The sequence below is a fragment of the Paenibacillus sp. N3/727 genome (assembly GCF_022637315.1).
In the GTDB taxonomy this organism is placed as follows: Bacteria; Bacillota; Bacilli; order Paenibacillales; family Paenibacillaceae; genus Paenibacillus_AQ; species Paenibacillus_AQ uliginis.
Window position 1 is genome coordinate 949407 of sequence record NZ_CP093336.1, and the last position, 40594, is coordinate 990000.

Below are 40594 nucleotides of genomic sequence, written 5' to 3' on the forward strand. Positions count from 1 at the left end.
TAGTAAGTTTCCACGAGTTCAACCTGATCATCAGGGCGGCCCGTATTCCGGAGATATGCGAGTGTCTCGTCGTCAACCGGGAAGAAGCCGATGGTAGCACCATATTCTGGAGCCATGTTCGCTACGGTCGCACGGTCAGCCAGACTGATATTGGCCAGGCCCGGGCCATAGAATTCAACGAATTTGCCGACAACGCCTTTTTTGCGGAGCATTTGAGTAACGGTCAGAGCCAGGTCGGTTGCTGTAGCGCCTTCTGCCAGACTGCCTGTCAGCTTAAAGCCAATAACCTCAGGTGTTACGAAATAAAGTGGTTGTCCGAGCATACCAGCTTCCGCCTCAATGCCGCCGACACCCCAGCCAACAACGCCGAGACCGTTGATCATGGTCGTATGGGAGTCTGTACCCACGAGGGAATCTGGGAAGACAAGTGTTTCGCCATCAACCGTCTTCGTTGCTGCTACGGATGCGAGATACTCCAGGTTAACTTGGTGAACGATACCCGTTCCCGGAGGAACAGCACGAAAGTTATTGAATGCAGTTTGAGCCCAGCGAAGGAAGCGATAGCGCTCTTCGTTACGCTCGAATTCTACTTTCATATTATATTCGAGAGCTTGGTCGGTACCGAAAGCGTCAACCATAACCGAGTGGTCGATAACGAGATCAACAGGTACGAGTGGATTGATCTGCTTCGGATCTCCGCCGGATTTTTTAACCGTATCACGCATGGCTGCAAGGTCTACAACGACCGGTACACCGGTGAAATCCTGCAATACGATACGGGCCGGAATGAATGGGATTTCTTTATTGCTGTCCAGTCCTTCATTCCATTTGGAGAGTTGCTTCACATGTTCTTCCGTAATTGCACGTCCATCAAATTGGCGGACAGCCGCTTCAAGCAATACCCGAATGGAGAATGGAAGCTTCGATACACTGCCATGTCCTTGCTCTTCCAGAGCCTGCAAGCTGAAATAACGGTAATTTTTCCCGCCCACCTCAAGCGTTCGGGAGATCGAAAATTGGTCCTTAACTGACATAGATGAACCTCCTTGAGTCATATCGATTTTTTCACAGTCGTTTCATTAGGTGAAACACAATTTCAAAATTTAACTTACTTTAAGTATAACGTTTACAAGTTCTGACGTAAAGCATTTTTTGCAGGAAATAACGCATTTCCACGAGCTTATTTATGCCCAATTTTCCAGCTGTTTACGGGCGAAAAGCTCGGTTCATAGCGGGGCCTGTTTCTTCATATAATGTGTTATGTATATCTTCCCGGGATGATGACGGCGATGGAAAGTCCGGAAAGGGGCGAAGAAGATGGTGAAAACGAAAGAAGCACAGCGACCTTGGAAAAATGCTTTGTATACTTATGTGGATCAATATAACCAGAGCCGGGTGGATTACGGATCGGGCCTGAGAGAACAAATCGTGACCGATCTCGATTATCTGATGGAGCGGGGAGAAAGGCAGTTCCGCATTCAGGCCTGGTACGCCGAGCGGGAGGTAATTCCCCAGAAGAGCGAGACAAGAGCGAAGCTCCACCGCATCCTTCGGGAGACGGAGGACGATGTTGTAGCGGATGTCCGCCTGCACACGGTGTTCTTTTATGAAAAAAGAGGCGTGACTCATCGGGAAGACACCATCAGCCAGGAACGGTTGACGGTTGTACGCGACGGTGACGCCTGGCTTATTGTTGGCGTGGAGCGGATTGAAGATGAACGACATCCTTTGAATGAGCCTGATAGAGAATTTAATGCCCATCATGAAGCCACAGGTCCCGTTCCTTCCATACCTTTGATCAACAATGGAGTTTATGCAGCAGGAACCCATTCACGCACAGGCCGTTACGAACGGGAAGCGGCTGCCTCATACGCTGATAAGTGGTGGGATTCGGGCAACCCGGAGTTTACGACATTTGCTGTGGATTGCACGAATTATATCTCTCAATGCCTCTTTGCAGGCAAAGCCCCAATCCACTATACTGGTAAAAGAGAAACGGGATGGTGGTACAAGGGTTATGTGAACAGCCGGGAATGGTGGAGCTACAGCTGGGCGGTTTCGAACAGCTTCGCTCGGTATTTGAACACCAGTACTTCCGGTTTAAGAGCGGAAATGGTGGAGCGTCCGGAGCAGCTGATGCTCGGGGATGTCATCGTCTATGATTGGGATGGAGACGGAGCATTTCAGCACAGTACGATCGTTACGGCATTTGATGCCGGTGGTATGCCGCTTGTGAACGCTCATACGGTCAGCAGCAAGCACCGTTACTGGGATTATCGTGACTCGTATGCCTGGAATGATAATACCATGTACCGTTTTTACCATATACCCGATTACTTTTAGCGTGACAGCATGATATGCTACAATTCGTAAAAAAGAGAGGTTTCGCATGGGACAGGACAAATTAACGGTAGGATTAGTATATGGCGGTAAATCGGGAGAACATGAGGTTTCGCTTTCGACGGCCTTTGCGGTCATGAACGCCTTCGATTTTGATAAATACGAAATTATTCCTTTCTATATTACTAAACAGGGAACGTGGAGAATCGGCGGCAAGCTCGCTGCACCGTTCTCAGATGCCTCAGAGCTGAAGCTTGAGGACGGAGAAGGTACACAAGCTGCGCTCAATGCGGTCTTCAGCAGACTGTACGGTAACGAGGAAACAGCGGTTGATATTATGTTCCCGCTTCTTCACGGCACCTTTGGTGAGGACGGCACGATTCAGGGACTATTCGAGATGGCGGATGTTCCTTATGTCGGAACGGGTGTACTTGCTTCAGCGGCGGGCATGGATAAAGGAGTCATGAAGAAGCTGTTTGCACAAGCGGACCTGCCGCAGTGCAAATATTGCTATTTCAACCGATCCCAGTGGGAGCGGAGCAGTCATGAACTGCTGCAGCGTATGGAGGACGAACTTGGTTATCCTTGCTTTGTAAAACCGGCTAATCTGGGCTCAAGCGTCGGAATTTCGAAAGCGAGAGATGCTGAGGAACTGAGAAGCGCGATTGAGACAGCACTGCGTTTTGATAACAAAATTATTGTGGAAGAATTTGTGGATGCTCGCGAGGTTGAAGTCAGCGTACTTGGCAATGACGAGCCAATGGCTTCGGTACCGGGTGAGATTGTCTCTTCCAGTGAATACTATGATTATGCGGCAAAATACACGGATGGACAGTCAGAGATGCTCATTCCTGCTCCGGTGGAGCCGGATACGGCTGATCAGCTGCGGGAACTTGCCATTACGGCATTCAAAGCTATTGAAGGCAATGGTATTACGCGGGCTGACTTCTTTATTCGGCGCTCGGATAGTGCTATTCTTATTAATGAAGTGAATACAATGCCGGGCTTTACACCTTACAGTATGTATCCGCTGCTCTGGAGAGAGACTGGCGTATCTTACCGCGAACTGCTTGACCGGATGATTGATCTGGGACTCGAGCGGCATAACCGCAAGCAGGCATTGGTTTACGAGAATGAAGCTTAAGAAACGAAATGTAAGTATTATAGTGCGTGTTCAAAAAGGTCGGTTTTCAGCACCGAGAAGGTTGGATGAAGCTAGGGACTGAGGAGCGGAGCGTACGTTTTGGGTACGTGAGCACCGGAAGGACCGGCTGAATTCAAGATTCGATGCCGAGCCCACTTCCTGATTCACTTCGTGATCAAAAGCGGATTTTTTGAACAACCTCTTATAGTAAGTGAATACCAAGGGGAGTCCGCGCATATCACGGCTCCCCTTGATTCTAATCTTTTATATCGGAAAGGGAGGCTGGCGAATGGGATTTCAAACCGAGTTCAACTCCGTTTGTAAGTTTAAGAATGAGCAGGAGCTTTACGAGCTTCTGGAATACGGACGGGGAAAAATGCTGAAGGAAGGGCTTCGTGTTTTTCCAGCAGGACAAAAGGTGATTGCCTATACCCCTGACAACAAAGCGGTTGCGATTGTATTGATCACGGCCAGTGTGGCAGAGATCAACTTTCAGGGCCGTGAAGTGACTTCTGTCGAGCTGCAGCTTGTACGCAAACTGACCGACGAGGAGTCTAAAGTGCAGACGGATCTGGCTTACGAAATGTTTTTCGGAAATCAGGCATGATTGTAAGGTTCGGATATGTGGCCATGTCCACGGTCGTTCAGAATTGTTCGCCCTCCAAGACGATGACGATGAAGAGTTTCATAAAGCTGGATGACCGTGAGGCGGCGATCCGGAAACTGGAGCGTCTGGCTGCCGAGAATCTGCACAATACGCTGCGTCTGCTAAAACATAATCTCGCTCATGATATTCAAGTCTACCGTATGACATCTAAATTCATTCCTCTCGGTACACACAGAGATCTTAGCGATTGGGACCCATATCCTGCACTTAAAGAAGGATTTGCCGAAGTTGGCCAGTTTGTGAAGCAGCACGGTATGAGGGTTTCTTTCCACCCGGATCATTTTACCGTGCTAAGCACGCCCCGGCCGGAGGTGCTCGATAATTCCATACGAGATTTGAGACATCATACGAACATGCTGATGGCGATGGGGCTAAGCGCATCTATGAAGAACAATATTCATATCGGTGGCGCGTATGGGGACAAGCCTTCTGCGGCCGCAAGGTTTGAAGAGCATTTTCAGCTATTGGATCAGAATATTAAGGAACGTCTTACGCTGGAAAATGACGACAAGACGTTTAATGCTCTGGAGACGCTCGATGTATGTCGGAAATTGGGACTGCCGATGGTGCTCGATATTCACCACCAGTGGGTGAACAATGAGGGGGAAGCTCCTTGGGAGCTGTGGCCCGAAATTCTCCCTACATGGGACACGCCTTTGGCACAAGCTGGTTCTGAACCGGATCACCCTTTGCCTCCGAAGATTCATGTGTCCAGCCCGAAAAGTCCTACCGATATCCGAAGTCACGCAGATGGTGTGGATGTTGTGCCGCTGCTGTCTTTTTTGAGAAAAATCGCTGGAGTTACGCAGCATCTTGATGTGATGATCGAAGCAAAACTGAAAGACGGCGCCTTGTTCGGGTTAATGAAGGATCTATCGCGCTATGAGAACGACGGGGTTAGAGTGGTGAACGGTGCCTCTGTTGAAATCACTACCTAAGGCTTCAGGACCCAATCTGCCCGACTTGCATCGGAGATGGAATTACGGTAACGTTTGAAATATAGAGGATTGGTGAAGGTTCGTTCTTGGCAGGCTCTGAAAAGCGCAGCACGGAACGGACTTTTATTGAATTGAAGCACAATTTGAAACAAAGGCATTATTGGAGAAACATGCCCTTACTTCTCACGTATAAGATGAATAGGATAATATAAATCTCTTAATTAAGATTCATATAGAAAGTAGAGTGAATGCATTGAATAAAAAAGAAAAGGTACCTTATGTGGTAACCAGCAAAAGTTATACTGCCGTTGCGATCAACTGTGCTGCAAAAGCAGGGGAATGGATCAAGAGCAGGATTGGAACCGTAAAACAGCTCAGCACTAAAACCTCTGCTCAAGATTTGGTAACCGAGGTGGACAAAGGTGCGGAGCAGATGATCCGCAAGCTGATTTTGACCCATTTTCCGGAACATGCCATTTTGGGTGAAGAGGGTGTTGAACCGGGAGCAGAGGCTTCCATGAAAGCACTGGAAGCTGCGAAAGAAGAACCTTATTTGTGGATTGTTGATCCGATTGATGGGACAACTAATTATGTTCATGGATTTCCTTTTTATTCGGTATCGATTGCACTGGCTCACAAAGGCGAAGTTATCGTTGGTGTTGTATACGATCCGTCACGTGACGAGTTGTTTATTGCAGAAAAAGGGAAAGGGGCATATGTCCACGGGAATCCTACCCTGGTCTCCAAGGAATCGTCGTTATCCCAAAGCCTGCTCGCTACCGGCTTCCCGATGGATACATCATTTAATTTACCGCAAAACATGGCTGGACTTCAGGCGCTTCTTCCGAAGGTTCGTAATGTGCGTGGAGGCGGATCTGCTGCTCTTCATATGGCGTATGTTGCCGCAGGCCGTCTGAGCGGTTACTGGGAACTCGGATTGAATGCTTGGGATGTCGCTGCTGGTGCTCTGCTCATCCAGGAATCGGGCGGAAAGGTAACTGATACCGAAGGCCGGCCTTACGATCTAGCTGTCCGTAACGTTGTAGCCACAAACGGAGCTATACATGAAGGCTTGCTGGATACGTTATCCGAGGCAGAAGCGACAGGATTCAGGAAAGACTAGATCAAGACGTAAAGAAGTAAAAGAGAAGATTTGTGATTTGTACCCTCTACCACAACAGATAAAGGAGTGTCTGTGATGAATGATAAGCGGGATCAGGATTTGGAGCGGCAGCTCAGTGAACTGTTGACGGATGGTGAAATGGAATCGAAGAACAAGGAGGAGGAGGGCCGTCGCCTCATTCCACCAAAGTATGAGGTTCGTGTTCAAACGACGCTGGATCCGATTGTAGAGGAAACCCGTAAGTACCGTAGCATCGCCAAGGAGATGGATGACCGGTATGACAAATACATGGAGCGGGCAGGCGGTAATAATGACGGTTCGTCAGATTCCGGTAGCAGCACATAGACGATAATCACCGAAAAAGCAGTTCCCTTCAGGGGACTGCTTTATTAATTTCTATTTTCGGCATTGTGAAATGGATATGGTAAAATAGACATGTTGGATATTTTAGCCAAAGGGGTGTAATAATGCTGCAAGTTTGGAAAAAGGGTTTGGCTCCAGTCACCATCATCATGCTGATGGCTGTGCTGTTATTGGGACCATGGGCGGTAGCGCCAGCGTCTGCTCAGGAGCAGCAGTTAACGAAAAACGATAATACATACCGCATCGTTTCTTTAGGAGACTCGCTTACGGTAGGTTATGAACCGGGGATGGACATTAACTGGAAGCCTTACGGTTTCGTAGATCGACTGCTGGAGCAGGGATTGTACCATAGCCGCACGGAAGTCGTTAATCTTGGTATAAACGGCCTTAAGACAGATGGGCTTCATCAATATGTTCAAGCCATTTTTGATGAACGCGCGATTTCAGCAAATGATATCCAGAGCGAATTGAAGGATCCCCGTGCTGCTATTATCGGCTCAGAAGCTGCTCAGGCCAAAACGCTGATAGCCGGTGCGGATGTCATTACAGTGACTATAGGCGGCAATGATATGCTGGAACTGGTAATGACAGCAGACACGTTAAGCACGGAGGAGCTTAAGACCCGTGTTGAGCAGGTGCTGAAGGTGTATTCTGACAATGTAACTGCCGCGGTAAATAATCTACACAGCATTAACCCTGATGCAGTGATCGTATTGGCGGATCAGTATCAGCCGATTCCGAAAATAGCGGATAAAGTTGTTTATCCGAAGCTGCTGGAAGCTGCAGAACAGTTTACCAAACTGATTGATGGAATGACAGAATCTTTTAACAAGAACGGTATAACCGTTAAAGTGGCGCATGTGGCTAAGGAGTTTGTCGGGTCTGAAATGACGATGACTCATATTTTGAAGGAAGATATTCATCCGAATCAGTACGGTTATGAAGTCATGGCACGTGTTTTCTCGGAAACAATCTGGGGCGGTTATACCAAACCTGTTGTATATGAAGCAGAGCAGCCGATGGGGATTATCGTCAGCGGTAAGGAGATCAAGACGCCTTACAAACCGGTGATGGTCAAAAATCAAAATTTCGTAGCTATTCAAGATATCGTAAATGCTATCGGAGCAGAGAGCAAGTGGAGCAACAAAACTTCCAGTGCGACCATCACCTACGGTGACAAAGAAGTCGTGATCAAGATTGGATCAAAGTCTGTCAAGGTGAATGGAACTCCTGTGAGCATCGATACACCAGCCTTTTTACACAAGGTAGGCAAAGAGCAGAAGACGTACGTTCCTCTGGCCGTATTGGCTTCGGGGCTTGGCTTTGACGTTCAGTATAATCCAAAGCTTAGAACTGTCTTTATTAATCCGTAATAAACATTTTCTTTAGTACAATGGGCCATCTAAGTAAAAAAAGAGCTGTACCTAAGGTTAACAACCTGGGACAGCTCTTTTTTAAGTCATATATTCTATTGCTTCATCGCCTTAAACGATTCTTCTGCAGCTGCGAGAGTAGCGTCAATGTCTGCTTCGGTATGTGCGGTGGTCAGGAACCATGCCTCATACTTCGATGGTGCCAGGTTGATACCGCGGTCAAGCATGTGGCGGAAGAAGGCTGCAAATGCTTCACCGTCTGTATCCTGTGCTTCGTCATAATTGGTTACAGGGTGGTCGCAGAAATGTGCCGAGAAGGAGCCGCGGATCCGGTTAATCGTGAGCGGGATGCCATTTCGATCAGCAGATGCCTTCAATCCCTCAGTAAGCTTGATGGTCAAGCGTTCCATCTCTTCATATATACCTTCGCCTTTCAGCACTTCCAAACAGGCGATACCAGCAGAGATGGAAGCAGGATTGCCTGCCATGGTTCCGGCTTGATAGGCCGGACCAAGCGGAGCAACTTGCTCCATGATATGTTTGCGGCCGCCGTAAGCACCGATGGGCAGGCCGCCTCCGATAATTTTGCCCAGAGCAGTCAAGTCCGGCTGAATCGCTTCGTGGTTATCTAGTCCTGCATACGTTTGAGCAGAACCATAATGGAAACGGAAAGCGGTAATGACTTCATCGTAAATGACAAGTGATCCGTTATCATGGGCCATCTGACAGAGTCCTTCAAGGAACCCAGGTTCCGGCATAACCATGCCGAAATTGCCGACGATCGGCTCAACCATGACGGCAGCGACATCTTCGCCCCACTTATCAAGCGCTTCGCGCAGACCGTCCAGGTTATTGAACGGAACGGTGATAACCTCGTGGGCAATGCTTGTCGGGATACCGGCGCTGTCCGGGATGCCGAGCGTGGAAGGACCGGAACCTGCGGCAACTAATACGAGATCGGAATGGCCGTGGTAGCAGCCGGCAAACTTAATGATTTTGTTTCGCTTCGTATATGCACGCGCAACACGTATTGTAGTCATTACGGCTTCAGTGCCGGAATTAACGAACCGGACCTTGTCGAGGGAAGGGATGGCTTCTTTCAACATGTTGGCCAGCGTAATTTCTAGCTCTGTTGGTGTGCCATAGAGAACACCGTTCTCGGCCGCTGTCGTAATCGCTTTAGTTACATGTGGATGGGCATGTCCGGTAATGATCGGGCCGTAAGCAGCCAAATAGTCAATGTATTGATTACCGTCTTCATCCCAAAAGTGGGCGCCTTTGGCCCGTTTCATAAACACAGGTGCGCCGCCGCCCACTGCTTTGAAAGAACGGGAGGGGCTGTTGACGCCACCAACGATATGTTGAAGCGCTTCTTGGTACAATGCTTCCGAACGTTTTCTAGATTTGGACATTTTTAGAGTTCCTTTCTTCATGAATCAGGACAGGCTGCGATTCGCGGCCTGTCCTGATCTTGTTATAAGATGTTAGTTACGTTGCGAAGGTCAGTTGGAATCCGGGATTGAACCGACATTATTCGTGGTTTCTTTATCCTGTTTACCCGATTCTGAATCACTGTTGTTTGTTTCGGATTCAGACACTGGAGAATTCAACACATCTTGGACATACTGTTTCAGTGTATCCGGATTTTTCACGGTTAGAACCTCAGCACCGCCGATATTGGCTTCAACCAACAGTTTCATTGGAGGAACCTGTTCGCTGCCTTTCATTTTACTCTGATATGCTACATTAGCAAGTTTCCACATATCATTGACGTCCATATTGGTGTCAATATAAGGACTGACCGCGTTCAGAATCTCCGGCATCTTCATGATGGACGTGGTGGACTGCATCTTTTTGCCTACAGCTTTGATCAGTTCGCGCTGACGTTCCGTACGGGTGAAATCTCCCATCTTGTCATAACGGAAACGCGCATACTGCAGCGCTTTATTGCCATCAAGATGCTGCATGCCTTTCTTCAAATCGATGTCGAACTCGTTCTTGTCAGCCTTACTGGAATACTTCATGTCTTTTTCCACATAAAAATCTACACCGTCGACGGAATCCACCAGCTTCATAAAGCCCCGGAAGTCCGTGTACACATAATATTGAATAGGAATGCCGAGCAGATCTCCGACAGCCTTCATAGCCGTGTTGGGACCATGGGTGATGGCGGTATTAATGCGGTTCTGTCTGTACCCAGGAATGTCTGTATAAGTATCTCTAAGGACAGAGAACAAATGCATTTTCTCTTGAACTGGATCGATAGAAACAACGAGCATACTGTCCGAACGCGGAATCTCGCCTTCTTCAAAACCGCGGGCATCCACACCCATGAGTAAAATGTTAACAGGTTCTGTACCTTCCCATTTTGGAGGCTCTGGTGTATTAGCATCGACCTTTTCAAGCTCCCGGAAAGGAGAGGCTTCCCCTTTTTTTTGCAGACCTTCAAGACCGCTGTAGATGGATGAAACATAATAAGTTCCATAGCCTAGAATACCGGCAATAATAATGCTTACGGTCCATATAATTGTCTTTTTTGTTCTTTTGTTCATTGAGTTCTTCCTTTCGGATTATGCTGGAATGAATAATTTGGTATTACATTTGAACAATCCGCATTCAATCTATTATAATTTTTTTTGAAAAGACAATCAATTTAATGGGTAAAAAAAACCAGTCCTACAAGGAGATGAACTTGCAAAATGACCCAAATTCAAGTGCAGATCGGCAGTGAAATTCCAGACTTCACCCTCCCGGCTTCGAACGGAGAGCACGTTTCTCTAAGTGATTTCCGGGGGAAGAAGGTCGTTTTATATTTTTATCCGAAAAACATGACACCCGCATGTACCAACGAAGCATGCAGCTTCCGGGATAACTACGGAGAGCTTGAGCGGGCGGGGGCTGTTGTTCTTGGCATAAGCCCGGATCCACTTAAATCGCATCATAAGTTTATTCAAAAGTATGACCTTCCTTTTCTGATACTATCCGATGAAGATCACACGGTCAGTCTTTTGTTCGGCGTATGGCAGCTAAAAAAGATGTATGGACGTGAATTTGAGGGCATTGTCCGCTCCACCTTTCTAATCGATGAAAGAGGCAGGCTTGTAAAGGAATGGCGCAAAGTAAAGGTTGCCGGTCATGTCGAAGAGGTGCTTCAAGCTGTACAGTCATAATCTAATCATATAAGAAGCGGTCCCGCATCATGCCTGTACATGCCATGGGGACCGCTTTTTTATGTAGGGAAAGGTCATCGCCGCTGTGAACCAAACTCTTTATTAAAGATTCTAGTCTTTTTTTGAATAGCTCTCCATATAATCTATCAGAAAGCCAAACCGAACTCATAGAAATGGTGGAGGTAGTTTATATGTATAGAAACGTTGTAATCATCTCTCGAATCGCGATGTTATTCGTTCTGGCAGCAGTTCTTATTTTAACCGGTCTCATGACCTCCCTTCAGCCAGGACATTCTTTGGTAAACATATCATTGACTGAGGATGTGGCAGAAGCGGCGCCTCTTATAGAAGAAATACATAACATCCCCGAAACAACAGTATATAGTGGTGCTGCCACCGTATCGACGAAGCCGGTATTAGCTCCTGCAGCTACTGTTAAAGAGAAGAAACAATCTGCTAAAACAGTGTACCTTACCTTTGATGACGGTCCTTCCGGACTCACTGGAGAGGTGCTGAATATATTAAAAAAATCGGGAATAAAAGCTACGTTTTTTGTGCTTGGAGAGCAGGCTACTGTTCGTCCGGAGTTAATTACAAGAATATATGAAGAGGGCCACGCTATCGGCAATCATACATATAATCACGAATACAATAAACTCTATGAGAAGTTTCAAGAGTTTTGGAGACAGATCAAACAAACCGAAGAGACTATAAGGCTCATTACCGGAGTCAGGCCGCAGCTTGTAAGAGCTCCGGGCGGGACGGCAGGCAAGTTTGACGAAACCTACTTCCGACTGCTGAAGCAGGGAGGATACCAGGTATTTGATTGGAATGTGGACAGCGGTGATTCTAAACGCAGAGGAGTACCTGCAGATGAGATTTTAAAAGGAGCAACAACCCCTGTAAGCGGCAATGAGGCGATTGTACTGCTGCATGATGGGGCAGGGCATGAGGAAACGGTGAAGGCGCTCCCCGGTATCATCGCCTTCTATAAAGAGAAGGGTTATAACTTTGATGTCCTGACGCCGGAGATGGAGCCTGTCCAGTTCAAGCTTCATAGCAACGTAAAGACGAAACAAGAACAGCCGGGAAGCCGATGGATTGCGGAGAATGTGGCACTTAATGCGGCATTGTTTAAAGAGGGTAGAACGCTGGCTGTGGACATGGGCGGACTTGCGACTGAATTTGCTCCCGGAGAATATCGTATGGAGAACGGGAAATTTATGGTTCCTCTGAGGTCGGCTGTTGAGCGGCTCGGGGGAGGTGTATTTTGGAAAGCAGAGAGTAGGACGGTTCAAGTATCCTTGACAGATGCTCGTTGGGAGGCCGACCCTATCAAGGGAACAGTGACGCTCAGCGGAACTCGCGGAAAAACGGCTGTATCAGAAGTTAAATTTATCGGTCATACGGTTTGGGTCCCGATCCGGGATGTTTTAGAAATATCCGGTCATCCTGTAAAGGATGTCGTTTCAGGCGGTGACGTATACAGAATTGTAACTTTATAGACAAAATAGTTGCATTTTATGTTTGTAATTATGTTACACAAGTTATAGACTAATAGATGTTAGAGATATTTATCACAATCCCAACGGACGTGTTTTAATAAGGGAGGGGGAATTGTTCCCCCTACTTTATTTTGGCGATAGAGAATAACGGAAGTTCTCACTTTTGACAGTGATGCATAATAGCTACCGGTTATCCTAAAATTACAACTAATCGGTTCAAATCGCCGCCAAGTTCTTCTTGGGAACTCATTTAAAGTAAAGGAGGCAATTCTAATGACAGAAACATCCCGTCCGCAACAATCCGAAGCTTCGGAGACCGTTGCTGAAAATCTAGGAGCTCCGATGACGGACCGCCTCGATGTGTTCGACCAATTGATGAAGCCGGAAGTTCAGGAATCGCTGACTACTCTCGTGGACAATCTTCCGAAGCTTACTGAAATGCTTACGTTCTTCACGAAAGCATATGATTTCGGTAAATCGGTAGCCACCGATCCAGTACTTGCAGAAGATACTATGGCCTCGCTGACTGGCTTTACGAAGCCTGTAACAGATTCGCTGAAGTGTGTAACTTCCGCAGCGATCGAAGCTGGAGACCGTGTGCACAATCAGAATGATCAGGGAGCAATCAGCGTATTCGGTCTGATGAAGATGCTGAAAGATCCTCAAGTTCAAAAAGGTCTGCGCTATGCACAGGCTTTTATGGACGTTATGAACGAACGCGACCAACAGAAAAAGCGTTAATTCTCAATAATTATTTGAAGAACGGAGGATGGTCATGTCTAAACACATATTAATCTTGGGCGGAGGCTATGGCGGACTGCTAAGCGCACTTTCTGCCCGTGAGCATTTCGGCGTGAATGACGCTAAAATTACATTGGTTAACCGTTTCCCGACCCACCAGATCATTACAGAACTGCATCGTCTGGCTGCAGGTAACATCTCGGAGAAGGCCGTTGCCCTCCCACTGGATAAATTGCTCCGTGATGCTAACGTCGATCTTCGCATCAGTACGGTAAAGGAAATCAAACCGGATGAGCGTTCTGTGTCACTGGAAGACGGAAGCAAATTTACTTACGACATGCTGGTAGTTGCTCTGGGCAGTGAAACCGCATTTTTTGGCATACCAGGACTTCAAGAAAACAGCTTTATCCTCAAATCTGTTAATGACGCTAACCGCCTGCGTGCGCATGTGGAAAGCCGTATTGCAGAATACAGCAAAACGAAAAACAAAGCTGACGCTACTATCGTTGTTGGCGGTGGCGGCTTGACTGGTGTTGAGCTTGTTGGTGAGTATGCTGACATGAAGACTGAGCTTGCCCGTAAATACGGCATCTCTCCTGAAGAAATCAATCTGTACTGCGTTGAGGCTGCACCTTCGATCCTGCCAGGCTTCCCAGCCGAGCTGGTTGACCGTGCAACGACAAGTCTTCAAAACCGCGGTGTAACATTCCTGACAGGTCTTCCGATCACGAAAATGGATGGTACAACGGTTGAACTGAAAGACGGAAGCACACTCGAAACGAGCACACTCGTATGGACAGGCGGCGTACAAGGAAATTCCGTGGTTGCGAACTGCGGTATTGAAGTGAACCGCGGTCGTGCCGTAGTTAACGAGTTCCTTCAGTCCACATCCCATCCGGATGTGTTCCTAGCTGGTGACAGTGCGGTAGTTATGGGTCCAGAAGGACGTCCTTATCCTCCGACTGCACAGCTTGCTTGGCAGATGGGCGAACTTGCTGGTTACAACATGTACGCTTATGCCAAAGGCGGAGCTTTTGCTTCGTTCATCCCTGTGTTCTCTGGTACACTGGGAAGCTTGGGTCGCAAGGACGGGATCGGTACGATCGGTGCCAACAAAACTCAGCTTAAAGGTCTGCCTGCAACCATGATGAAGGAAGCTAGTAACCTTCGTTACTTGTCCCACATCAAAGGTCTGTTCACACTGGCTTACTAAGCCGATTGGCAGTAATCAAGATATAAATCAAACGAGCCTCAGTCGAGGCTCGTTTTTTTGAGATCAGAAAGTAAAACTACGGAGTAAACTGCATCCTTATCTCGCGACAAAAACTACCACTTTCTTATATATACATAGAGTTAATACAGCAGCCGTTAGGCTGTTTTTTTCGGTTGGTTGACTAAAATCACGTGATATAAAGAGAATTAAACCGCCGGGGAGTCTATCTTTCCGCTTTCTTGGAAAACCTATTCATAGAATAGTTTCTCCTAACCTCTCTGCGGTAATGAGCAGGAGAGGAAATGAACGGGAAGCGGAGGTTTGAAGCCATTGTTCAGTTCATCTATTTATCAGGAAGAGACTCCATATCCGGAGTGGGCTCCTGAACTGTTGGAAAGAGTAATCAAACGGGTTGGCGGTGTTATTGTCGGTCATGAAGAGCAGATTCGATTGACGTTCATAGCCATGCTGGCGGGAGGGCATGTGCTGTTGGAAGATGTGCCCGGAGTAGGAAAGACCATGCTTGTGCGTTCTGTTGCTGCTTGTCTCGGTTGTGATTTTGGACGAATTCAATTTACATATGATTTGATGCCGGGGGATATTACAGGGATTTCGGTTTATTATCCTCACATCGGTGAGTTTGAATTTCGGCCCGGTCCGGTGCTGTCAAACATCGTATTGGCGGATGAGATTAATCGTGCTTCACCACGTGCTCAATCGGCACTTCTCGAAGCTATGGAAGAAGGTAAGGTTACGGTGGATGGCAGGAGCTATCCACTTCCTTCACCATTTTTCCTACTAGCAACACAGAACCCGTATGAGTTTGAAGGAACGAGCCGTTTGCCGGAAGCGCAAATGGATCGATTTTTAATGCGCTTGTCTCTTGGTTATCCAGGAATTGAAAACGAGATGTTAATGCTTGAACGAGGATACAATCGGAGTCCTATAGAAAGTGTTAAGCCGATAATGGCAGGCTCTGAAATGGTGTCTATGCAACGAATGGTGGCTCGGGTTTTTGTCGATGAGAGCATTAAAAAATATTTGGTTGCAGTGGCCGATGCTTCACGAAGGCAAAAGGGTGTGCGGCTTGGAATCAGCCCGCGGGGAACTTTGGCTTGGATGCGGGCGTCCCAGGCGGCCGCTTTTATGGAAGGGCGTATGTACGTTATTCCGGATGATTGTCTGCGGGTAGCGGGTCCTGTGTTAGCCCACCGGATTCACTTGACCCATGATGCACGTGCAACGGGATTGGGGCAGCTGGAAACGATAGAGACGCTTATCAAGTTGTTTGAGCTTCCGCGGCAGCGCAGTCGAAAGGGAGGCCGGATGTGAACAGTCGTAGACTTGAGTGGGGGAGGGCGCTGTGTATATGGCTAGCAAGCTGGGGACTGTACGTTTGGCTAGGCGGCCCGTCATTGCAGTTTCTTTGGTGGCTGTGCTCAGCAATACTTCTTAACGGAGCGCTTCTACAAGGGTTCGGCCCTTCGAACATCGCTGTTCAGCGAGACATAACGCCTACCTGTCTGTACGCTGGAGAGGAAGCGGAGATCACAGTCACCATTCAATTCAAATCCTGGATGCCGCTGCCATGGATCCTGCTAACAGACCGGATCGGAGAGTTTACCGTCCGCAAGCTGTGGTTTCCAGGGTTTCGACGTTCTGTTAGCTATTCCTATTCACTCAGAAACTTGACGAGAGGAAACTGGCCGTCTATTGATTCATCTATCGAATGGGGAGATCTGTTTGGATGGTTTCGCTCAGTCAGAACGGTTGTAAGCCCTGCAGGACTGATCGTTCTGCCACGACCGCTGAGCATGCGAGGTATGCTTGACCTTTCCCACGGATCGGATGAAGAAGTTGATAGCGTACATCGTCCTTCACAATTCGCTCTTCCGGGACACGGGTTAAGAGATTATATACCGGGTGATTCCTTAAATCGAATTCATTGGAAAAACTCCGCCCGTCTCGGTAAGTTGCAGACTTTTCTTCCTCAACCGGGGCGGAATATTGACAGATGTATTATTTTGATCACATCACAAGACGGATACCCGAATTCTGTGGGGTCAAAGATCGATGCATCTTTTGAAGATGCTATTGCAGCTTCAGCAGGGTTGCTGTACTCTTCGGCCGTGACTCTTGGAACACCGTCCCTGTGGATCGGAGGAATGGGCCGATCATCCGTTCGGCCTGAAAGAACGCGGGGTGAGGACTATGATATGCTGATCCCGCTGGCTTCCGTCCCGTCTCAACCCGGCAATGGCACGGCTGTTGACATTTTGGAGAGAGCTGCAGCTGATGAGGACCACACAACCGAACTCCACGTTGTAACGGGAGCGATAAATCCGGCTTTGATGAAATCGGCCATTCAAATACTGTCTTCGGGAAGAAAAGTGAGCATCTATTGCACTAGTCCAATTCCGGAAACGAATATAAAGCCTACTCCTGAACTGGCGCTGGATCAGTACGCCCACGGAGGGATGCTACAGCCGGGACATATGGGAGAAGTATCGGAAGACCCGTATTTCCGTGCTGGTGGACGATTGTTGTACATATCCGGTGAAAAGTTATACGAAATCACAACCAGCGGGGGAGGGGGTGACGGGGGTGGAAAATATCAGCAGCTTACTCGTTAACCCGGGTAATTCATCAAACAGAGCACTCACAGGATTACGCATGGTAATCCGCCCTTCACCAGGACCGTTATCCATGAGGCTGTTCATTAGCTTGCCGATATTCGGATTGCTTACGGGATGGCTCCTTCCCCTACAGGGACTGGGTGGCGATGATGGTCTTATGCTGGAGACACTGTTCATACTGGCCGCTTTTTTGCTGCTGCAGGGGCTTTTTACAATACGGGAGTGGGTGTGGCTGCCGTTAAATGCTTGTATCGTCCTGCTATTATGGGGGCGGCTGTTTGACTCTAACGATCCATTCACATGGTTTCTCGGATATGTGCAAGACGTCCTTCCTCAAGATACGAACACGGTTTTAAGTTTAGGTACATGGCAGTTCAGTGAACTTAGTGAGGAGACGAGAGTACTCGTACTGCTTCTCGGTTGGGGGATTATGGTGTCCGCGGTATACATGCTGGCTTTATATCGCAGGACGGTGTGGTTGTTCGGGGGGGCAACCATTGTCTATTTGGCTGCGTTGGAAGCGGGTCTTGAGCAGCCTGTGTATGATGATATGTTCAGGGCAACCTGCTTCATTCTAACCGCGCAAGGACTAATGTTATTTCTTAGGCTGAAGAGTGAAGAGAGTGCGAAGACGGGCTTTGAAGTTCTCGGAGTTAAACCGAAACGTCTAATGGCGGTCATCTTGCGCTGGAGTTTATGTGTAATTCTCCTGACAGCTGCTCTTACAAGCCTGATACGCGCAGGAGGAGATTTTGTGCCTGCACGAACTGGCTCCGGCCTTACGATTGCCGTTATAACTGATAAGCTCCAGGATTGGTCCTTAAGGTTGTCTGGCAAAGATGCGCCGGCCGAAAGTGTAAGCCTGACCGGATACGATTCATTGGCACGAGAGATGGGAGGACCGCTGACGCTAAGCCGGGATCTTTTCTTCACGGGGGAAACGCCTGTGCCTACATACTGGAGAGGTGAGGCACTTCAGTATTATGACGGAAGACGATGGATTGCTGGAGATATGGCGGGAGCCAGTGTTGAAATAGCTGAGGATTTAAGCGGCATGCTGCCGCAGCAGACGGTTACTCCAACCAATGAAATCGTTCAGAAAATTACTTTGGCAGCTCCACCTTCTGCGGGTCTTCCTCTCTTTTCAGGGGGACTAATTACGAGAATTATTGGAGTTCAAGGAAATGACGGGAAGAAGCTGAAGTCCGGGATCATGGCTGATTCTGAGTCCGGTAGTCTTAGGTTCCAAAAAGCAAGCCCCGGTATTTCCAGTTACACGTTAGAGACAAGGTTGCAGGCCCCCCGTGAGAAGCTTCAACTCCGTTCTGACCAACCCGATCCTGAACCGATTGCAAAAACCTATTTGCAGCTTCCAGATTCATTGCCGCAGCGGGTGCGTGATCTGGGAAAAGATATTACGGCAGGGATCACCGGCAGGTATGAAATGGCAATGGCTGTCGAATCCTATTTAGAACAAGAGTATACCTATACGCTGAAAACGAAAGTCCCTCCGGCTGGACGGGACTTCACTGACCATTTTTTGTTTGATGCTAAGGAAGGCTATTGCACACATTTTGCAACGGCGATGGTGGTTCTTTTGCGGACCCAGGGTATCCCTGCCCGTTATGTCATGGGATTTGCTCCTGGTGAGAAAATGAACGGTACAACAGATTCGTATCGGGTTACTCAGGAAGAGGCTCACGCCTGGGTTGAAGTTTATTTTCCCGGAGAGGGGTGGGCTGCTATTGATCCTACGCCAGGGTTCAACGCCGGGCTTGATGCTGTTTCCCCACAAGAGACATCTTCGGGAGTACCTTCGAATACGCCTTGGCGGCTTACTGAAATGATACAAATGATAGCGAATTCTGTTCAGGCATGGATTACAGATGCACAGCTTATGACAGCCGTTATTTTTGTATTGGTACTATTACCGATCCTGATTGTTGCCGTATTAGCGCTGGTGCGAAGGAGAGCGGTGTTCTCTGTTGTGCGTTCGTCTGCTGTACCTGTTACAGAACGGGATAAATTGACCGCGGTATCGGCTAAGCTATGGAAGAAGCTTGAGAAGAAGTATGGGGCTATTGAAACCGGTATTACGATTAGAAAATACATACAATCCTTAAACATCGATAATGAAGATCTGCGTTCGGAAATTCAGTTGTTTGCAAGCCTTTGGGAAAGAGCCGCGTATAAGGAAGAACCGCTTTCCCGAACCGAAAAGAGACTCTATTTACGCCAATGCCGTACGATTGCCAAAAAACTGGTATGAAATCTACACCTCCCCTTTCTTGACGGTATGAATTGGGGTTGCGTATAATTAATCTCAATAATCAAGGGAGGCCCGGTAATGAATAAACCTAATGAAATCATCGTCGTCTTGGACTTCGGTGGACAGTATAATCAATTAATAGCACGACGCATTCGTGATCTTGGTGTGTACAGTGAGCTCTTGCCTTACAACACGCCAGTTGACAAAATCAAAGAACTCTCACCACGGGGTATCGTCTTTTCCGGCGGTCCATCCAGTGTGTATGCAGAAAATGCACCGCATGTAGATCCAGCTATCTACGATCTTGGACTTCCGATCTTCGGAATTTGCTACGGTATGCAGCTGATGGCACAACAGCTGGACGGCAAAGTTGAGCGTTCCTCTAAGCGCGAATACGGTAAAGCTGATCTGGAGTTTAATGCAGGCACTACATTGGTAGAAGGTTTGGAGTTGAAGCAAACGGTATGGATGAGTCATGGCGACCATGTGGTTTCCCTGCCATCCGGGTTTAAACTGGATGCTGGTACGGAGTCCGCTCCGATTGCAGCGATGAGCAACGAAGAGAAGAAGCTCTACGCAGTGCAGTTCCATCCAGAGGTTCGTCACTCAGTACACGGAAACGAAATGATTCGCAACTTCCTTTATGAGGTTTGTCAATGCGAAGGTAACTGGTCGATGGAAACTTTTATTGAAGATCAGATCCGTGAGATTCGTGAAGAAGTCGGCGACAAAAAAGTTCTCTGCGCATTGAGTGGCGGAGTAGATTCCTCCGTTGTAGCGAAGCTTATCCACAAAGCAATCGGTGATCAATTAACTTGTATGTTTATTGATCACGGCTTGCTGCGTAAAGGCGAAGCCGAAAGTGTAATGGAGACTTTCGTTGGCAAATTCGATATGAAAGTTGTCAAAATCGACGCGCGCGATCGATTTATGTCCAAGCTGAAAGGCGTGGATGATCCGGAACAAAAACGTAAAATTATCGGCAACGAGTTTATCTATGTGTTTGATGAGGAATCAACTCAGTTTGATGATTTCGCATTCCTTGCTCAAGGCACACTGTATACAGACATTGTTGAAAGTGGAACAGATACGGCGCAGACCATTAAGTCTCACCACAATGTTGGCGGTCTGCCTGAAGATATGAAATTCAAACTGATCGAGCCGCTCAAGGCGCTCTTTAAGGATGAAGTTCGTAAGGTCGGCGAAGAGCTGGGTCTGCCAGAAGCCATCGTATGGCGTCAGCCGTTCCCAGGTCCGGGTCTTGCGATCCGTGTTCTTGGCGAAGTTACAGAGGAGAAGCTGACCATCGTCCGCGACTCTGATTACATTTTGCGTGAAGAGATTGCGAAAGCTGGACTCGATCGTGAAATTTGGCAGTATTTCACCGCTCTACCGAACATGAAGAGTGTAGGTGTTATGGGTGATGCTCGTACGTATTCCTATACAGTAGGTATCCGTGCAGTAACTTCCATCGATGGTATGACAGCAGACTGGGCACGTATTCCATGGGATGTTCTTGAGAAAATTTCCGTTCGAATTGTCAATGAGGTAGATAACGTAAACCGTATTGTGTACGATGTTACGTCCAAACCGCCAGCAACGATCGAGTGGGAGTAGGATAGAAAGATTGATGTTGTTAATTGCTTGTAAAGCCTTGATGGATAAGGTTTTATAGTGTTGACGGCGTTAGTATACCGACTTTACCTGCAACAATAGAGTGCAAAAAAATTACTCTCTTTTATCTGCGTTATTTAGCAAATAGAAGGGAGTATTTTTTATGACCAAAATCAATGAGCTAATCGAGGATTTTAGGCTGAACCAAGAAATTTTAGGTCGGGAAAAGAAGTATATTGATCTTTGTTTATATCGATTGAACAGATGGGAAAAGTTCACAGTGAAAGTGTTGGGTGTTATTGAAGCTGAGGATGTAAAACCTCTTCATATCAAAAAGTATATACAGGAGCGTCAACGTGTAGGAAGAGAGGTAAACAGAACGATAAATAATAACATAGCCACTCTAAAAGTATTCTTTCAATATTTGGTGAGCGAAGAGTTTATTGATGAACAGGATAACCCGATGCGCAGAATCAAAAACCTCAAGGAAGCTAAAACAGTCATTGTTACATTTAATGATGATGAAGTGTCTCGTGTTATCAATGATCTCAGAGAAGAAACATATTCGAATGTTCGTGATAAGCTAATATTAATCACGCTCTTTGATACTGGTATTAGAGTCTCAGAACTTTGTGGTATTAAAAACGTTGACGTAGCTAGGAGACACATTCTGATTCATGGGAAAGGTTCTAAACAGCGTCTAGTGTACATTAGCAATATCATGAGGAAGTATATGCGAAAGTATGAAGAGCTGAAGCGAGAACGATTCAAAAAAAGATCACAGGATGAAATTGAGGAGTATTATTTTCTTGACCAGTGTGCCGAAAGATTATCACGTTCTCGCATAAATAAGATATTAAAAGAACATTGCAGTAATGCTGGAGTAAGAAAAGAAGTCAGATGTTCTCCGCATGATTGTCGACATTACTTCGCTCAGAAGCAGTTAAGGAATGGAATTGACATTTATAGTTTAAGTAGACTAATGGGGCATTTTGATACGCAAATAACTTCTAAGTATCTAAGGGGATTACAACAAGAGGATATACTAGAAATAGGACGTATCCATAGTCCGCTAAATGGATTGAAAATAAAACATGGGTCAAGGTAAGGGGGATGATGACAAACCATCATAACATTGATCTAGACGATGCAATAACCATACGCATGCTACAGATCGCTCAGCGCCATTGTAAGCTTGCATTAGAGCATGGACAAGTAAATACTTTGTCTGATCGCCGCATAGCCCTCAATCAAGACATACAGCGGCTAAGAGCAGAGAGAGAGGCCTTGCTCAACAAATATAAGGTGACTAAAGGGAGATGAATGTATGGTTACTTCGAACGATGTAAGCGAAGAAGAAAAAAATCTTTTTGAAAAATACAAGTCTTTGGGCAGAGATGCCAGCGAAATGTTACGTAAGCATATGACTTATGATCATGTCATTAATGTTATTCAACAAGTGGTAAAGGAAGAAGGGGTGAATCTGCATATCCCAACATTAGAAAAAATTCTTTTAAGTCATGATGGGGAGTTAGGTATTATAAAAACTGAACTTATGCTGAATGAGCTGGAAAGAAGTAAGATTACTATTCAACTAGGAGAAATATTTTGGGATTTGCACGAAGCCTATCCTGATGAGTGAGTAACCTTATTCAGAATGCTGCTGAGAAGCATTTATGTATGGTTTGACGCTCGTCAATCAGACAGAGTGTGTAAATTATTATCTGATTAATAGTAGCGCTTAAAACTGTGCTGGAGCGTGTTGAAGGATTGAAGTCAGGAATTGTGGCATTTGAAAAGGAATAACGAAAGAAACCTTGCCGCGATTATGCAGCAAGGTTTCTGTGCAATCCATCCCACCCTCATCGACAAGTTGATGGATTACTCTTTTTGTTCGAAGAGAGAGTTGACAACCAATGGGTTGATACTAAGATTTACCCTAAGTTAACATTGTCAGGCTATTTGATTGATTCCCCAACAGGGGAAAGGGGCGAAGCCCCAATAAGCGTAAGCGACACAAGGCGTTAGCCGCCCGTTTTAGCAAATCCCTTTGCTAAGAGATTTATAAGAACGTATTAAAGATTTATTAAAACATATTATATCGGAATTTCTGGGCAAAATATCACGCCGCGAGGACTCCACTGGAGCCGTTTTGGAGTAAAATATCACGGTGAGGCAATTCTGATTTTACTCCTTATTCCTTGTCGTATAAGGCTTTGTGTAACTTCAGCCAGTGTATCCCGTTTTCGGGGCGAAATATCACGCTCAGAGTACCCATCAAGACCGATTTTTGGGCAAAATATCACGGGTAGTCTATTCCTCGTAATAATCGGATTATCCCTTACTTTTAAAGTGGGGTTCTGAGATATTAAACTCTAATTATTATTGTGTTTTTTGGGGTTGATTTTGATTATGTATCCTACTCTCAGTGCGTGCCCCCATCACGATGTGCTTGAGAGCGTGTCACGTATGGTTGTATGCTCTCAGAAGTACTTTGATAGGGGGAAGTTGGTTAGTCAATTTGGACAGCGTAGAGTTATGCTGGAGAGGCTTATGGAGTTGGTATAAATAATTATGTCATTTTACATACATTTCAATAATCCGCTGTTTAAGATACTCCTTGTTTCATGTTATTGCATACATTCAAGATAAAATAGAAAAATTGAGATTGTAGTAAGTATAATATTTTTCCTTTGATACCAACTCAGCAATGTTATATGACAAAAAAACTTTTTAGTATGAAGATACCGTCCTCGCTTTTAACACCTCCAAGTTCAGCAAGTGATTTATCATAAATTATTGATCCTCCTCCGTTACGTCCACAATTTCCATTATTTTCGATATGTCTTTAATGTTAAAATGATTAGCTATTTTATCAATAATCGGTATGTTAATTTCCGTTCGTGCATTACGACACATATCAGATAGAGTTGCTTGTCTAACCTCAATTAGTTGTGCGAGTTTGTTTTGACTTATTCCATGCTCTTTGATTAACTCATCAAGTTTAAGGCGTAGCTTTAACATTTGTATATCGCTCCTTAAGAGTTGACATTATACGATCTAACGTATAACATATAATCTATACGCTAGATCGTATAAAACAACCATAGCACTCTTTATCAGAAGAATCTACACTTTTCTGCTAATTTTCTGCGTCCATAATTCACATTCAAACAAAAGGAGCGATTTTTAATGACAACTTTAACAAAAAAATATCAACAAAAAACCGCATCACTTTACGACTCATACGACTCATACGACTCCATACTAGTTAATCTATCCACTTCAAAACAGGCATGGTTTGATATGATGAAATGGAATGGTATCAACTACATATGGATAGAGATGCTGGACTTTCTAATACAGTCCGAAGCTGATCTTCATAATTGGAATAGTTGGTGGAGTGGAAATATTGATGATCTAATTGCTAACATTAGTGATTATCGACAACATAGAATAAAACAGAGCCATGTAAATTTAACATTGCTACAGTTTCAAGAACTTTATCAAGATAACATTAAGGAAGCACTGGAACGGCTTTTTGTCGAACCGATTTATGATTGTGTGATTGAAAAGCTGAGTTTGGCAGGAATAAAAAGCGAACGGATTTATGAACTGAGGGTGCAAGGGAAAATTGAACGCTTATCTGGAGTATTTGCTTTTTTAGGAGAGGGAGAGCTTGCTTAATACGAAAACAAGAGGGCAGAAATGCCCTCTTGTTATTTTTAATAGTTTATGATAGTCTCACAGATAAATGAAGATAAAGATATTCCAATATAAAAATAATACCTCTTGAAAAGGATATTGTCAATACTTTTTTCGAAAAATTAAAAATCGAAATGAATTTAGTAAAGGAGAATAAAAATAATGATCGTGACGCACTTTCAAGATAATAACAACAAATATGAGGACTTGGTCGAAACTTTTTTGAAACAGGAGTATTCCGATATAAAGAGTCTGCGGAATGTTAAGAACTTAATTAAGATATATTGTGATGCGAGTACAGGTAATCCTAATAATAAAGCCATAGGTATTGGGATAAGTATAGTTGGGCAAAAAAAGGTCTTTTTTGAATCAGAGATTCAAAAAGTTGAAAAAAACAATATTGATTCAATTTATGGAGAGTTGCTGGCAGTTGAATTTGCCACAAAAAAATTATATAAAATGCTGGAAGATAACACTTATAACCTAGCCAAATTGGAGAGGGTGATAATATATAGCGATTGTATTGGAATAGATCGTTTAATATCAAAGGCATTGATTTCAAAAGAAATATTTACTGAAGTAGTAACTCGAATAAATGAACAATTACAGATATTATCAGATAGTTATCCTAAATTAATCTTCACAGTAAAATATCTAACTCAAGGAAAAAAGTGTTTTTATTATAAAATGGCTGACCGGATTTCAAAGGGAGTAATCGCGAGGGAACTTATAACAACCTCTTATAATAAAGAGAACTTTTTTATTGATAGATTTAAAAGTGAGCTTACCAAAATCAAGACAGAATTAATGTCAATAAAAAATAGTGGACTTGATTCTGATTATATGGTTTGTAACATTGACGAAAAAATTGCTAAGCTTGAACATTTATTTTCTGTGAATAGATTGGATTTGGAAATTTGTTGGGGGAAGCTTAGCACATTAGAACGAGAAATATGCCGTTTAAAAAGTATCGATGAGGCTATTTGACATGAAGGATAAGTTCCAAATTGCAGAAAATACTCTGTATCTAGTCGCAGTGCATCATCGCGTACACCCAAATCATGTTCAAGATGAAATAAGTTTAAACAGTGTTATCAAGATATTGGAAGTACTTTAACGACTTTTTTCGAAACGATCTTTATGTTTGTGTGCAAAAAAACTGGCGACGGCAGAAATTAGCAGCAAACGTATTTATGATATGAGGTTACATGGTAAGATTGGGTGTTTATCTGGGATATTTGTGTTTACGTAACATTATTAATGATTATTGGTAATTATGGTGGATAGTACCTTAAAGGAGGGGTTTTAATTGGGATTTATTCCTGCAAAATGTTACTATTGCGGAACGGTTGGTCAACTGCTAGAAGTGAAAGCCTATGTCAAAGACAGTAGTGGTAGTCTAATCAGTAACAACGTTCCTGCCTATGAATGTCAAGAATGTGGAAAGGTAACTTATACGCAAGAAAGCTATAGTGCTACAGAACGGGCGTATAAGCTTAATAATAAAAAGAGTAACTGATTTTATTCACAGAGGAGCGTTTTGAACTGTAGACTATGCCGACTATCGGGTGGTCTATTTTTTATTTTCAAAAAAACTCTTGACATGGGAATTTAGGATAAAGCTTCATAAAATACTGAAAAAATAATAACTTATTTAGAGAAAAGTCCTGAAACGCCATTTGCTATATTAATAATACGGTTTGAATGACAAAATGAACTAACCGAATCTCGGTATATTCCATAGAAAATAAAAATTAAATTTAATTCTGTTGACAAGAAGGGGTTAGTTTAGGAATGAGGGGCTCTCCATTATGACACTTTTAAGTAAAATTAGGATTTCAAATTAGATTCAGTTATGACAGATCAGCTTCCATTTAGGATATACCCGGGATGTTTGAAAAGGAGTAACAATTCTTTATTTTACCTCTAAAAAGAAACTATACACCGTTAAATTATGGCTGACGTATTATTCAATAATTAATTTGATCTGGGAGATGAGATGTGCCACATCATCTTCTAAAGAGGACATATTAAATTTATTAATATGTCCTCTTTAATAACTGTTAATAACTCTTGGTGAACATATTTCACCAATGAAGCGGCTGCGCCTTAAACGCTTCGCTTTTTGCCCTTCGGGCTTGAAATAAAAACATAAAAAATTAGGAGGAATTTATGTGGAAAGAGTCTATGGAAATATGAAAATCAAATCTAATTGGTTTGATAGCAAAAAGAAAAATAGGAAAATTGCAGCGATTGGTTATAAGGGGCTTAATTTGTATCTGAGTCTTGGAAAGTATAGATTAGTTAGATTAACAAATAATATTGAATTTAGGATTCACGTAACCATTAGTACATTAAGAAAAGAGACGGGGTATTCTTCCAAAGAAATTATAGAATTGCTTAAGATTTTGATAAATCAGAAAATTATTAGACTGATTAAGCCTACACGTTGGGATAGATTGTATGATGCCGATGGTAAGTTAAAAAGTAATGAACAACTTGTTATTTTAGCAACAGATGTTCCAGTTACTACTAGGGTAACATCTGATGATGGGAAGATAGAAGATCAAATCAAGAGCGATGAGGATTATTATATTTCTGTTGATCTAGATATGCTTGAATATTATAAAACAGTTGGGCTAGATGAGAGGTACTTCCCTCTGTACTGCTTACTTAGAAAACTATCAAATGGTACGGAGGGAAAGGCATTTATGACTATACATAATATGGCTGAGACGCTCTCTATGCACCACGATACAATTCATAAATATATTAAAATACTTAATAAAATGCAATTACTATGCTCAGATAAGACAAAGAACAAGAAAGATGGTTTTATGTTTGAACATCGACTTTGCGGTTCGGTTTCACAATATAATGAATTTCAATATGCACATAAAAATACAATGATGAGAAATACAAAACGATGGAAACTAGATTGTGATATAGAAAAAATTATGGAGAGTAATATAGAAGAATTAGAACTTTACTATGGTGAGAGTGATTTGGAGGAGACAACCAGCAGTGAATCTGTTGAGTATGAACAATCATTTGAAAATTGCGATGGAGAATATGAGATAGTATAAAATGATACGGAAATATTACTAATCAAAATTTATGGAGGCAGCGATTATAGTCCTGCGATGCCCGAGTTGTTAGTGTTACGATGAGTTGAAAATAGAAGAACTTATTAAAAATGAACAACTTTTATCGCTTGAGCGATAGGTTCCATGCCATAAAGAATGGTGTGAAAATTTACTATTCTATCGTAGAGAGACACAGAATTACATGCCCATGCAGTGGTTAATCTCAAAGCAAGATCCCAAATTCAATTAAAATGGTTCCAAAAACCTTCGTATATGAGACTATTGTTGAAGCAGCCTAAACGGACTTAAATCTATTAGATATTAGTTCCTTAACTCGTTTCAAAAACTTAGTTCCAATAACGAACCTGTTTATGATACAATATAGTTACAAATGAAACTAAGGAGTGGTTTGAAATGAAAATCGGATATGCAAGGGTATCGACGATAGATCAGTCGTTGGATATGCAACTAGATGCGCTCAATAATGAAGGGTGTGAGCGTATCTACACGGAGAAAGCCAGTGGTGCAAAAGATGATCGTAAGGAATTGCAACGCGCATTAGACTCGTTAAGACAAGGTGATGTGTTTATAGTATATAAGCTTGATAGGTTAGCACGCTCTACTAAGAAGTTGATTGAAGTATACGAGCAATTGACTGAACTAGGTGTTGAATTGGTCAGTATCCGTGATGGCTTGGATACAACTACACCTACTGGAAGAGCAATGTTCAAGATGATAGGAGTCATAGCGGAACTGGAGCGTGAAATGATCGTAGAGCGCACTAAAGCCGGATTAGCAGCTTCTAGAGCGAGAGGGAGAAAAGGAGGAAGACCAAAGACAGATCAGAAGAAGATTGAACAGGCTTTGAAATTATATGACAGTCAGAAGCATTCAATTGCTGAAATTGAAGAGATGACAGGTGTAAAGAAGGCAACGCTGTATAGAGCCATAAATAATCGAAAAACAGTATAGATTCATAAAAGAGCATTCGCGAATGCTCTTTATTCATTTCATTAAATAGGCATGGGGGGGATAGTTTAGATCTGACAGGCATATCAAATGCCAATATATTGCAGTGACTGTTATTCCGCGACGGGTCATTTAATAGAGGAAAGTTAATAACGCCTGAATGTAAATAATAAAAATTACTATTTACATTTCTGTGAGTAGTGTGATATAATAGGAATACAGGGATTTTTAGTACGGATTATTGAAAGCGCTTTCATGATGGCTGGGAATTGGTCATAAGTAAACGAAAGGGATGTGTCATGGTAAAAGTGAAAAGAATGAACGTCAGCAAAGAAGCAAAGGAATTGAAGAAATCGAAAGGAGCGGGGTGGTGCAAGATAGACGAATTACATTGTAATGAGATTGCAAGGCAAATCAAACTTCAAGGCAAAAATAAAGAATTAAATGACAATGAGATAATAGAAATGCTAGCTCTGCTGCTTAACTCATGTAGATACTCTCTTGCCAGAGTTAAGAATAAGTGCAAGAGAACGTATTACGGAAAATTCCATCAATTTTCTAATCCACGGGAGATGATGGGAGCGCTAATCCAACACTCTGGTTTCCTAAGTGAATGGATTGTTCAGTATAAGATGTATAAAGAAAAGAAGATGAGATTAGATCACAGACCAACAGTTGGAAGGATTGACCATGATGAAGGATACACCTTAGACAATATTGAAGTACAGGCATATGTTACTAATACGGCGCAGAGAGCAGGAGAAAGGTTTTCGACCTCATGTATAGCTTTGGTGGCTACAAATAAAGCACAATCTGCTGTGATTTTTGAATGTCCAAGTGCTACAAGCGCAATTGCTCGAATAAATGAAGTGATGAGTTTAGGGATTACTAAAAATATGTTAAAAGGAAATCTTGAAATAGGCTTGAAGCGTAGAGTAGAGGATTATTCCGTTTTCATTATAGCGAGAGAGCAACTGATTAATACTCCTAATATAGTTGATTTGGAACTGCCTATTATCAGCGTGATTGATGATACAAGTGTTCGATATGCAAGTCTCCCCCTATTACACGATGGAGGAAATGCCAAGGTCATTACGTGGATTGATGAATTTGGTATCGTATATGTTGATTGGGCATACGTAGAAGGATCAATAAATAAAGGAGATAAAACAAAATGGCCATTGTAAGAATTAGTGCAAATAGCGCAAGCTACAATAGTATTTCTGTATCTGCTAGTTTTACTAGCGGTGGAGGCTTGGCAAGTTATTATAGATTTTTCAAGAATGGAATAGGGGATTCGCCATTAATGTCATTTTCAAGCCCTGTGAGTTCAGCGACAAAGTATTGGACATACAGCAGTTTGTCAGGTGACACTTATTACAATCTAAGTGTAACATTCTACGATAAAGGAATGAGGGTTCTTGGAAGCGATTCCATTGGACAAAGGACTTCCTCACCTCCAGATACAACACCACCCACAATCGACAAATGGTTTATGAATGGCAGTGCTTCCCGAACTTCAGTTCCAATGTACGTCTCTGCGTCTGACAATAGAGGTGTGAGTGGTTTTTATTTCTATCTTGATGGTTCTTATCATGGTTCGATGTATGGTTCTAGCGGAGAGTATACTTATACTAACTTGCGTTCAGGAACATCTTATTCGTTTGGGGTTAAGGCTTTCGATACCACTGGAAACACATCAGGTATGGTACAGTATAGGACTTCAACAGCTATGGATTATCCCCCAAGTATACAATCATGGTCTTTGTCTAATACGGGTGTAAACTCTGTACAGATGTACTATTCAGCATCAGATGATCATGGAATTAATTACGTTTATTTATACTTGAATGGGAATCATGTACAAACAAGCTACAGTTCAAACGGAAATTATACATTTACAGGATTACAGCCTGATACGAATTATACATTAGGAGTAAAAGCAGTTGATTCAGCAGGGCAAAGTTCTTCGATGGTAACTTATTCAGTTCGTACCAAAAAGGCAAGACCAACGAATTTCGATTGGGATGCTCCTAAAGTCTCAGGTGGAGACTTTAACATAACCGCTGTAGAGTGGAATAAACTTGCCGCAAAGATAAACGAATTTAGATTTTATAAAAACATGTCTAATTATTCATTTACAAGAGTAACAACAGGCATGGATTTCAAAGCTACATATTATAACGATGTTATAAATGTGATTAATAGTATGAATCCATCAACGGCATTACCAAGTAGCAAAAGTGCAGGAGATAGTATTCTTGCTAGTGATATCAACAGAATAAGAAATTCATTAAATTCAATAAATTGATTAGGTGAGAAGGATTACTTTAATAATGTCAGCAACAACAATTTTAAAAGAAAAGAGAATAAATTTCCAATTTGTAAATTAAGACAGCCATTATGGTTGTCTTTTTATAAAAATGAGAATATTTCCATATAACGCATTTTCTATATGGTAAAATAGAACTATGTAGTCTAGTTCTACCAGAACTCGTTAGGATAAACTATGAGGATGAATGGGGGAAATGGAATGAAATTAGCTGAACTAATTATTAAAAACTATCGAGGTATAGGTCCAGAAGGAATCAGAATAAAAATTGATAATATAATTGCACTTATAGGCAAAAACAATGTGGGTAAGACAACAGTTTTATCTGCATACGAGGCTTTTGCTTCGACAGGGGCAGCATTAAAACTAAAAGATTTTTATAAAGAAGATATTCAAAATAAGCCTGTAATTACAGGGGTTTTTGTTGATGTTTCTGAAGGTGAGTTGGCTAGGAAATGGATACATGATGATGAAGAATTAGGTTATAAGAATTGTATTAAAGCACAATATCGGTGGCCTTCCCCTGATAATCCTGGTGAAAAATTCTCATTCAATCCTGCGACTGGTCAATATGAAAAAGGAGGCATGGGTGGTTTTGATAGTATTTTAACTAGCAAAATTCCTACTCCTCTTAAAATTTCTCCACTTGATAATCCATTAGAATTAGAGAAAAAGATTCTTGAAATACTTATAGATGCTATAAAGCAAAACACTAAAAAAGATAATTCTAAAGTGCAACAACTCTTAGCTGATATTAGAAAGTTAGCTGAAGACGTTCAAACTGAAATCTCAGAAGATTTATCCAATTCGTGTAAAATGGTATCTGAAGAAATGACAAAAGTATTTCCAGAGGCAACGGTCATTCAAATTGATCCACAAGCTAGTAAAATTGAACCAGATAAACTCATAGGTAGTGGAAGTTTTATACGATTGGGAAGTAGTGAACACCATTTAGCACCACTGTCTAACCATGGTACAGGTCTACAAAGAACTTTTCTATGGTCTGCGTTAAAAATGCTTGCAGAAACAGGACGACACCAAGTGAAAAAGAAAACAGTTGGTGCAGGAACTCAGAAAATTTTATTACTTGAAGAACCCGAAGCGTTTTTACATCCAAGTGCCATACGGAGTGCTATGGAATCTCTGTATACAATTGCGGAGCATGCTGACTGGCAAATTATGATTTCAACTCATTCGCCTATTTTCATCGATCTAACAAAAGATCATACGACCATCATTAGAATTGAAAAAAGTCCTAATACTAATCATGCTGTCCATACATTTTCAACGGATGATGTGAAATTTACTCTAGACGATAAAGAAAATTTAAAAATGTTGAATTACTGTAATCCATACTTTAACGAGTTTTTCTTTTCGACTAATAATTTATTAGTTGAAGGAGAAACAGAAGTTACAGTAGTTAAATCGCTTATGCAATCTGGGAAAATTGAAAAGGATTGTGTTCACGTTATAAATTGCTTGGGGAAAGCGAATATAGTTACTGTTTCAAAAATACTCAATCACTTCAAGGTCAACTATAGTGTTCTTCATGATGCAGATAGTCCAAAGGTCAAAAGAGATGGAAAATACATAGTAAATTCAATGTGGACTATTAATCAAAAGATTAATAAAGAAATTGAGATTGGAAAATCGAAGGGCTTAAATATAAAGACATTCTTATCAGTTCCGAATTTTGAGGGAGAATACTTTAAAGGTGTTACAGGCAGTTCTAAGCCTTTTGGAGCATGGAAAATATTTTCTGATGATACTAACGATGTTGTTGATAGATTTGCTCAAATTATAAACAGAATAGTAGGAAAAGAAGAGAAATGCGCTGTTGAATACTATAATCTAGTTGATTTAACCAAAAGGGTTAGTAAATATGTTGTTGAAAATGCTTTATATAAAGAACCTATATGGTCTATTACTGAAGAAGACATAGCATCTATTGTTAATGAGTAACGCTATATAATTCATTCATTCAAAGAGCCGTAAGACGAAAGTGGAATGAGGCAGCGTAAGATTTTGAGAAAAGAATTGTAGAATATAAAATTTATGAAGAGAGTAGTAAATCGATGGGAAATATTTACAAATATAATTTTGTGGTAATGTAAATGGAGATGAATTTCGGTCACACAAAAAGTATTCGAGTATTAACTGCTTACTCATTAATATATTGATCAGGTGTTATCAGTAAGGCAGGCTTATATAAAATTCAAATTTCAATCAGCTTACCTCCAAATAAAGTGCCTGATTTTTTAAGAGAAAACCGCACCTAGCCAAATTCCTCTAGTGCGGTTTTCAGTATTATTACTTTCCTTTGAAAGTTTCAAGTATATCGTTAAGAATGTGGTGGATCAGGAGGTTGTTAGATTGAGTGACACGGATGATAAGGTATTTTTATTGGGTTGTTTGGGGTCAATAGTAATCTTTATTCTGCTGTGGGTAATAACTGATAACTTTATTGTAGCATTTTTTATTGGATTTGCTCTTGCCTTGGTTTCTAATTTGTATGCTGCCAAGAAGAAGAGAGAACAGAATGAAAAAGAAGAAACGTTATTAATGATTCATCTCAAAACTGTTAGAGATTTTACAGCATCACAACATTACATAACAGAAGACAAGAAGCATCTGGTCGCAGTAGATACAGTCGTTAAGAAAGTTTGCTTTGTAGATGACAGGTATGGTGGAAGAGTGAAGGTATATTCATATAAAGATCTAGTGCGTTCTGAAATCGTTGAAGATGGGCACTCTGTAACGACCACATCTAGAGCAAGCCAACTTGGAGGCGCTATCCTTGGAGGTATGGTTGCAGGAGGGGCTGGAGCCATGATAGGGGCTTTAACTGGAAGAAAAAGCACAAGTTCAGAGGTGAAAAATATCACTCTACAAGTTACTTTGGATGATATAGAGGAGCCACTAAGGTACATTCGATTTTTATATGTAGTTACACCTATTTCGAAAAACACTGAGATGTACCAAAATGCTTCAAAGGAAGCTAATCATTGGCATGGTTTAATAAGCGTACTAATTAGGCGAGCAGACGAATTTACACATTGAGATGAATCTACTATATGAGAAAGAGTAGTGATATTTAGATGAAACAAAAGGTCTTGTTAATTATATTGGTGCTTATGATTATATCTGGTTGTGGAGCGACTTACGATTTGTCTATACACACTTCAAAAGTTAATGAGATCGTTAACAATAATGAGCTAACCAAATACATTAGTTATTATGAGCCTTTAGAAAGGCATGATATTTTAGTTCAAAGAAGTGAGAAAAAAATTAGCTCTGAATATGTAGATGGAGAAGTGTACGAGTATACTGTTTTAGTTGATGTAAATGATGCTTTTCTAACAGCTTCAAGAACGACACAATTTGATTTTGTTGATAGAATAGCAGATATTTTCGACGATTCAATAGCGGGTGAGGGAACATCTTTTATAGGAATATACGATAAAGTCATTATTACTACAATCAATGATGATCCTAATTTTGCGAAGTCTATGAATATACATGAAGTCAGAAAGTTAGATAATGAAACAAGAGATGAGTATAGATTGGCTTACTATGACTCAGAAGGAAAACCTGTTTATGAGTGAATCTTGTATTATATGTCTCGTTAAGAGTGACACAATATTGTGTCACTTTTTTGCTCAGCAATGAAGAAATAGCATATGAAGATTGAGGGGTCAATGCTTTATTTGATCCACCAACGAATTATTTTTCCCAACCTTCATATTATGCAAATAGATTTCCGATTTGAAAACAAACAATGATTAATTATTGTATTGTTAACAGAAAGATTTTTCAACTAAAGCTAATTATAGTCGAGGGTTCAAGTCATTCGGTTTACTCCAAATCTGGGGATTAATAACAACTTTAAAGAATTGTTTAAAGGGCTAACACTCTCAGATGCAATCGACATTTTTGAACAGAAAAAAATAACAAGTAATAATGTTGACCTGTATAATCCAATTATTTTATCTCTTCTCGAATATAAAACGAAACATGTAAAGAATGAAAAAATCGTATTTTAATGATTTTGTTGATGAAGCTAATGAGTATCCTGAAGGAAAGGTTAAGTGAATTATCGGTGTTTGAGTAAAGAAACAAAGAGCAACTGGAATCAAATTATGTAAAGTGGAAAAGCAAATAAATAAAAGATATGAAATTCATTAACATGTTAGGGTTTGAAAAGAATGATTTCTACAAAATTGTTAAAGAGTATGAGGATGGAATATTCAATTGCATTTTTGCGGAATGAATATCTAACTCATGCGAATTTTTAAGGAAAATGAAGGGAAATAGCGGATGATGCAGAAAGATTATTGCTAAAGGGAGGGAAGTCTATGAAAAAAATACTTTCCCATGATTTAAGAGAAAAAGCTGGTTCTGACAGTTATAACCGATTTGATTATCAGGTACATTGGATTGTATATCATATGATTAATCAATACAGAAGTAACTCCCAATTTCTTATTTTCTGTGAATATCATGATGATATGGCTAAGCTTTCAGATATTGAGAATCCGCATTGTGCAGAGTTCTTTCAAATAAAAACTGCGGAGAGATACTCAGAGTGGACATTATCAAGATTAACTAAAACAACGAAAAAAAGAGGAGGGGTTATAAAACATAGTTTTTTAGGCTTTATTTTTTATAATTTCATGCAGTTTGAATCCGACTGTAGTAAGTGTCATTTTGTTTCGAACATTGGAATTGACACTAGATTACTTGAATGGCAGGCACTAATTGAAGATGACAAGATAGTTAAGACTGAGAATCCAGTTCTCTATGAAGAAATAAAGACATTAATTAAAAACGAATATCAAGATATTGAAAGTGTGAAGTTTGAAGAAACATTTGATAACTTTATACAGAATACATTTATCTATGATGGTGATCTTACTCTACAAAATTATGAAAAGGTTGTAGCTGGTGAATTTTTTAATTTACTTGAAAACGACGACTTGTATACATCGAATAGCAATAAAATATTAAAAGATATTATTGAGATTGTAAGAAAAAAAAGTAAAACAAAAATTGATATACCGATAAGTTTCAAAAAACTTAGTGAGAAAAAAGGTATATCATCAGATGTTTTTTCTGCAATAAAGAGTAGTATAAAAAAGGTATCAAGTAAGAGATTTTTTGAAGAATATTCAGAATTTTTGGATGAATTAGGTCTATCAACTCAGAAGAAGAAATTATTATTGCGTGAACTTAAAGTACATCGTCAAAATCTTCTAAATGTTGAAATGACTTTATATCAAGATGTCATAGTAAATATAATTGAGACTTTAGATAAGATCATAATAGATAATTATTCTAAGATAGATGATATTCCCTTTTTACAGGATAAGGTGTTTACTATCTGTGACAAATTTATAGAAGAGCACACTGACATTATTAGCACAGTACGCTTGGAGGCAATATTTTATGAGCGACTCATTTCGGAAGATGCAACAATATAAAAGACTTATACGAAAATTGCGCTTGTTAAAGGAGGGTAGAGTTAGTGGAAAGATTTATGATAAAAAAACTAATAGTAATAAGTGATATAGAAAAAGCATCAAGGGAAGTGAATTTTGATAAAGGATTAAATATTATTATCGGTGGGAATAAGACAGGAAAATCATCTTTGATAAAGAGCATATTTTATACATTTGGTTGTGAAGTGAAATTCGAGTCCGACTGGAAAAAGTTGATTAGTAAATACATAATATATTTCTCATATGGCATGAATGAATATTGTATTACTCGTAGCACTAAAATTTTCACAATATTTAAATTATCAGGAAATTCCAATGGAATTATAAAAGTACAGGAAACTGATGTTTTTCACGATTATAGTAGGACGTTTATGGATATTCTGGGTGTTAGCATGGATTGTCTAACTACTAAAGGCAAAATGATAAGTGCAACACCTCCACTGCTCTTTAGATTTCAATATATAGACCAAGATATTGGATGGAGTAAAATTGGCGAAAGTTTCACCAACATGAAGTACATTGAACAATGGAAAAGTAATACGAATAAGTACGTTGTAGGCTTTCAAGGTGAAGATTACTACACTGCTCGACAAGAACTTAATATCGTAAAAGATAAAATAGAAAACACGAAAGTAAAATTAAATCACTTTAATGAGCTTTTAAAGTCAATTGACGACAATTCAAAGTTACCAGATGGATTAAATAATGAACATAATTATACTGCAAATAATTCAACTAGATTGCTCTTTGAAGAATTGAACGTTAAAGAAAAGGAGAAGATTGAACGTGAAGGTCAAATATACTCTTTAAAGAATCTTAGATATGAAAAAAACTTGGAATTGACTTCAATAAAATCGCTGGTTAAAGAATTAGAAGATGACCATACTTTTGCTTTAGAGCAAAATGATACAATCAAATGTCCTTTTTGTGGTTATGATCATGAAAATACTATGATTGAACGTATTGAAATTGTTAAGGACATTCAATCAGCTAATCAGCTGCTAAAGCAGTTGAGACAAGAGTTAAAGAGAATTGAAGAAGAATTGGATTCATTACATGATAAAAAGTCTCAGGAAGAGAGACGTTACAAATTAATAAAAAATGAGATAGAAAAGAAACAAGACGCCACGTCGATTATAAAAACTTTCAGGGATGAGGGAAAGAAAGAATTACTTAAAAATGGGATTGCTGAAAAGAATAAATTGGAAACCAAACTCTCGCAGGAATTTGGAGAAAAGGCATTAGTTGAAGATAAATTAAAGTCATTTGATTCGAAGAAGCGCAGAACAGAAATTAATAAAAAATTGAAATCTTTCTTCGAAAAAATTCTGGCGGAAGTAAACGTACCATTATCGACAATCAAATTCTCTGATTTTGTTCAGACATTAAACAAACTCGGAAGTGAGCTTCCTCGGATTATCTATGCATATCATGTCGGACTCTATTTATATAATTTAGATAGAGGTAGAAGTGTCTTTAATTTCTTAGTAATCGATACTCCAAATCAACAAGGTCAAGTACTTAAAAATCTTCAGAATATAGATTCTGTACTAAGACATTTATTACTGGAAGAAGGGCAAGTCATATTAGGTACTGAAAGGTTAACTGGTTATGAAGAGGAAGCCTCTACGGTTACTCAACTCGATTACGAGAGAAGATGTTTATTAGCTGAACAATACGAGCATCATGTCAATGTTTATGAAAATTTATACAGGGAATCCCTTGAGTAGATGATAGTATCAACAGTAGATTTATTTCGATAGTGGCCGACTTGCTGTTGGATTAAAAAAAGTTTATTGAAAGGGATAGCCGCTTATTGAGGCGGTGTTTTTAGTTATCGTTATATTTTTATCCTTTTCGATCTCATTCATTAAATTTATTATTGACCCATTAATGGTAGAATCTTATTAAACTAGTCTGAACTGGATAATGATTTAGGGTCTTCATTAAGACTACAACAGAAAATATAATGATAAATACGAGCCTTCAAATGATATTGTGAAAGGGAGATATTTATGCAAGTTTACTGTAGCGAATGTAAACGGAAGACGTATCATGAGGGGGTAATAGTACCTTATGAACTAAAATCGAGTGTATATGATGAACTTCAATGGATAGAAAAATATCATATTGTAAAATGTGGAGGATGTAAAACGGTTGCATTCGTGAAACAGTATGGTGATGAGGATATGTGGGAAGAAACTCCTTGGGGAGATAGAGAGTATACCCATATATACACTGTCTACCCAGAAGAGCCTATACATAAACAAGAACAGCATGTCGCTAAAAAATTTATTAAAGTTCCTGCCTTTATAGAAGATTTATATATTGAAGTTGTAGGGGCATATAACAACAATTCAATGATTTTATGTTCTATAGGTTTGCGAATGATTATAGAAGCTATTTGCAAGGATAAAGGAATTAGTAATATTCCATTAACCAATCAAGATGGAACTCCAAAGAGAGATGATGTTACTGGAGAGTATAAGTATAGATTTCTAGGATTAGCTGAAAAACTAAATACTCTTTTATCGAATGGATATATTACGCAAGTCCAGTACCAGGTACTACAACAAATAAAAGATTTAGGGAATGAAACTGCGCATGAAATAACAAGACATAGTGACTTAATTATCAAAGAAGCTTTGGGGGTGCTGGAAAATATGCTTTACAATATATTTGATTTAGCTAGCATTGAGATTTTTAAGAAGTAAGATGAAATGTTTGAGGGACTTCTTAGTGATAGCTGATAAGTATCAGGTTTTAATGGATTGATTATACTAAAGTAATAATTATACTCCTACCTGACCATATCCTTGGTACACAAATCTTCGGTAACGATTACAACATTAGCTATTTTTTTGTCGACACGATCAACATCAGCAAGACTAAGCCAATAAAGTAGTTGAAGACACTGGTTTTACCCGCTACAATTGATATACAAAAATAACGCAACAATTGAATAGTAATTTACTCTATTAAAATACACGGTTGGTATCCGTGCAGTAACGTCCATCGACGGAATGACTGCGGACTGGGCTCGTATTCCGTGGGATGTTCTTGAGAAAATTTCCGTTCGAATTGTCAATGAGGTAGATAACGTAAACCGTATTGTGTACGATGTTACGTCCAAACCGCCAGCAACGATCGAGTGGGAGTAGTCTCTCTGACAGCTTAGAACTAGAATGAGCGGCATGCACCTCCAGCCAGGATGAAGATGATTCTGCAAATGCGGATACTTCAGCTAGCTGGGGGTGTTTTTTTATGGGAATAGGGCTCATTGACTACGTCCGCTGTGAAGATAACGTCAATTTCCGAACGATTTAAATAATCAAAACGATTAACATTCGCTTTTACTGTTGACAAGATTCGAGCTTCGTCCTAGAATGAGTTTAGTAAATGACAACAACGATAAGTGCTTTTTCGTATAATCCTGGGAATCGGCCCGGGAGTCTCTACAAGGTCACCGTAATGATCTGGCTACGAAAAGAAGAGCTGCAAAGGTGCAAATGCGGATATGCTGCATCCGGAGTGTGAATGAATGATTTTGTTCAGGTTCCGGATGGAAGTGTGTGGTGCGATGCATGGTTGTTAAGCGACTCTTTTTTTGAAGCGGGTGCCCTGGGAGAATTCTTCTCAGGGCTTTTTTTCGTCGTTGGTCACTAATTTTAAGGGGGATATCTCAACAATGGAGCGTTTCTTTAAACTAAAGGAACACGGAACAAATGTCAGAACCGAGATTATCGCAGGATTGACGACCTTCATGACGATGGCTTACATTCTTTTTGTCAACAACCTGTTTCTCGGACCTGATGGTGCGGGCATTCCGCAAGAAGGCGTATTTTTCGCCACAGCAGTAGGTGCGGGTCTCGTAACGATTGTGATGGGATTGTTCGTTAACATTCCGA

At 41.4% G+C, this 40594-nt stretch carries 35 protein-coding genes, 1 pseudogene and 1 riboswitch (2 of these 37 only partly in view); of the genes and pseudogenes, 32 read left to right on the top strand and 4 right to left on the bottom strand.

Going from position 1 to position 40594, the window contains the following annotated elements; genetic code table 11:
- Positions 1-1034 carry the beginning of an aconitate hydratase AcnA gene (gene acnA / locus MNQ98_RS04260; protein ID WP_241932065.1) on the bottom strand. 1687 nt of this gene lie to the left of the window's left edge, so the window shows 1034 of its 2721 coding nt (coding positions 1-1034); the start codon lies at positions 1032-1034; the stop codon falls past the left edge of the window.
- A gap of 283 nt (positions 1035-1317) precedes the next feature.
- On the opposite strand from acnA, the gene MNQ98_RS04265 reads away from it, so the two are divergent.
- The 7 genes from MNQ98_RS04265 (at position 1318) to MNQ98_RS04295 (ending at position 7948) form a co-directional block, all read left to right on the top strand.
- Positions 1318-2343, top strand: coding sequence for an amidase domain-containing protein (locus MNQ98_RS04265; RefSeq protein WP_241932066.1), 1026 nt, complete (start codon positions 1318-1320; stop codon positions 2341-2343).
- A 46-nt stretch (positions 2344-2389) separates the two neighbouring features.
- The gene (locus MNQ98_RS04270) at positions 2390-3484 is read left to right on the top strand and encodes a D-alanine--D-alanine ligase (RefSeq protein WP_241932067.1); all 1095 of its coding nucleotides are present in this window, start codon (positions 2390-2392) and stop codon (positions 3482-3484) included.
- A gap of 289 nt (positions 3485-3773) precedes the next feature.
- Entirely contained in the window at positions 3774-4091 is a 318-nt protein-coding gene (locus MNQ98_RS04275; RefSeq protein WP_208915810.1) for a hypothetical protein, read from the top strand.
- Positions 4088-5089: a UV DNA damage repair endonuclease UvsE gene (uvsE, locus tag MNQ98_RS04280; protein ID WP_241932068.1), complete on the top strand. Its 1002-nt coding sequence runs from the start codon at positions 4088-4090 to the stop codon at positions 5087-5089. Before MNQ98_RS04275 ends, uvsE begins: the two co-directional genes overlap by 4 nt.
- Positions 5090-5342: 253 nt before the next feature.
- Complete coding sequence (locus tag MNQ98_RS04285) at positions 5343-6212, top strand: inositol monophosphatase family protein (RefSeq protein WP_481856722.1); 870 nt, start codon at positions 5343-5345, stop codon at positions 6210-6212.
- A 75-nt stretch (positions 6213-6287) separates the two neighbouring features.
- Positions 6288-6557, top strand: a complete 270-nt coding sequence (locus MNQ98_RS04290; protein ID WP_208915807.1) for a hypothetical protein — start codon at positions 6288-6290, stop codon at positions 6555-6557.
- Positions 6558-6679: 122 nt separating this feature from the next.
- Positions 6680-7948, top strand: a complete 1269-nt coding sequence (locus MNQ98_RS04295) for a stalk domain-containing protein (protein ID WP_241932070.1) — start codon at positions 6680-6682, stop codon at positions 7946-7948.
- A 95-nt stretch (positions 7949-8043) separates the two neighbouring features.
- On the opposite strand, the gene MNQ98_RS04300 is transcribed toward MNQ98_RS04295, so the two are convergent.
- A complete protein-coding gene (locus MNQ98_RS04300) occupies positions 8044-9360 on the bottom strand; it encodes a glutamate-1-semialdehyde 2,1-aminomutase (protein ID WP_241932071.1) in 1317 nt (438 codons plus the stop codon).
- A gap of 90 nt (positions 9361-9450) precedes the next feature.
- The gene (locus MNQ98_RS04305; RefSeq protein WP_241932072.1) at positions 9451-10500 is read right to left on the bottom strand and encodes an LCP family protein; all 1050 of its coding nucleotides are present in this window, start codon (positions 10498-10500) and stop codon (positions 9451-9453) included.
- A 147-nt stretch (positions 10501-10647) separates the two neighbouring features.
- Here MNQ98_RS04305 and bcp point away from each other — a divergent pair, with 147 nt between their 5' ends.
- The 10 genes from bcp to MNQ98_RS04355 all read left to right on the top strand — a co-directional run bounded on the left by bcp (position 10648) and on the right by MNQ98_RS04355 (position 22738).
- A complete protein-coding gene (gene bcp / locus MNQ98_RS04310) occupies positions 10648-11118 on the top strand; it encodes a thioredoxin-dependent thiol peroxidase (RefSeq protein WP_241932073.1) in 471 nt (156 codons plus the stop codon).
- A gap of 191 nt (positions 11119-11309) precedes the next feature.
- Positions 11310-12623, top strand: a complete 1314-nt coding sequence (locus MNQ98_RS04315) for a polysaccharide deacetylase family protein (protein ID WP_241932074.1) — start codon at positions 11310-11312, stop codon at positions 12621-12623.
- Between the two features lie 273 nt (positions 12624-12896).
- Entirely contained in the window at positions 12897-13364 is a 468-nt protein-coding gene (locus MNQ98_RS04320; RefSeq protein ID WP_241932075.1) for a DUF1641 domain-containing protein, read from the top strand.
- 34 nt (positions 13365-13398) lie between these two features.
- Entirely contained in the window at positions 13399-14577 is a 1179-nt protein-coding gene (locus MNQ98_RS04325; RefSeq protein WP_241932076.1) for an NAD(P)/FAD-dependent oxidoreductase, read from the top strand.
- A gap of 330 nt (positions 14578-14907) precedes the next feature.
- Positions 14908-15909 carry an AAA family ATPase gene (locus tag MNQ98_RS04330; RefSeq protein WP_241933845.1) on the top strand — a complete coding sequence of 334 codons (1002 nt, stop codon included), beginning with the start codon at positions 14908-14910 and terminating at the stop codon, positions 15907-15909.
- The gene (locus tag MNQ98_RS04335) at positions 15906-17210 is read left to right on the top strand and encodes a DUF58 domain-containing protein (RefSeq protein ID WP_241932077.1); all 1305 of its coding nucleotides are present in this window, start codon (positions 15906-15908) and stop codon (positions 17208-17210) included. Before MNQ98_RS04330 ends, MNQ98_RS04335 begins: the two co-directional genes overlap by 4 nt.
- Positions 17182-19482 carry a transglutaminase TgpA family protein gene (locus tag MNQ98_RS04340; RefSeq protein WP_241932078.1) on the top strand — a complete coding sequence of 767 codons (2301 nt, stop codon included), beginning with the start codon at positions 17182-17184 and terminating at the stop codon, positions 19480-19482. The genes MNQ98_RS04335 and MNQ98_RS04340 overlap by 29 nt, the downstream gene beginning before the upstream one ends.
- Before the next feature lie 78 nt (positions 19483-19560).
- A complete protein-coding gene (gene guaA / locus MNQ98_RS04345) occupies positions 19561-21099 on the top strand; it encodes a glutamine-hydrolyzing GMP synthase (RefSeq protein ID WP_241932079.1) in 1539 nt (512 codons plus the stop codon).
- A 160-nt stretch (positions 21100-21259) separates the two neighbouring features.
- Positions 21260-22204: a tyrosine-type recombinase/integrase gene (locus MNQ98_RS04350; protein ID WP_241932080.1), complete on the top strand. Its 945-nt coding sequence runs from the start codon at positions 21260-21262 to the stop codon at positions 22202-22204.
- Between the two features lie 219 nt (positions 22205-22423).
- On the top strand, positions 22424-22738 hold the full coding sequence (locus MNQ98_RS04355; RefSeq protein WP_241932081.1) for a hypothetical protein: 315 nt from the start codon (positions 22424-22426) through the stop codon (positions 22736-22738).
- Between the two features lie 1154 nt (positions 22739-23892).
- On the opposite strand, the gene MNQ98_RS04360 is transcribed toward MNQ98_RS04355, so the two are convergent.
- Positions 23893-24120 (bottom strand): helix-turn-helix domain-containing protein, encoded by a 228-nt coding sequence (locus MNQ98_RS04360; protein WP_241932082.1) that lies wholly within the window; start codon positions 24118-24120, stop codon positions 23893-23895.
- Positions 24121-24288: 168 nt separating this feature from the next.
- Between MNQ98_RS04360 and MNQ98_RS04365 the strand changes: the two genes are divergently transcribed.
- The 15 genes and pseudogenes from MNQ98_RS04365 to MNQ98_RS04435 all read left to right on the top strand — a co-directional run.
- Positions 24289-24783 carry a hypothetical protein gene (locus tag MNQ98_RS04365; RefSeq protein WP_241932083.1) on the top strand — a complete coding sequence of 165 codons (495 nt, stop codon included), beginning with the start codon at positions 24289-24291 and terminating at the stop codon, positions 24781-24783.
- A 180-nt stretch (positions 24784-24963) separates the two neighbouring features.
- The gene (locus tag MNQ98_RS04370) at positions 24964-25788 is read left to right on the top strand and encodes a hypothetical protein (RefSeq protein WP_241932084.1); all 825 of its coding nucleotides are present in this window, start codon (positions 24964-24966) and stop codon (positions 25786-25788) included.
- A 322-nt stretch (positions 25789-26110) separates the two neighbouring features.
- Entirely contained in the window at positions 26111-26320 is a 210-nt protein-coding gene (locus MNQ98_RS04375) for a YgiT-type zinc finger protein (RefSeq protein ID WP_241932085.1), read from the top strand.
- A 655-nt stretch (positions 26321-26975) separates the two neighbouring features.
- The gene (locus MNQ98_RS04380; protein WP_241932086.1) at positions 26976-27887 is read left to right on the top strand and encodes a hypothetical protein; all 912 of its coding nucleotides are present in this window, start codon (positions 26976-26978) and stop codon (positions 27885-27887) included.
- A 414-nt stretch (positions 27888-28301) separates the two neighbouring features.
- Entirely contained in the window at positions 28302-28859 is a 558-nt protein-coding gene (locus tag MNQ98_RS04385; protein WP_241932087.1) for a recombinase family protein, read from the top strand.
- Positions 28860-29155: 296 nt separating this feature from the next.
- Positions 29156-30043: a hypothetical protein gene (locus tag MNQ98_RS04390; RefSeq protein WP_241932088.1), complete on the top strand. Its 888-nt coding sequence runs from the start codon at positions 29156-29158 to the stop codon at positions 30041-30043.
- Positions 30031-31167 (top strand): fibronectin type III domain-containing protein, encoded by a 1137-nt coding sequence (locus MNQ98_RS04395; protein WP_241932089.1) that lies wholly within the window; start codon positions 30031-30033, stop codon positions 31165-31167. Before MNQ98_RS04390 ends, MNQ98_RS04395 begins: the two co-directional genes overlap by 13 nt.
- A 222-nt stretch (positions 31168-31389) precedes the next feature.
- A complete protein-coding gene (locus MNQ98_RS04400) occupies positions 31390-33150 on the top strand; it encodes an ATP-dependent nuclease (RefSeq protein ID WP_241932090.1) in 1761 nt (586 codons plus the stop codon).
- Positions 33151-33561: 411 nt separating this feature from the next.
- The gene (locus MNQ98_RS04405; RefSeq protein ID WP_241932091.1) at positions 33562-34248 is read left to right on the top strand and encodes a hypothetical protein; all 687 of its coding nucleotides are present in this window, start codon (positions 33562-33564) and stop codon (positions 34246-34248) included.
- Positions 34249-34286: 38 nt separating this feature from the next.
- Positions 34287-34793, top strand: a complete 507-nt coding sequence (locus MNQ98_RS04410) for a hypothetical protein (RefSeq protein ID WP_241932092.1) — start codon at positions 34287-34289, stop codon at positions 34791-34793.
- Between the two features lie 750 nt (positions 34794-35543).
- Positions 35544-36668: a dsDNA nuclease domain-containing protein gene (locus MNQ98_RS04415; protein WP_241932093.1), complete on the top strand. Its 1125-nt coding sequence runs from the start codon at positions 35544-35546 to the stop codon at positions 36666-36668.
- Between the two features lie 44 nt (positions 36669-36712).
- The gene (locus MNQ98_RS04420; RefSeq protein ID WP_241932094.1) at positions 36713-38416 is read left to right on the top strand and encodes a hypothetical protein; all 1704 of its coding nucleotides are present in this window, start codon (positions 36713-36715) and stop codon (positions 38414-38416) included.
- Between the two features lie 285 nt (positions 38417-38701).
- On the top strand, positions 38702-39400 hold the full coding sequence (locus MNQ98_RS04425) for a DUF4145 domain-containing protein (RefSeq protein WP_241932095.1): 699 nt from the start codon (positions 38702-38704) through the stop codon (positions 39398-39400).
- Between the two features lie 270 nt (positions 39401-39670).
- A pseudogene (locus MNQ98_RS04430) lies at positions 39671-39847 on the top strand (GMP synthase (glutamine-hydrolyzing)); the annotation flags it as partial.
- A 242-nt stretch (positions 39848-40089) separates the two neighbouring features.
- Positions 40090-40189: riboswitch (purine riboswitch) on the top strand.
- Positions 40190-40374: 185 nt separating this feature from the next.
- Positions 40375-40594: the 5' portion of an NCS2 family permease gene (locus MNQ98_RS04435; protein ID WP_208915797.1), read on the top strand. 1148 nt of this gene lie beyond the right edge of the window; 220 of the gene's 1368 nt are visible here — the first part of the coding sequence; it begins with the start codon at positions 40375-40377; its stop codon lies off the right edge, out of view.

Bases quoted from the DNA above. Each gene is read 5' to 3' on its own strand.
- MNQ98_RS04265 (WP_241932066.1), top strand. From the start codon at position 1,318: ATGGTGAAAACGAAAGAAGCACAGCGACCTTGGAAAAATGCTTTGTAT.
- MNQ98_RS04270 (WP_241932067.1), top strand. From the start codon at position 2,390: ATGGGACAGGACAAATTAACGGTAGGATTAGTATATGGCGGTAAATCG.
- MNQ98_RS04275 (WP_208915810.1), top strand. From the start codon at position 3,774: ATGGGATTTCAAACCGAGTTCAACTCCGTTTGTAAGTTTAAGAATGAG.
- uvsE (WP_241932068.1), top strand. From the start codon at position 4,088: ATGATTGTAAGGTTCGGATATGTGGCCATGTCCACGGTCGTTCAGAAT.
- MNQ98_RS04290 (WP_208915807.1), top strand. From the start codon at position 6,288: ATGAATGATAAGCGGGATCAGGATTTGGAGCGGCAGCTCAGTGAACTG.
- MNQ98_RS04295 (WP_241932070.1), top strand. From the start codon at position 6,680: ATGCTGCAAGTTTGGAAAAAGGGTTTGGCTCCAGTCACCATCATCATG.
- MNQ98_RS04300 (WP_241932071.1), bottom strand. From the start codon at position 9,360: ATGTCCAAATCTAGAAAACGTTCGGAAGCATTGTACCAAGAAGCGCTT.
- MNQ98_RS04305 (WP_241932072.1), bottom strand. From the start codon at position 10,500: ATGAACAAAAGAACAAAAAAGACAATTATATGGACCGTAAGCATTATT.
- bcp (WP_241932073.1), top strand. From the start codon at position 10,648: ATGACCCAAATTCAAGTGCAGATCGGCAGTGAAATTCCAGACTTCACC.
- MNQ98_RS04315 (WP_241932074.1), top strand. From the start codon at position 11,310: ATGTATAGAAACGTTGTAATCATCTCTCGAATCGCGATGTTATTCGTT.
- MNQ98_RS04320 (WP_241932075.1), top strand. From the start codon at position 12,897: ATGACAGAAACATCCCGTCCGCAACAATCCGAAGCTTCGGAGACCGTT.
- MNQ98_RS04325 (WP_241932076.1), top strand. From the start codon at position 13,399: ATGTCTAAACACATATTAATCTTGGGCGGAGGCTATGGCGGACTGCTA.
- guaA (WP_241932079.1), top strand. From the start codon at position 19,561: ATGAATAAACCTAATGAAATCATCGTCGTCTTGGACTTCGGTGGACAG.
- MNQ98_RS04350 (WP_241932080.1), top strand. From the start codon at position 21,260: ATGACCAAAATCAATGAGCTAATCGAGGATTTTAGGCTGAACCAAGAA.
- MNQ98_RS04355 (WP_241932081.1), top strand. From the start codon at position 22,424: ATGGTTACTTCGAACGATGTAAGCGAAGAAGAAAAAAATCTTTTTGAA.
- MNQ98_RS04360 (WP_241932082.1), bottom strand. From the start codon at position 24,120: ATGTTAAAGCTACGCCTTAAACTTGATGAGTTAATCAAAGAGCATGGA.
- MNQ98_RS04365 (WP_241932083.1), top strand. From the start codon at position 24,289: ATGACAACTTTAACAAAAAAATATCAACAAAAAACCGCATCACTTTAC.
- MNQ98_RS04370 (WP_241932084.1), top strand. From the start codon at position 24,964: ATGATCGTGACGCACTTTCAAGATAATAACAACAAATATGAGGACTTG.
- MNQ98_RS04385 (WP_241932087.1), top strand. From the start codon at position 28,302: ATGAAAATCGGATATGCAAGGGTATCGACGATAGATCAGTCGTTGGAT.
- MNQ98_RS04390 (WP_241932088.1), top strand. From the start codon at position 29,156: ATGGTAAAAGTGAAAAGAATGAACGTCAGCAAAGAAGCAAAGGAATTG.
- MNQ98_RS04395 (WP_241932089.1), top strand. From the start codon at position 30,031: ATGGCCATTGTAAGAATTAGTGCAAATAGCGCAAGCTACAATAGTATT.
- MNQ98_RS04400 (WP_241932090.1), top strand. From the start codon at position 31,390: ATGAAATTAGCTGAACTAATTATTAAAAACTATCGAGGTATAGGTCCA.
- MNQ98_RS04410 (WP_241932092.1), top strand. From the start codon at position 34,287: ATGAAACAAAAGGTCTTGTTAATTATATTGGTGCTTATGATTATATCT.
- MNQ98_RS04415 (WP_241932093.1), top strand. From the start codon at position 35,544: ATGAAAAAAATACTTTCCCATGATTTAAGAGAAAAAGCTGGTTCTGAC.
- MNQ98_RS04425 (WP_241932095.1), top strand. From the start codon at position 38,702: ATGCAAGTTTACTGTAGCGAATGTAAACGGAAGACGTATCATGAGGGG.